We start from the raw sequence: 43,153 nt of genomic DNA on the forward strand, positions 1-43,153 counted from the left end.
TTACCGGCAGCTTCACGCAGCAGGAACCGATTCCCGAAGACAGCCTGCCGCTGCGCATCACCTCCAGCGCCGCGGCGATACCGTCTTCGGGAATCGGTTCCTGCTGCGTGAAGCTGCCGGTAAAACGCTCTGTCACGCCGGGGGTCCGATGAGGCGTCCGACGATGTCGGGCAGGTCCTTGAAATCATCGAGCAGCGCCTCGGGTTCGAGGGCTGCCATATCGCCACCCGCAGGGCCGAAGGTGACCAGCACGCAGGGCACGCCCGCCGCCGCCGCGGTCTTGCGGTCGGTATCGCTGTCACCGATCAGCACGCATTGCGCTGGATCCCCCCCGGCCCGCCGCGCCGTCTCGAAAAGATGCTCCGGATCGGGCTTGCGCACGTCCAGCGTATCGGCCCCCAGCATCGCCCCGAAAGCGTCCCGCACGCCCAGCCGCGTCAGCAGCAATTCGGCCAGCGCTTCGGGTTTGTTGGTGCAGATGGCGACCCGGTAACCGCTGGTGCGCAGCGCGGTGACCGCCTCCATCGCACCGGGATAGAGAACCGTCCGCCGGTCGATATCGCGGGAATAGGCGTCGAGCAGGAAGGGATAATAGCTGTCGATCGCCGCATCGTCCCCGGCGCGGCCAAGCCGCTCCATCCCGAGCTTCAGCATCGCCCGCCCGCCGCGCAGCGCGGTCCCGGCATCGTGCGAAGCGTGCAGTAGATCGCCTTCGCCCATGTCCCGGAAACAGGCATTGGCCGCCGCGATCAGATCACCGCTGGTGTCTGCAAGCGTGCCGTCGAGATCGAATACAACGGTCTTCATCGTACCGCCCCCTGCCGTGATGTCCTGTCGGCGGGGTGCTGCCCACCCTGTTTCAAACCGCAACACGGTTTGATGTTGCCGCCCTTGTACCTTTGTGCGAAGCGCTTAAACAGATTGCAAGACCAAGAATATTCGGAAGTTATATGCGAACCGCCCTGATCATCCTTGCCGCCGGCAAGGGTACGCGAATGAAATCCGACCTACCCAAAGTTCTGCACCCCGTCGCCTTCGCGCCCTTGCTTGAACATGCGATGGCCTCCGGCGCGGTGCTTGAACCGTCGCGCACCGTGGTGATCGCGGGCCACGAGGCCGAACAAGTGAAAGCAGCGGCCGAGCTTTTCGACCCCGGAGCCGAAGTCGTGGTACAGTCAGAGCAACTCGGCACCGCGCATGCCGTGGCACAGGCGGCCCCCGTCCTCGATGGATTCGACGGCATGGCGCTGGTTCTTTATGGCGATACCCCCTTCGTGCAGCCCGAAACGCTTTCGCGCATGCAGGACGCGCTTGCGACCCATGACGTTGTCGTTCTGGGGTTCGAAGCGGACGATCCCGCCCGCTACGGCAGGCTCGTCCTTAACGGGGCGGAACTGCTGCGGATCGTGGAGTTCAAAGACGCCTCCGAAGAGGAACGGCGCATCACCCTGTGCAACTCAGGCGTTGTCGCCTGCCGGTCGGATCTGCTGTTCGATCTCATCGCTCAGGTGGGGAACGAAAATGCCTCCGGCGAATATTACCTGACCGATATCATCGGCATCGCGCGCGAACGTGGTCTTTCGGCAACCGCCGTAACCTGTGATGAAGCCGAGACCATGGGCGTCAACTCCCGGTCCGACCTCGCCGTGGCGGATGCGGCTTTTCAGGCGCGCGCCCGTGCCGCCCTGATGGAGGACGGCGTGACCCTGATGGCGCCGGAGACCGTGTACCTGGCCCGCGACACGGTGATCGGGCGCGATACGGTGATCGAGCCCAACGTCGTTTTCGGGCCCGAAGTCACGGTCGAATCCGGCGCGACGATCCGGGCGTTTTCGCACCTCGAAGGGTGCCACGTGGCCGCCGGTGCCGTCGTCGGGCCCTATGCCCGCCTGCGCCCCGGCGCGGAACTAGCCGAAGGCGTGCGCATCGGCAACTTCGTGGAAATCAAGAATGCGCAGATCGCGCAGGGCGCGAAGGTCAATCACCTCAGCTATATCGGGGACGCCACGATCGGCGCGGGAAGTAACGTCGGCGCCGGGACGATCACCTGCAATTACGACGGTGTGATGAAACATCACACCCATATCGGCGAACGGGTTTTCATCGGCTCGAACACGATGCTGGTCGCACCCGTCAGCATCGGCGACGAGGCGATGACCGGCAGCGGATCGGTGATCACCTCAGATGTGGAACCGGGGGCGCTGGCGCTGTCGCGCGCGCCGCAGGTCGAAAAACCCGGGATGGCCGTCAAACTGTTCAAGACCCTGCGTGCGCGCAAGGCGAAGATGCAAAGGGGCATTTGAGATGTGCGGAATCGTTGGCGTGCTGGGCAATCACGAAGCCGCGCCCATCCTCGTGGAGGCGTTGAAACGGCTGGAGTACCGCGGCTACGATTCCGCCGGGATCGCGACGGTCAACGGCGGACAGCTCGACCGTCGTCGTGCCGTGGGCAAGCTGGTGAACCTCTCCGACCTTCTGGTGCATGAGCCGCTGGCCGGGAAATCCGGTATCGGCCACACCCGCTGGGCCACACACGGCGCCCCTTCGGTCGCCAATGCCCATCCGCATCAGGCGGGTCCGGTTGCCGTCGTGCATAACGGGATCATCGAAAACTTTCGCGAGCTGCGCAGCGAGCTGGAATCCAACGGGATGCAGTTCCATAGCGAAACCGACACCGAAACCGTGGCGCTGCTGACGCAGCATTACATGGAAAAAGGCGCGTCTCCGCTGGAAGCCGCGGACAAGACATTGGCCCGGCTGCAGGGCGCCTTCGCACTCGCCTTCCTTTTCCATGGCGAGGAAGACCTGATGATCGCGGCGCGGCGTGGCTCCCCCCTCGCCATCGGCTATGGTGACGGCGAGATGTTCGTGGGCAGCGACGCCATCGCGCTCGCCCCCTCCACTGACCGGATCAGCTATCTCGAAGAAGGCGACCGGGCCGTTCTGACCCGCACCTCCGTCGGGATCGTCGATGCCAATGGCAATACGGTCGAGCGGGAGGTGCGCCGTATACAGGTCGCCAACACCCGGATTGACAAACAGGGCCACCGGCACTTCATGGCGAAGGAAATCGCCGAGCAGCCCAACGTGATCGCCGAGGCCCTGAACCACTATCTCGGCGCGGACGGCACCATCGGCATCCCTCGGGACCGGATCGATTTCAGCAAGATCGACCGCATCACAATGGTGGCCTGCGGCACGGCATTCTACGCCTGTTTCACGGCGAAATACTGGTTCGAACAGATCGCCCGTATCCCGGTCGAGATCGACGTGGCGTCGGAATTCCGCTATCGCGAGCCGCCGGTCTCGCCGGGGACGCTCGCGCTCTTCGTCAGCCAGTCGGGCGAAACCGCGGACACACTGGCCGCCCTGCGCTACTGCGCGGGTAAGGTGGACAGCATATTGTCGGTGGTCAACGTGCCGGAATCGTCCATCGCGCGGGAAAGCGACACGGCGCTGCCGATCCTCGCGGGGGTCGAAGTCGGCGTGGCCTCGACCAAGGCGTTCACCTGCCAACTTTCGGTTCTGCTTATCCTCGCTCTCGAAGCGGCCCATGCACGGGGCACGCTGGATGATGCCGGTCTCGCCAAGGCGGTGGCCGAACTGCGCAGCCTGCCCGGTCTGATCAACGCGGCGCTTGAACTCGACGATACCATTCGCGATGCCGCGCTGAAACTGTCCAACGCGCGTGACGTGCTGTTTCTGGGCCGCGGACCGATGTATCCCCTCGCCCTCGAAGGTGCGCTTAAGCTTAAGGAAATCAGCTATATACACGCCGAAGCTTATGCATCGGGCGAATTAAAGCACGGGCCGATCGCATTGGTGGATGAACATGTCCCCGTGGTGGTCATGGCGCCGCGGGACGGACTTTTCGACAAGACGGTCAGCAACATGCAGGAAGTGATGGCCCGCAAGGGCAAGGTGATCCTGATTTCCGACCGCAAAGGGCTGGACGAAGCTGGCGACGGTGTCTGGTCCAGCATCGAGATGCCCTCCTGCCCCGACATGCTCGCCCCCATTCTTTACGCGGTCCCGGCGCAACTGCTGGCCTATCACACCGCCGTCGCGAAAGGCACGGATGTGGACCAGCCGCGCAATCTGGCGAAATCGGTCACGGTGGAATGACCCCGGAGGAGGCGCTTGCCGATCTCGCGGCGGGCGCCGACCCCGAACGCGCCGCAAGCATGCGCCGCTATCACAAGGCCGAGCGGACCTATCTGGGCCTGTCCAACCCGCAGATCGACGACTGCGCGAAAGCCTGGCGCAACGCGCTGGACGTTCCGGCCCGCGTCACCTTGGCGGAGGGGCTGTGGCGCAGCGACATATTCGAAGCACGGGTGGCGGCGGCCAAGTTGCTGACACAGGCGAGGCTGCGCCCTGATGACGAGGCCGCTTGGCGGCTCATCGCGTCGTGGTGCCCGGATTTTGACAGTTGGGCCATCGCGGATCACGCCAGCATGGCCGCGCAAAAGCGGCTGACGGCGGACCCCTCGCGCCTCGATGAGGTCGCGACCTGGATCGACAGCGATCATATGTGGAGAAGACGCGCCGCACTGGTCAGCACGCTGCCCTGGACAAAACAAAACCACCCCAAACCCGCAGAGCTTGAGGCCCGCGACAGGATACTCGGCTGGGCCGCGCGGCTCGTACCCGACCACCGCTGGTTCATTCAGAAGGCGGTCGGATGGTGGCTGCGCGATCTATCACGTCACGACCCCGACCGCACGCGGCAGTTCATCGCCACCCACGGTGACAGCATGAAACCCTTCGCCGTGAAGGAAGCGATGCGCCACCTGCGGCGAGACGCCTCAGCCTAGCTGTTCAGCGCGACCTCGACTTTCGTCAGATCGGTAAGAGATGCCTCTATCAGCCGCAGCGCCGCCAGCGACATGCGGCTGCCCGCGGTATTGGCACCCTCGATCGGGATAAGAGTCACAACAGCCGATTTACCGTTCTGCGTATTGGTCACGCGCCCTTCGGTCTCCGTATCCACCAGCGGCGTCTTGAGCCAGAGCCCCGGCTCCGTCGGACTACCGAGGGAAACAACGGTCGTGCCCAGCGACGTGCTGGGAACAGTCGGCTTTGCGGTGGCGGCGGCGCGCTGTTCCGCCGTCGTGGTATCCAGCGCCTCGGCGGTGCGGGCCGCGGGCGACGGGGGCGGCGCGGCTGTGGCAGGGCTCAACGTGGCATCGCGCACCGGCGCGGGCGCGCTGAGCGTGCCGGCCGCCGATGCCTGTGCCTGCCCCGCGGGGGTGGAAATACCCCTACCCGCGCCGATACGCTCCGCCAGACCACAGGCCGAAAGGGCGAACAATCCCGCCCCGAGGGCGGCGAATATACGAAAATGTGTCATGCTTTCGTCTTAAGCCGGGGGCTTGCGCCCTTCAATCGCGGAAATGCGGCTTGCCCCGCGATGGGCGGACCATTACCTATCGTGACATGACCCCACGTCTCATTGACCCATTTCATCGCGCGATCACCTACCTGCGCGTCTCTGTCACGGACCGCTGCGATTTCCGCTGTGTCTATTGCATGTCCGAAAACATGACCTTCCTGCCAAAGAAGGAATTGCTGACGCTCGAAGAGTTGGACAGGCTCTGTTCGACCTTCGTGAACCTCGGTGTCGAAAAGCTGCGCATCACGGGGGGCGAGCCCCTAGTCCGGCGCGGCATCATGACGTTCTTCCAGAGCATGTCGCGGCATCTCGAGAGCGGTGCACTGAAAGAGTTGACCCTTACCACCAACGGCAGCCAGCTCGAACGTTTCGCGGATGACCTCTATGCCGCGGGCGTGCGGCGGGTGAACGTTTCGCTCGATACACTGGACGAGGACCGCTTTGCCGCTGTCACCCGCTGGGGCCGCCTGCCGCAGGTCCTGCGCGGTATCGACGCCGCCCAGCGTGCGGGGCTTCGGGTGAAGATCAATGCCGTGGCACTCAAGGGCTTCAACGAGGACGAACTGCCATCCATCACGCGCTGGTGCGCCGAACGGGACATCGACCTGACATGGATCGAGGTGATGCCCATGGGCGATCTGGGCAATGAGGATCGGCTCGATCAATATTGGTCCCTGAAAGACGTGCGTGCCCGTTACGCGGAGGAATACACCGTCACCGATCTGGCCGAGCGTTCGGGCGGTCCCGCGCGCTACGTCCGGCTGGAGGAAACCGGCCAGAAGATCGGCTTCATCACACCGCTGAGCCATAATTTCTGCGAAAGCTGCAACCGCGTGCGCGTCACCTGCACCGGCGAAATCTACATGTGCCTCGGGCAGGAAGACGTGGCCGACCTACGCGCGCCGCTCCGCGACCATCCGGAGGATGACGGCCCGCTGCGCGACGCCATCGAGGCGGCGATCCTGCGCAAACCGAAGGGCCATGATTTCGACTATTCGCGTCAGGTCGCGGATGGCCAGATGACCCGCCACATGAGCCATACCGGCGGCTAGGGCACATCGTGTCCACCCCCTTTCTCTACCGGGCCTGGGTTGCGGCAAGCTCGGCGCTGTTGCCCATTGCGGGCGGGGCCGAGATACGCAAGCTGCGCAAGGCAGGCGTTTCCCGGGCGCGGGCCCGCGAAAAGCTGGGCCGGGCGAGCCTTCCGCGTCCGGATGCCCAACCGCTGATCTGGTTTCACGCCGCGTCGGTGGGTGAAAGTCTTTCCGTTCTGGCCCTGATCGGTCGTATGGGTGTGGCCCTTCCTAGGGCAGAATTCCTGCTCACCTCCGGCACGGCGACATCCGCAGAGCTTATCGCCAAGCGCCTGCCGGATCGCACCCGGCACCAGTTCGCCCCCCTTGATGCGCCCGGCCCGCTCAGGCGCTTCCTGCGGCACTGGCGCCCAGATGCGGCGATTTTTGTTGAAAGCGAGCTTTGGCCCCAGATGTTGCGCCGCACCCGCGAAAGCGGGGCGCGCATGGCGCTGGTCAACGCGCGCCTGTCGGAAACCTCCGTCGCGCGCTGGCAGGCCCGCCCCGATCTCGCGCGGTACCTGCTCGAGGTTTTCGATCTGGTCCTGACGCAGAATGCCACCATGGCCGAAACCATGCGCGACCTCGGCGCGCCTGCGGATCGCATTGCCGAGGGCATGAACCTCAAGGGCCTTTCCGACCCGCTGCCCATCGACCAAGAGGCGCTGAACGCCGCCCGCGCCGCACTTGGGGAAAGGCCCGTCTGGGTCGCCTCCTCCACCCATCCCGGCGAAGAACGCGAAGTGCTGCTGGCGCACAAGATCCTCCTGCGGGACCGGCCCGACCTTTGCCTCATCCTCGCGCCCCGGCATCCGGACCGAAGCGCCGAGGTCACGGCGCTGATCGCCGCCGAAGGCATGTCCTTCAGCCGCCGCAGCCGGGGCGATCTGCCCGCGGGGCAGGTCTTTCTGGCCGATACGATGGGGGAACTGGGCAACTGGTACGCGCTTTCCCCCATCGTGTTCCTCGGCGGGTCGCTCAACCCGGTGGGCGGGCATAATCCGTTCGAGGTCATCCAGTCCGACGCCGCGGTTCTGAGCGGTGTGCATGTCGCGGCGTTTGCCGAGACCTATGCCGCGCTGGAAATGGGAACCGCCGCCCGTCTCGTGGCCGATGGCGAAGACCTCGCAGCCAAGGTCGCGGACTGGCTCGACGATCCGCAGGCTCTCGAGTCGGCAAGGGCCGCCGGGGCGCGGTTCATCGGCAACCAGACCCACAAGCTCGACGCGGTGTCCGACCGGATCATCGCCGCCCTGGACCTGCGGCGGCATGACTGACCTTTTCGTCACCAACTACAACCCGAACTTCACCGGGGTCTCCGCCACTGCGGCCAATGTCATCCGCCAGCAGGTGGGGCACTATCCACTGGCGCTGGTGGGCCACCCCCTGCCCGGCTGCCCGGCGCCGCTGTCCCGCCAAGCCGCCCATGCGCAAAGCCGTGCATTTGACGGCAAGACCCGGCCTTTCGCCATTTGGCACGTGCGCCGGAATACGGAAATGCACAGCGCGCTCTGGCTCCGGGATGTGCGCCGCGCCCCGGTCCGGATCGTCTTTACCTCCGCGGCCCAACGGCTGCACTCGGCCTTCCCCCGATGGCTCATTTCGCGGATGGATGCGGTCATCGCCACCACCGAAGAAGCCGCGCGCTTCGTGCCCCATGTCAGGGCCGTGGTCCCCCACGGGGTGGACACCGATCGCTTTACCCCGCCGCAGGATCGCGCCGCCGCGTGGCAGGCCCTCGGCTTCGGGGGACAGCAGGGCATTGCCACGATTGGCCGGATACGTCCCGAAAAGGGCACCGACCGCTTCGTCGACGCCATGCTGCGCCTCTTGCCGGATCACCCCGATACCGTCGCGCTGGTGATCGGTAGGGCGGACAGGCGGCACCAGTCCTTCCTCGACGGGCTGAAGGCGCAGGCAAGGTCCGCTGGCCTTGGCGACCGGCTGCTTTTTCCGGGTGAATTGCCGGCCTCTGAACTCCCCGCGCTCGTGCAGGGCCTCTCCCTCGTCATGCAACTGCCGCGATACGAAGGCTACGGCATGGCCCCGCTGGAAGGCATGGCGGCAGGGGTGCCTTTCGTGGCGACCGACGCGGGCTATTACCGGGTATTCGCGGACGAAGGCCGCGCCGGCAGCATTGTCCCGCCCGACGATCCCGCAGCCGCTGCCGCCGCTGCCGAAACCCTGCTGTCAGATACCCCGCCCGCCCGCTCCGCCCTGATCCGGAAGCTCGCGGAAACGCGGTTCAGTGCAAGGGCAGAAGCGGAAGGGATCGACGCCGTCTACCAATCACTCTGGGCGCGCTGACGGCAAAAGGGCGGAAACTGCGTTCCGCCCTTCACCCTTTTTCAAATACTCACGGCGCACCACCAACCCCGTTCAACCCGGCGCAGGTGGTACGCAGCGCGCTCAGCCCGCCGCGGGCATCCGCTGTTCGACGATCTCCGCCCACCAGCTGCATCCCGCCGGAATCGCCTCGTCGTTGAAGTCGTATTTCGGATGGTGGACCATCGCCGTATCGCCGTTCCCCACGAGGATATAGGCGCCCGGGCGTTCCTCCAGCATGAAGGCGAAATCCTCGCCGCCCATGACCAGCGGTGCCTCATCGCAATCGCCCGCCACGCTGCGCGCGACCTTGGCGGCGAAATCGGTCTGCTCCTCATGGTTGACCATCACGGGGTAGTTGCGGATGTAGTTCAGCTTTGCCGTGGCGCCGTAAGTCGCCGCCACGCCTTCGCAGATCTCGCCCATGCGCTTTTCGGCAAGGTCGCGCAATTCGTTCGACATGGTGCGCACCGTGCCCATGATCGAAACCCGCTGCGGAATGACGTTGAAGGCCTTTGACGAGGTCTCGAACGAGGTGATGGAAACGACGATCTGTTCCACCGGGTCCGCATTGCGGCTCACGATGGTCTGCAGCGCCAGAACGAGGTGGCTCGCCACGACGGTGGTGTCGATCGTCTCCTGCGGCTTGGCGGCATGACCGCCGAGGCCCTCGACCTCGATCTCGATCAGGTCGGTCGCGGCAAAGAAGGGGCCAGGCCGGATGGCAAAGCTGCCCGTGGGACGGCCCGGCCAGTTGTGCATGCCGTAGACCTCCTGCACGCCGAAGCGTTCCATCATCCCGTCGGCACACATTTCGCGCCCTCCGCCGCCGCCTTCTTCGGCGGGCTGGAAGATGACCACCACGGTACCGTCGAAATTGCGCGTCTCGGCCAGATATTGCGCGGCCCCCAGAAGCATCGCGGTATGACCGTCATGGCCGCAGGCATGCATCGCATTGGGCGTCTTGGAGGCATGGGCCACGCCGGTCTGTTCGTTGATCGGCAGCGCGTCCATATCGGCACGCAGGCCGATCACCTTGCCCGACCCCGTCTCGCGCCCCTTGATGACGCCGACGACGCCGGTACGTCCGATCCCCTCGACCACTTCATCGCAACCGAAGGCGCGCAGCTTTTCCGCCACCAGCGCCGAGGTCCGGTGCGTTTCGAACAGGATTTCGGGATTCTCGTGGATATCCCGGCGCCAGGCCGTGATATCGTCGTGCAGTTCGGCAAAGCGGTTCTTGACCGGCATCTCATCTCTCCCAGAGGTTCCCGGGCCGGAGATCCGCAAGCGCCGTGATGGCGCCTACCCCTCCCCCGGTGTCGGCGCATGAATGGCGCGCGTGTCGCCAAACATGCGTTTGCATCCTTCTACGCCAGCGGGAGGCGGGTCTCAACCACCTCCGCGAACCAGGAACATCCGGCGGGGATTGCTTCGTCGTTGAAGTCGTATTCGGGGTGGTGGACGGTGGCCCCGTCGCCGTTGCCGATCATGATATAGGCACCGGGCCGGGCGTTCAGCATATAGGCGAAATCCTCCCCCGCCATGATGGGGGGCGTGTCGCGGTCGACGCCGGGCATGATCGCCTCCGCCGCCTCTGCGGCATAACCGGTGTGATCGGTGTGATTCACCATCACGGGATAGCCACGTTCGTAGTCGATCTTGGCGGTGCAGCCATAGGCGGCGGCGGTGTGTTCAACGAGGGCGCGCACCCGTTCCTCGGCCAGGTCGCGCACACCTGCATCAAGCGTGCGCACGGTCCCCCGCATCAGCACGGTCTGGGGGATGACGTTATGCACCTCGCTGTCGCTGCGCAGCGCACAGACGGAAACGACGACCTGCTTCAGCGGATCGACATTGCGGCTGGCGACCGACTGCAGGGCGACGAGAACATGTGCCGCGGCAAGATTGGGGTCGATCGCCTCATGCGGGGCGGCCGCATGGCCGCCCTTGCCCGTCACCACGATATCGAACTGATCGGCCGAGGCGAGCAGCGCGCCGGGCCGGATGGCGAATGCGCCGACCGGGTAGTTCGGCATGTTGTGCATCCCGTAGACCTCGTCGATGGCCCAGCGGTCCATCAACCCGTCCTTGACCATTTCGTTTCCGCCGCCGCCGCCCTCTTCCGCGGGCTGGAAGATCAGCACGCAGCGCCCGTCGAAGTTGCGGGTCTCGGCAAGATATTGCGCGGCCCCCAGCAACATGGCGGTATGGCCGTCATGCCCGCAGGCGTGCATCTTCCCGGGCACGGTGGAGGCATGGGGAAGGCCTGTCGCCTCCTCTATGGGCAGCGCGTCCATATCCGCCCTCAGACCGATGGTGCGGCCAGAGGTATTGGACCGCCCTTCGACCACCGCCACGACCCCGGTGCGTCCGATCCCGGTGGTGATATCCGTGATGCCGAAACCGCGCAGCTTCTCTTCGACGAATTTTGCCGTTTCATGAACGTCGAACTGCAACTCGGGGTGCTGGTGCAGATGCCGCCGCCAGCCGGTGATTTCAGCGTGTGTATCGGCGAAACGATTCTTGATCGGCATGACGTGTCCTTTGTGAACTGGGTATTCGGGTCAGACGTTCGGCCCCAGACGCATGGGGCTGCCGTCGCGAAACCGCGACAGGCGGAATCTCGTCAGATCATGACCGGGATCGTCGTCCATTGCCAGAGCGGCCAGGACTTCGCCCATGCCGGGCCCGATGCCGAAACCATGCCCCGACATGCCCGTCCCGATGATGAGCCCCGGCAGATCGGCACAGCGATCCACCACCGGGACGATATCGGGCATCGTGTCGATCATCCCCGCCCATGCTCGTTTGAGCCGTACGGGCGGCAATTCCGGATAGAGGGCGGCGAAATCCTGCAGCAACCGCCGGATACGGCGCATGTTGGGCGCGGGATCGAGGATGCGGATCCGTTCGAAGGGCGAGGGTTCATCATCGCTCCAACGGCGGCGGGTGGTCCATGCGTCGGGAAAGCCGCGCGGGGCGAAGGGCAACAGGCGCTGGCCCAGCGGATCGGCCCGCAGCTGCGTCAGGTAATGGGGGAAGGCGCGGACCGCATCGGGCCCCACGAAAAGCTCGGGCGCGCCGGGGGGAGCGAGCGTATAGCCGCCGTCCTCCCGGCGCCGGAAGGCAACGGCCCGGGTGGCCGCCGCCCCGCGGGTGATCTCCGGCAGCGGCTCGGTGGCGGCCACGTTCTCGCGCACCGAAAGCTGGGGCATCGCGACCCCGTGGCGCCGCAGCAGAAGCGCCGACCACGCCCCGCCGGCGAGCACCACCCGATCCGCCGCGATGCGCCCGGCCTCCGTCACCACGCCGGCCGCGCGACCTGCCGCGAGGTCGAGCCCCCGCACGGCGCAGCCTTCGACAATTTGGGCTCCCTCGCGCGCGGCTATGGCTGCCAGCGCGGGCACCGCGACCCAGGGCTCCGCCCGCAGGTCCGAAGGGGTCGTCAGCGCCCCGGCGAAGCGGCCCGTCAGTCCGGGGAACGCCTCCGCCGTTTCGCGGGCGGATAAAATTCGGCTGTCGACCCCATTGGCGCGCGCATGGGGCAGCCAGTTCTCGTAGGCGGCGATTTCTGCTTCCGTCCGTGCGAGATAAGTGATCCCGCCCTGCACGAGCCCGATGTCGATATTGGTCTGCCCGGCCAGTTCCTGCCACAGGACATTCGCCCGCGCCATGATCGGCATCTCGTCCGGATCCCGGCCCTGCTGCCTGATCCAGCCCCAGTTCCGGCTGGATTGTTCCGCCGCGATGCGCCCCTTTTCCAGCAGAACCACCGAACGCCCGGCGCGGACCAGAAACAGCGCGGTGCATACCCCGATGATCCCGCCCCCGATCACCACAACATCCGCCCGCTCTGGCGGCGGGCCGGGGTAGGTGACCGGTTTGTCGAGGGTGAAGGGGAATGCGGGCATCGTCGTCGCCTCGTTGCGGGCGCGAGGGGGCGCTGCCCCGCCGTGCAAGGCACGGCCCCCCGGGATTTTTTACCATTTGGAAGGGCTGTCAGTCCGCGCGCAACCTTTCGAGCAGTTTGCGCATGAAGTCATGCCCGGCCTCGAACTGGGATTTTTCGATGAATTCGTTGGGCTGATGGGCCTGTGCAATGTCACCGGGGCCGCAGATGACCGCGCTGTAGCCCGCTTCCTGAAACTGGCCGGCTTCGGTGCCGTAGCTGACCTTGTGACTGGCATTGTCGCCGGTGAGTTGGCGCACCAGCGTTTCTGCCTCCCCCTCCTCCTCGGGTTGCAGGGCGGGGACGTCGAAGCGGGGCGTCACCTCGATCCGAGTGTCGGGCACCACGGCCTGCATCTGCGCCTCAACCTCGCGCACCCGTTCGAGGTAGGCGGTGCCCCAGCGGGTCTTGTCCTCCCCCGGGACGACGCGGAAATCCATGGCGAACTCGCAGTCCTTGGCGGTGATGTTATGGGCGGTGCCGCCCTTGATCATGCCAACGTGCGCCGTCGTGAAGGGCGGATCGAACATTGCCGCCAGTTCCGTGGGCGGGGCGGCCATGTTTTCCGTATTGGTGACATTGGCCCATTCGATCAGCTTGGCACCCGCCATGATTGCGTTCACGCCCGTGTGCAGCAGGGATGAATGGACCTCAAACCCGATCACATGGGTGTTGAACCCGATCCCGCCCTTGTGCCCCGTGACCGCCTGCATCGTCGAAGGCTCCCCCACGATCACGGCAGACCCCTTGGGCAGAACGGGTTGCATCGCTTGAATCATCGGGGGCGCACCGGTGCAGCCCACTTCCTCATCGAAGCTGAGGGCGATCTGCAGCGGGCGGGTCACATTGGCGTATTTCGCCTCCACCAGCGCCCAGATCGCCAGCGCGTCGAAGCCCTTCATGTCGCAGGTGCCGCGCCCGTAATAGCGCCCGTCCCTTTCGACGACGGTAAATGGATCGCTGTCCCACGGCTGACCGTCCACCGGAACCACATCGGTATGCCCCGAAAGCACCAGCGCGCCCTCTTTCCACGGCCCTACATGAGCAAAGAGCGCATGTTTGGGCTGTTCGGGATCGATGTAGCGGTGGCTTTCGATCCCGTGGCTGTCGAGATAATCGGCCACCCAGTCGATGAGCGGGATATTGGTATCGCGGCTGACCGTGGGAAAGCTGATGAGCTTGGTCATCAGCTCAAGGGGGGTAAGGCGCTCGCTCATGGGGTCCTCAATAGCCGCTGTCGGTCTTGAGCACGAAATGGCCCGGCTCGACCTCGGTGTAGACGGAAGGTTCGGGTTCGTAGTCGACGGGGTGGATGGGCGACGGGATGGGTTTGAAGTTCAGGTCCTTTTCCGCCTTGCGCTGGCGCGGATCGGCGATGGGAACGGCTTTCATCAGCGCCTGTGTATAGGGGTGCTGCGGGTTTTCGAACACCCGCTGGCGCGACCCGAGTTCGACGATCCGACCGAGGTACATGACGCCGACCTGATGGCTGACCCGTTCCACCACCGCCATGTCATGGCTGATGAACAGGAATGACAGCCCCATTTCCAGTTGCAGTTCCATCATCAGGTTCAGCACCTGCGCCTGAACGCTGACATCGAGCGCCGAGACCGCTTCATCCGCGATGATGAGCTTGGGGTTGAGCGCCAGCGCCCGCGCGATGGCCACCCGCTGGCGCTGACCGCCCGAGAGTTCATGCGGAAAGCGGCGCATGAAGCTGCGGGGCAGTTCCACCCGGTCGAAGAGCATTTCCACCCTGTCGGTCACGGCCTTGCCCTTGAGCGTGCCGAAATTGTGGATCGGTTCGGCCACCTGATCCGCCAGTTGCATCTGTGGATTGAGCGAGGCGAAGGGATCCTGAAAGATCATCTGCATGTCCAGCCGCGCGGTGCGCAACTGGCTGTGGTTCAGCGCCATGATGTCCGTACCGCCGAGATTGATCTCGCCCGATTGCGGCTCCACCAGCCGCAGGATCGACCGGCCCGCCGTGGATTTTCCGCAGCCGGATTCCCCCACGAGGCTGAGCGTGCGGCCCTTGTTGATGGTAAAGGACAGATCCTCCACCGCGTGAACATTGGCCACGGTGCGGCGCAGAAAGCCCCCCGTTACGGGAAACCGGGTGGTGAGATTGCTGACCTTCAGCAGAACATCGTCCGTTCCCTTGATGGGCACGATTTCCTTGTCCTGCGTGCCCAGGAGCTTCATCGGCTCCGGATAGGGTTTCCCGGTCATCTCGCCCAGCTTGGGCACGGCGGCCAGAAGCGCCTTGGTATAGGGATGCTGGGGGTTCTCGAAGATTTCCTCGACCGGCCCCTCTTCGACCTTGTTGCCGCGGAACATGACGACGACGCGGTCGGCCATTTGCGCCACCACGGCCATGTCGTGTGTGATGAACATGACGGCGGTGCCGGTTTCGCGCTTGAGCCGGTCCATCAGGGCGAGAATTTCGGCCTGAATGGTCACATCGAGCGCCGTCGTGGGCTCGTCCGCGATCAGCAGGCGCGGCTCGCACGCCAGCGCCATGGCGATGACAACGCGCTGGCGCATGCCGCCCGAAAGTTCATGGGGATATTGCTTCAGCCGGCGCTCCGGCTCGGGGATACGGACCTGTCGCAGCAGTTCCAGCGCGCGGGCCTCGGCCTGCGAGCGGGACATGTTCCGGTGCAGGCGCAGCCCTTCGGTCAACTGTTTGCCGACCGTGAAAACCGGGTTCAGCGCCGTCATCGGTTCCTGAAAGATCATACCGATTTCATTGCCGCGAATGTGGCGCATCTGGTCCTGCGGTGCATTGGCCAGATCGATGGTAGCGTGATCCTTGCGGTCGAACATCAGTTCGCCGCCGGCGATCTCTCCGCCGCCAAATTCCACCAGCCGCATCAGCGACAGAGAGGATACGGATTTGCCGGAACCGGATTCACCGACGACGCAAACCGTCTCTCCGGGGTGGATGTCGAAGCTGACATTCTCGACCCCGACGACCGGGCCATCCTTGGTCTGGAACTCGACCCTGAGGCCCTTGATCTGGGCAATCGGATCCGATGTGGGCTGGTCGAGCATCCTGTTCGCGCCTCGCTGTTCGCTGTCTCGGGCAGACGCTACGGCCAAGGCCGGGGCAGTGTCAAACACCCGCAGAGCGTGAGGCGCCATCAGAACAGCGGTTTTCGCAAAACCGCCGGAGGAGGCTTGCAATTCCGGTGAAACATGTTTCGATACCGCTCATGCGTTCAGGGGAGAAATGGACGAAAACCGATGAAAATCGCGCATGAATTTGCGGTTCGGTGATCCCTCTCATCCTTTGGGCGACAAAGACCTGCGGGGTCTGCCCCGCAACAAAAACGTGGCACCAAACGTGTCCAACAAGGAGTGAAATATGCGAATGAAAACATTATTGCTGGGGGCCGCCGCGTCCGTGGCGCTGGCCCCGGCGGCCTTCGCGGATGCCCATACGGGCGAACGCGGTCGTGACGGAGAGGTCAAGATCATCTACTGGCAAGCGCCTTCGATTCTGAACCCCTACCTTTCGGGGGGTACCAAGGACATCGAATCAGCATCGCTTGTGATCGAACCCCTGGGTCGCTACGACGAGACCGGCGCGCTGGTGCCCTACCTCGCCGCCGAGATTCCCACCGTCGAGAACGGCGGCGTGAGCGAAGACCTCAAGTCCATCACCTGGAAGCTGAAAGAGGGCCTCGTCTGGTCCGACGGCACGCCGGTCACCTCCGCTGATGTCGTCTTCACCGCCGATTATTGCATGCACCCCGAAGGCGGCTGCGCACAGGGCGCGAAGTTCGACGGCGTCGCATCGGTCGAAGCGGTCGATGACCTGACCGTCAAGGTCACCTTCAACGAAGCGCAGCCCAACCCCTACGGGCCCTTCATGGGCGGCCAGTCCCCCATCATCCAGAAGGCCCAGTTCGAGGAGTGCATGGGTGCCAAGGCGCCCGAGTGCACCGAGGCCAACTTCAACCCGATCGGCACCGGCCCCTTCAAGGTGGTGGAATTCCGTCCCAATGACGTGATCACCATGGAAGCCAACGAAAACTTCCGTGAAGAAGGCAAGCCCGCCTTTGCCAAGCTGACCTTCAAGGGCGGCGGCGATGCGACGGCAGCGGGCCGCGCCGTCATGGAAACGGGCGAATTTGACTACGCCTGGAACATGCAGCTTGCGCCCGACGTGTTGGCCAAGATGGCTGAAGGCGGCAAGGGCACGCCCATTTCCGCGTTCGGTACACTGGTTGAGCGGCTGGAGATGAACCTGACCGATCCCTCCCCCGACCTGCCGGAAGGCGAGCGTGCGACGGTCGCACATCCCCACCCGATCCTGTCGGACGAAAAAGTGCGCCGTGCACTTTCCATGGCCATTGACCGCGAACTGCTGGTCGAAGTCGGCTATGGTCAGGCGGGTCGCGCGACCTGCAACCTCGTACCCGCGCCGGCGAACTATGCGTCCGACAATACCGAGTGCCTGACGCAGGACCTCGAAGGCGCCAAGGCGCTTCTGGAAGAAGCGGGCTGGACCGATACCGACGGTGACGGCATCCGTGAAAAGGACGGCATGGAACTGAGCCTGCTGTACCAGACCTCCACCAACGCCGTGCGTCAGGATTTCCAGGCGCTGATCAAGGATTGGTGGAACCAGATCGGTGTGGAAGTCGAACTGCGCAACCTCGACGCGTCGGTCTTCTTCGGCGGTGACCCCGGTTCGCCCGACACCTTCCAGAAGTTCTACGCGGACGTGGAAATGTACGCCAACAACTTCGACGGCACCGACCCGCAGGCCTATCTGGCGGCCTATCGCTGCGGCAATGAGCCGAAGCCGTCCAGCCAGTGGCAGGGCGAGAACATCAACCGCTTCTGCGACGAAGAGTATGACGCGCTGCTTGATGAACTGGCCAAGACCGGCGAGCTGGAGAAGCGCGGCGAGATCGCCAAGAAGCTGAACGACATGCTGACCAAGGAATCGATGACCATCGTACCGCTGGTTGACCGTGGCCGTGTTTCCGCAGCCTCCAACACGCTGGGTGGCGTTGTCCTGAACACTTGGGACTCCGAGCTCTGGAACGTGGCTGACTGGTATCGCAAGAAAGAAGAGTAACGCAGCCTCTGCGTGAAAGCCCTGCCCCGCTTGCGCGGGGCGGGCATTCGTTTACGCTCCGATGCGTCCCCTCCCCCAAGACCCGAAGACTGACCTGCAAAGGCGCCGCGCATGCTGACTTTCACCATCCGACGACTTGTTCTGTCGATTCCGACGCTTTTGTTCATCAGCCTAGTGATCTTCCTGCTGCTGCAACTCGCCCCCGGCGATCCCATGGCGCAGGTCCCGCTGACCGTCCCGCCGGAAGTGAAACAGAAAATGCGCGAGGCACTGGGCCTCGGGCAGCCGATCTACGTGCAATACTGGAAATGGTTGGTCCAGTTCTTCTGGATCGAGCCGCAGGTCTTCATCGACTGGCTGACCAACAGCAGCGCGTGGTTTTCATGGCTGCCCGATACCGCCCTGGCCGAGGGCAAGCAGCGCGTGATCTCATGGCAGACGCGCTCCCCCGTGATGGACATCGTGATGCAGCGGATGCCGCAGACGCTCTGGGTTGTCGGTCTGGCCTATATCGTGGGCATCCTGATCGCCATTCCCATCGGGATCTATTCGGCCTACCGGCATTATTCGATCTTCGATCAGGCGGGTACTTTCGTCACCATGGTGGGCTTTTCGATCCCGCCCTTCTTCACCGGCCCGCTGCTGATCGTGATCTTTTCGGTCTATCTGGGCTGGCTGCCGTCGATCTATGACACCACGCATGTCGTCCGCGACTGGGCCAGCTTCAAGGTGCAGTTCCAGCAGATGATTATGCCCGTGATGGTGCTGGCACTGCAGACCACCGCGCAGATCAGCCGCTACATGCGCGGCGCCATGCTGGACAACCTCAATCAGGATTACGTGCGCACGGCCCGCGCCAAGGGGCTGAAGGAAAGCGTCGTGGTCATGGTGCACGTGCTGCGCAACTCGATGATCCCCGTCGTCACCGTCATCGCACTGGGAATGCCCGCCATCTTCGGCGGGGCCATCATCACCGAGAACGTCTTCAAGGTGAACGGCATCGGACAGCTGCTGCTGACGGCGCTCTTTGCCAATGATATCCCGATGGTGATGACGCTGACCTTCATCTTCGCGATCCTGATCGTGCTCTTCAACCTCATCGCCGATGTGCTCTACGGCCTGCTCGACCCGAGGATCCGCTATGACTGAACAGGCCGTCCCCGCCAGCCCCATAGAGGCCGATATCGAAACCTTCGGCGCGCTTCAGGACAAGGAGCCGCCCAAGCCGCCGCGCAGCCAATGGCGCGATGTCTGGGACCAGTTCCGCCAGCACAAGGGCGCGCTCTTCGGCGGCTTTTTCCTGCTGTTCATCACGCTGGGGGTCATTTTCGGCCCCCTGCTCTGGGACGTGGACCCCAAGAAGCTGGACATCCGCAATAAGGACTGGCGCCCCATCTACACGTTGCTTTGGGACTCTTCCGCGAAGGCCGGTTGGCTGCACCCCATGGGGACGGACAACCTTGGCCGGGACATCATGGCCCAGTTGATCTATGGCGGGCGGGTGTCCATGGCCGTGGGCTGGACGGCCATGGGGCTGGCGCTGATCATCGGCACCGCCATCGGTGTGGTGTCTGGATATTTCAAGAAGCTCGACTTCTGGCTGATGCGGTTCACCGACCTTGTCCTGTCGCTGCCGATCCTGCCACTGCTGCTGGTCGCGGTGACGCTGTTCCGCCAGCCGCTGCGCGCCAACTTTGGGCCGGAGGGGGGCATGTTCATCCTCATCGTCGGCGTCATCGGACTGACATCGTGGATGCAGACCGCGCGGATCGTGCGCGGCGATATCCTGGCCCTGAAGGAGCGGGAGTTCATTTTGGCAGCGCGCAGTATCGGAACGCGGCCCGGTAAGATCATCCGCCGTCACCTTCTGCCCAACGTAATCTCGCCTATCATGGTGTCCGCCACGCTGGGTCTCGCCACTGCGATCATCACGGAAAGCGCGCTCAGCTTTCTTGGCGTGGGCTTTCCGTCCGATTTCCCGACTTGGGGCAAGCTGTTGTCGGACGCGGTGCCGCGGATGCAGGAATTCCCCGAGCGCGTGCTGCTGCCGGGCATCGCCATCTCGCTCACCGTGCTGAGCGTCAATTACCTGGGCGACGGTCTGCGGGACGCACTCGACCCGCGCATCCGGGGGCGTTGAGGCGAAAAGAACAGTGTTCCGAAAGCAGTGGCAGCGGGTGGACCTTACCCCTACCGTGTCATAGCTTCCGGAACATTATCGCGCCGCCAAGGCTGTTAGGCGGAACCCTGTCCGGGCACCCGGGGTTGTAGATCCATCATAATGTCTTGATGCACAATTTCTGGCGCTGCAGATCATGGGCATCCTCTGGTCCGACCCGAAAGCCGCATCATGTACGAATCCCTCGGTATCGAATTTCTGGACGCGCGTCAGGCGTCTGTCGTCCTTGCCCTGATACTGGGCCTGACCTTCGGCTTTCTGGGGCAGCGCACCCGTTTCTGTTTCCGCCGCGCGCTCGTGGGGGAGGACCGGCGCCAGGCCGCGGCGATCTGGGTAACCGCGCTGGCGGTTGCGATCCTCGGCACGCAGGCCACCGTCGCGGCGGGATGGATCTCTTTCGACGATCACCGCTTCATGGTTTCCCAGATGCCCGCGATGGCCATCATCGCGGGCGGTCTGGCCTTCGGAGCCGGAATGATCCTGACCCGGGGCTGCATTTCGCGGCTCACGGTGCTGACCGGCACCGGCAACCTGCGGGCGCTTATGGTCATCCTCATCTTCGCCGTTGTGGCCCACGCCACGCTCAAGGGCGTGCTGGCGCCGATGCGCGTTGCGCTGGGGTCCGTCACGGTGGACATGGGTGCCGCCACCAGCATCGGCAACCTGCCCGGCGGCGCGCTGGTCTGGGCAGCGGTCATGGCCGCGCCCTTGCTGGCCTATGCTGCGTTCTCTGGCACCCCTGCGCGCCATTTGATCATGGCGGGAGGCATCGGCCTTCTGGTCCCGATTGCATGGGTCGGCACGGGCTATCTGCTCTATGATGATTTCGACCCGATCGTGATGGAAAGCCTTTCCACCACCTCCGCCTCTTCCGAAGCGCTGTTCTTCGCCATTGCCAGCAGTTCGATCCCGGCGGGCTTCGGCACCGGCTTCATGGGGGGCATCGTGCTTGGCGCTCTCGTGGGTACGCTCATCTTCGGCGGCTTCACCTGGCAGACCTTCACCTCCCCCGGGCAGACGGGCCGCTACATGGCGGGCGGCGTGTTGATGGGGGCCGGGGGCGTTCTGGCGGGCGGCTGCACGCTGGGCGCGGGGCTTTCGGGCGTGCCGACGCTGTCGGTCGCGGCGCTTCTGGCCATCACCTCCATCGGAGTGGGCGGGGTGCTGACGCAGGCGCTGCTCAGCCGAGCCGGCTCCGCAGGCGCCGCAGCATCAGCCAGACCAGCCCCACGACAGGCAGCGTGATCACCGCCGTCAGGACCCCCTTCGCCAGACCGAGCGTGTCCGCCAACGGATAGAGCAGATATGTCGCGAGCGAGACCGCGTAATAGCTGATCGCCACGACGGAGAGGCCCTCGACCGTATGTTGCAGCCGCAGTTGCAGGTCGGAGCGCCGGTCCATGCTGGCGAGGATCTGCTGGTTCTGCGCTGAACGTTCCACGTCCACCCGCGTCCGCAAGAGCTCGCTCGCACGGATTGCCCGCGCCGCCATGGAGCCCAGCCGCCGCTCCGTCGATTTGACGGTGCGCATGGCCGGCTCATACCGGCGCATCATGAATTCGCCAAAGCCCTGCCGACCCATGAAACGCGCCTCCCTCAAAGCACCGATGCGCTGGTAGACGATCGCCTCATAGGCATCGGTCGCGCCAAAACGGAATGCCAGCCGCGCCTGCAACGTCTCCAGCGCGACGGAGACATCGAGCAGCGCGTGCAACGTATCTTCCGCCCCCTGCGCAGGCCCCTGCATCCCCGTCATCAACTCGGTCAGCCGCTTGTCCAACTGGTTGATCTGCGGCATCGCGGCGCGCAGTTCGACAAAACCAAGCATGGACATCGCCTTGTAGGTCTCGATCTCGCACAGCCGCTGCACGATCCTGCCGATGCGCCGTTCGCCGGTCTCCGGGCTGGCAAAGACGGCCATCCGCAGATGGCCCGCCGGATCGATACGGAAATCGCTGGCGATGACGGCAGCATCGTCCAGCACCCGCGCCACCGCGAGGCTTTCACCGACGAACCAGTCTGACAGGGCGTCATGGACCTGTTCGGCCGGCCCCGGATGCGGCACCACCCGGATGAGCGCTGAGGTAATCCGCTCCCCCGGCGTCTCCGCCAGCCAGTCGGAGGGAAAGACATCGAACTCTGCCGGGGCGAAGGGCCTGTCGCCCTGCGCGTCGGAGAAGATCGTGTAGGTCACGATCTCGGTATGCTGTTCCCATTTGATCTGATAACGACCGAGCGGACCGTGATAATGGGTCGCGTCTGGGTCCGGGCGCGGCGCGCCGTAGTGATCGAGCAGCCGCCGCAGATGCGCAAGGTCGGCGGCCCGGTCCCGGTCCGATGCGTCGCCCGCCGGGCGCAACACCAGAAAGACAGCCGTTCCCCGCGTCGAAAGGCGCGGAAAGGGCCGCGCGTGCAGCTCCCCGGTGAGCGCATATCTGGCGGGATGATCTTCGAGAGTGGCCATGGGTCGATCCTTGCAGCCGGAATAAGGCGGCACAATAACCCGGAACCGGGCGACTGGAAACGGTCTTTTCGCGCATCTTCAACACCTTACGGTACACGCTTGCATACCGCCGGTCCGGCCCTAGCTATGGGCCTAGCCTGCAACCAAGGGACTTGCATGAACCGTCGCGCACAATCCGAAGACGAACCGGCCCCGGGCGCCACCCGCGATCTGACGCGCGGGCCAATCTGGCGCGCGCTGCTCGCGATGTCAGCCCCGATGAGCGTGGGCATTTTCGGGGTGCTGAGCGTCGGTCTCGCCGATGCCTATTTCCTTGGCCAGCTGGGCGGCGCGCAACTGGCGACCGTGGGCTTCGTCTACCCGGTCACCACGGCGATCACCTCGCTTTCCATCGGGCTGAGCGCCGGGGCGAATGCCGCGCTCAGCCAGGGCGTGGGCCGGGGCGACCGGGCGGATGATACCCGGCGGCTCGGCTTTCATGCCATCGGCCTTGGCCTTGTGCTGTCGTCCGTCGCGGCCCTGCTGCTCTGGCTCATCTATCCCTATCTGTTCTCCGCGCTGGGGGCGAAGGGCGCCGTCGCGGAGCATATCGCCGCCTATATGCCTGTCTGGGCGCTGAGCTTTCCTTTCCTCGTGGTGATGATGGTCACCAACGCTGTTTTCCGGTCGCACGGCGACGGGATGACCGCCGCGCTTGTGATGGTGCTGGCAGCGCTGGTCAACGTCGGCCTCGATCCGCTGCTGATTTTCGGCATGTGGGGCCTGCCGGAACTGGGGGTGAAGGGCGCCGCCATCGCGACATGGGCGGGCCGTGTGGCGGCCATGGCCATAGCGCTCTTTATCGCGTGGCGCCGCGGCCTGCTGGGCTGGACGGGCGGGATGCTGGACGGGGCGCTGACATCGGCGCGCCGCGTTCTGAAGGTCGGGCTGCCGGCCGCGTTTTCCAATGCGATCAATCCCGCGGGTATGGCTCTGGTGACGGCGGCGGTCGCGACCGTGGGCGAAACCGCCGTGGCGGGCTTCGGCGCGGCGACGCGGGTGCAGTCCATGGCGCTCGTTCCGCTGCTGGCGCTGTCAGCGGGCATCGGGCCGGTGGTGGGTCAGAACTGGGGCGCCGAACGGCAGGATCGTGCGCGGGGGGCCGTCCATGCGGGTTTCTGGTTCTGCATCGGGTACGGTGCCCTGCTGGCCGCCCTGCTCATGGTTTTTGCGGTTCCGATTGCCAGTCTCTTCGCCTCTGCCGAGGAAGACGCGGCCTATGCGGCGATGTACCTGCGTTTCGTCGGCGCATCGCTTTTCGGCTATGGCATCATTGTCGCCGCCAATGCCGCGATGAACGCCCGGGACAAGCCCATTCATTCCATGACGCTGAGCCTTGTGCGCATTCTGCTGATCTATCTGCCCCTTGCGTGGCTCGGAGCCTTGACCTTCGGCTTCGGGGGCATCGTGGCCGCCGCCGTCATGGCCAATGTGATGGCAGCCTGGGGCGGTCTGATCGCGACCCGCGCCACCGGCCTGCTCGGGCTGGAAACGCCGCTGATCGACGTGCCCGTCAGCCTGCTGCCCGGGCAGCGGAGCAAAAGCCCCGCCCCTGCCGCCGACGCGGGCTGACGAGGGCGATATCTGGCGCCAAGCGCGGCCCGCTCTCAAGGGGGCCGGCCGCCACCCCGCCCGCCGCAAAGAAAAAAGGCGGCACCTGGGGCGCCGCCTTTGATCATCTCACATCAGCCCGATCAGTCGATCAGCGGGATCAGCTTGTCGAGGCTTTGCTTCGCATCGCCATAGAACATCCGCGTGTTGTCCTTGAAGAACAGCGGGTTCTCGATACCGGAATAGCCAGTGCCCTGCCCGCGCTTGGAAACGAAGACCTGCTTGGACTTCCAGACTTCCAGCACCGGCATGCCCGCGATGGGGCTGTTGGGATCGTCCTGCGCCGCCGGATTCACGATGTCGTTGGAGCCGATGACGATGACAACATCCGTATCCGGGAAGTCGTCGTTGATCTCGTCCATCTCCATCACGATGTCATAGGGCACCTTCGCCTCGGCCAAGAGCACGTTCATATGCCCCGGCAGACGCCCCGCGACGGGGTGAATGGCAAAGCGGACGTTCTTGCCCTTGGCCCGCAGCTTCTTGACGAGATCGCTGACAGCACCCTGCGCCTGCGCCACGGCCATGCCGTAACCCGGTACAATGATGACGCTGTCGGCCTCGTTCAGCGCGGTGGCGACGCCGTCGGCCTCGATCGCGACCTGTTCGCCCTCGACCTGCATCTGTTCACCCGCCGGGCCGCCGAAGCCGCCGAGGATGACGCTGATGAAGGACCGGTTCATCGCCTTGCACATGATGTAGGACAGGATCGCACCGGAAGAGCCGACCAGCGCACCCACGACGATCAGCAGGTCATTGCCGAGGCTGAAGCCGATGGCCGCCGCCGCCCAGCCGGAATAGCTGTTCAGCATGGAAACCACGACGGGCATGTCCGCCCCGCCGATCCCCATGATCAGGTGATAGCCGATGAAGAGCGCCGCCAGCGTGAGCAGCAGCAGCGGCAGGAACCCACCGGAGGCGAGATACCAGATCAGGCAGATGGCGGAAATGGCCGCCGCCGCGATGTTGAGCCAGTGGCCGCCCGGCAGCTTTTCGGCCGTGGATTTCACCCGGCCCGCAAGTTTGCCGTAGGCGATGATGGAGCCGGTGAAGGTGACCGCACCGATCCAGACGCCCAACACCAGTTCGACGCGCAGGATGTTGATCTCCACCGCGGTCTTCTTGGCCACGATGGCCGCGAAACCGCGGAACTCCGCCGCGACGTCCTTGGCCGGGCCGATCAGGGAGCCGTAGGTTTCCTGCGGGAAGGGCAGACCTGCGGTGGCAAAGGCTTCCGCCACGCGGCCGATCTCGATATGGGCGTTGATGCCCACGAAAACCGCCGCCAGCCCCACAAGGCTGTGCATCGCCGCGACAAGCTCGGGCATCTGGGTCATCTGAACGCGCTGCGCCAGTTGCATCCCGATCACCGCACCGGCGGCGATGAGGATCAGCGACAGCAGCCAAAGCCCCGCCCCCGGGCCGATCAGGGTGGCGATGACTGCCAACGCCATGCCGACGATCCCGTACCAGACCGCGCGTTTCGCGCTTTCCTGTCCCGACAATCCGCCCAGCGAAAAGATGAAGAGGACGGCAGCAACCACGTAGGCTGCGGTAGTAAATCCGAATTCCATTGTCTTTCCCTCGCCTTAAGATTTCTGGAACATGGCGAGCATGCGCCGTGTCACCATGAAGCCACCGAAAATGTTGATCCCGGCCATGAAGACCGAAGCGGCGGCAAGTATCATCACCAACCACGAGCCAGAGCCGATCTGCATCAGCGCGCCGAGGATGATGATGGAGGAAATGGCGTTCGTGACGGCCATCAGCGGAGTGTGCAGGCTGTGCGCCACGCCCCAGATCACCTGGAAGCCCACGAAGACCGACAGCACGAAGACGATGAAGTGCTGGATGAAGCTGGCGGGCGCCACGAGCCCCACGGCCAGCAACAGCGCACCGCCCACGGCCAGCAGTGTGACCTGGTTCTTCGTCTGCTGCTTGAAGGCCGCCAGTTCCTTGGCCGCCTTCTCCTCGGCGGTCAATTCCTTGGCCGGCTCCTTCTTCGGTGCTGCCGCGATGGCGGCGACCTTGGGCGGCGGTGGCGGGAAGGTGACTTCCTTGGCGTGGGCGATGGTTGCCCCGCGGATCACGTCATCTTCCATGTCGTGATCGATCTCGCCGTCCTTTTCGGGCGTGAGGTCGGTCATCATGTGACGGATGTTGGTGGCATAGAGCGTGGAGGCCTGCGCCGCCATCCGGCTGGGGAAGTCGGTATAGCCGATGATGGTCACGCCGTTGTCGGTGACGATCTTCTCGTCCGCCTTGGTCAGCTTGCAGTTGCCGCCCTTCTCCGCCGCAAGGTCGACGATGACCGATCCGGGTTTCATGGCCTTGACCATGTCCTCCGTCCAGAGTTCCGGCGCCTCGCGGTTGGGGATCAGCGCCGTCGTGATGACGATGTCCATATCGGGCGCCAGTTCGCGGAACTTGGCAAGCTGCGCTTCGCGGAATTCAGGCGAGGAGACGGAGGCATAGCCGCCGGAGGCGGAGCCGTCCTGCTGCTCTTCCTCGAAGTCCAGATAGACGAATTCGGCGCCCATGGATTCGACCTGCTCGGCCACTTCGGGGCGCACGTCGAAGGCATAGGTGATCGCACCCAGCGAGGTCGATGTGCCGATGGCCGCGAGACCGGCCACACCCGCACCCACGACCAGCACCTTGGCGGGCGGCACCTTGCCCGCGGCGGTGATCTGCCCGGTAAAGAAACGCCCGAAGTTGTTGCCCGCCTCGATGACCGCGCGGTAGCCCGCGATATTGGCCATGGAGGACAGCGCATCCATCTTCTGCGCGCGGGAAATGCGCGGCACCATGTCCATGGCGATGACGGTGGCGCCCCGCTCGGCGGCAGCCTCCATCAGATCCTTGTTGCCCGCGGGATTGAAGAAGGAAATCAGCGTCTGCCCCTCGCGCAGCATCTGCACCTCCGCCTCGGAGGGGGGGCGTACCTTGGCAACCACATCGGCGGCCTCATAAAGCGCCTTGGCATCCTTCACGACCTCGACCCCGGCGGATTTGTAGGCCGCGTCGTCGAACCCCGCGCCTTCGCCGGCTCCCGACTGGATCAGGCAGTCATGGCCAAGCTTCTGAAGCTGCGCGGCGCTGTCGGGCGTCATGGCTACCCGGCGTTCGCCCTCGAATATCTCTTTTGGCGTTCCGATCTTCAAATCAGGATCTCCCCATCGTGGTCGCTACGCCCCGATTGACGCAACAATGTTGCCCGGTTCGATAGTACGCGCGCAGCAATAGTACAAGCGACACCAAGCGCCAACGCCCCGTCATTTGCCTGTTTCTAGCGCTAACGGACAGGATTTGTGCACCTGACGCCCCCCAACCGATGCCGCAACGCGGCACGAGGAACGCCGCGTCACCCCGCGGGGATCGCGGGCGAAGGTCGTTGCGCCCGCCGATGGCACGCGCCAGCATGCCGCCAAACCAAGGGAGAGATTTATGGACCTCGAAGGAAAACACGCATTCATCACCGGCGGCGGTACGGGTATCGGCCTCGATATCGCGCGCGCGCTGGCCCGGAACGGCGCGCGCGTCACCATCACCGGGCGGCGGCAATCCGTGCTGGATGAGGTCGCCACCGATGGCATCACCGGCGTCGCCATGGACGTGCGCAACGAAGAGGATGTCGTTTCCGTCATCGCCAAGGCGACGGAGGAACGGGGCCCCGTGCAGATCTGCATCCCCAACGCCGGGATCGCCGAGGGCCGGTCGGTGCTGAAGACCGATATGAAATTCTGGCGCGACATGATGGCCACCAACCTCGACGGTGCCTTCATGACCATCCGCGAATCGCTGAAATCCATGCGGGGCACGGATTGGGGGCGCGTGATCGCCGTGTCGTCCATGGCCGGTCTGCGCGGCCTGCCGGGGGCGGCGGCCTACTCCGCTTCCAAACACGGGATGATCGGGCTGATACGATCCCTGTCGGAGGATTACATGGGCAAACCCTATACGTTCAACGCGCTCTGCCCCGGCTATGTCGATACGGAGATCGTGACCCGCAATACCGCGACCATCGCCGAACGCGCCGGGCTCAGCAGCGAACAGGCGCGGGACGTCATGGTGAAAGCGAACCGCCACAAACGGCTGGTGACCCCGGCTGAAGTGACCGAAGCCGCGCTCTGGCTCATGGGCCCCAACTCCGGCAGCATCAACGGCCAGTGCATCGAAATCGCGGGCGGTCAGATGTAGCGCGGCTATGCGAATGGGCACCGCGCCCATCCGCAGGAGATAACGACTCGTTTACCAAAAACAGGCAGGGTCGGTGCATGATACCGCTGACCCTCCTCCCCCGCCGCACCGCGCGCGCCCTCGATACCGGCCAAGGTACCGATCCGGGCGAGCTCTTTCCTCAACAGGCCGATGATTTGCGCGGCCGTGCCCTCGCCTCGCTGACCCCGGTATCGCGTGGAACGGATGATTTCGTCTGGTTCACCCGGCGCAAGATCGGCGCCGCCCGGGGTGATCTGCCCCCGCCCTGACTGTGCCTGCCCCGGAGGCGGCTCAGACAGCCTTGAGCTTGGGGCGCGTTTCCCGCGCGGCCCACTCGCGCGCGGCCTCGCCGAAGGCACGGAACAACGGGCGCGACACAGGATCGTTCGCCGCGTCCCATTCGGGATGCCACTGGACCGAAAGGGTGAAACCGGGGGCGCCCTTTACATAGATCGCCTCGGGCGTGCCGTCCTCCGCCACACCGTCGACGACGATCCGCTCCCCCGGTCGCTTGATCCCCTGCCCGTGCAGGGTGTTCGTGCGCACCTTGGCGGACCCCAGCACGCCGTGGAACACGCCCCCTTCGGTAAAGGTGATGTCGTGGCGCAGTTCGAACTTCTCATGCAGGGTGCCGTCGGGGGGCATACGGTGGTTCATCCGTCCCGGCAGATCGCGAATTTCAGGGTAGAGCGTACCGCCCATGGCGACGTTCACCTCCTGAAACCCCCGGCAGATGCCGAAAAAGGGCTGGCCGCGTTCGACGCAGGCCCGGATCAGCGGCAGGGTGATGGCATCGCGCGCCCGGTCAAAGGCGCCATGGGCCTCGGTCTCTTCCTCGCCGTATTCTTCCGGATGCACATTGGGCCGCCCGCCGGTGAAGAGGAAACCGTCGCAGACCTCCATCAGCTCCGACACCCGCAGAAGCCGGGGGTCGGCGGGAACGATCAGCGGCACGCAGTCGGAGACGAAGGCCACCGCATCCGAATTCATCTGCCCCCCGGCATGCACCGGGTACTGATCGTTCATGAGGTAGGAATTGCCGATGATGCCGACAACGGGTCGCGCCATGTCTGTGCCTCTGCTGCTACGCACTCAGCATAGCCGCAAGCCTCGGCGGCCTTCAACCCGCCTCAGATCTCGCCTTCCAGCCCCGCCGCGCTGATCCCGGCCATGGCCGCCTCGGCATCATTGTCCGACGTATCGCCGGTGACCCCGACGGCACCCAGTACCGCGCCCTTGCGATCGCGCAGCAGCACCCCGCCCGGCACCGGCACGACCTGGCCGCCGAAGACGCCGTTGACCGCCGCCATGAAATAGGCCTGATCCTCCGCCCGCTTCATCTGCGCGGTACCGGCCATGCCAAGCATCACGGCACCGTAGGCTTTGCCCTGCGCGATGGCGAAACGCCCCGGCGCTGCGCCGTCTTCCCGCTCGAAGGCCTGAACATGGCCGCCGGCGTCCAGTACGATGACCGAAAGCGGCTTCAGTTCCATTTCACGCCCCTTTTCAAGGGTCTTGCGCACAATTGTCCGTGCCTTGCGCAGCGATATCGTCATATTCGTGGGTCCTTCCAAATGGGGTCAAATCCTGGGGGGTCCGGGGGGCCAGCCCCCCCGGTCCGCGACGTGCCTACTGCTGTGCCGCTTTCCATTCCAGACGGCGCGCGTGCAGCACCGGCTCGGTATAGCCCGAAGGCTGCTCGCGACCCTTCAGCACAAGGTCGCGCGCGGCGGAAAAGGCGATACCGTCGAAATCGGGGCCCATCGGGGTATAGCCCGGATCGCCTTCGTTCTGCCGGTCGACGACCTGCGCCATCTTGCGCAGCCCTTCCATCACGCGATCTTCGTCGATGATGCCGTGGTGTAGCCAGTTCGCCAGCGCCTGGGCCGAGATCCGGCAGGTGGCGCGGTCCTCCATCAGACCCACGTCGTCGATGTTGGGCACCTTGGAACAACCCACTCCCTGATCGACCCAGCGCACGACATAGCCAAGGATGCCCTGCGCGTTGTTCTCGATCTCGCGGGTGATCTCCTCGTCCGACAGGTTGCGCCCTTCCAGCACCGGGATCGTCAGCAGCGCATCGAGCGAAGCGCGCGGGCCCGCGGCGGCCAGTTCATCCTGCCGCGCCAGCACATCGACCTTGTGGTAATGCATGGCGTGCAGGGTCGCCGCCGTCGGCGAGGGAACCCAGGCGCAGGTCGCACCTGATTGCGGATGGCCGATCTTTGCCTCCAGCATCTCGCCCATGCGGTCGGGCATGGCCCACATGCCCTTGCCGATCTGCGCGCGGCCCTTCAGCCCGCAGGCCAGACCGATATCGACGTTACGATCCTCATAGGCTTCAATCCACGTGGCGTTCTTCATGTCGCCCTTGGGCACCATGGGACCGGCTTCCATGCTGGTGTGGATCTCGTCGCCGGTCCGGTCCAGAAAGCCGGTGTTGATGAAGGCCACACGGTGCTTGGCCGCGCGGATGCATTCCTTGAGGTTCGCGCTGGTCCGGCGCTCTTCGTCCATGATGCCGAGCTTCACGGTATGCCGCGGCAGGCCGAGGGCATCCTCCACCCGGTCGAAAATCTCGTCCGAAAAGGCGACTTCGGCGGGCCCGTGCATCTTCGGCTTCACCACATAGACCGATCCGGTGACGGAATTGCCCCCGTCCCGCTTCAGGTCGTGCATGGCGATGAGCGTCGTCATCATGGCGTCCATCAGCCCTTCGCCGACCTCGTTGCCGTCGCGGTCGAGGATGGCGGGATTGGTCATCAGGTGGCCCACGTTACGCACCAGCATAAGCGAGCGGCCCTTGAGCGTGATCTCGCCCCCGTCAGGCGCGGTAAAGGTCCGGTCGGCGTTCAGAACGCGTTCGACACTCGCGCCACCCTTTTCGAAGCGTTCCGCCAGATCGCCCTTCATCAGGCCGAGCCAGTTGCCATATGCCAGCACCTTGTCTTCGGCATCGACGGCGGCAACGCTGTCTTCGCAGTCCATGATGGTGGAAACGGCGGATTCCAGTTCGATGTCAGAGACATGCGCCGCGTCGGCGCGGCCGATTTCATGTTCGGGATCGATGCGCAGGATGATGTGCAGCCCGTTGTGGCGGAACAGCAGCGCGGTCGGGCTGTCGGGCGCGCCCTGATAGCCGACGAAAAGCTCCGGTTCCGCCAGCCCCAGTCCGTGCATGACATGGGGCGCTTCGCCGGCGGAGGGAACGGCGCTCTGAGTAGTCTGGGTACCGCGGAAATCCTCGTCATTCAGCAACATGCCCTGCAGCGCGCCATCTTCGACGCGGTAGCCCACCAATTGCGCGTGACTGCCCGAGACGAGCGGCACTGTCTCGTCCAGAAACGCCTTGGCGCGGGCCACGACTTGCTGGCCGCGCTCGGGGTCATATCCGCCGCCTCGCGGGCCTTCGCCCAGCGCATCGGTGCCGTAGAATGCATCGTAAAGGCTGCCCCAGCGGGCGTTCGCGGCGTTCAGCGCGAAGCGGGCATTGGTGATCGGCACCACGAGCTGCGGCCCCGGGACCTTCGCGATCTCGGGATCGACGTTTTGCGTCTCCACGGTGAAATCGTCGCCTTCGGGCACGAGGTAGCCGATTTCGCGCAGAAAGGACTGATAGGCCTCGCTGTCATGCTCCTGCCCGGCGCGTTCCTTGTGCCAGGCATCAATGCGGGACTGCATCTCGGCCCGGGTATCCAGCAATTCGCGATTGCGCGGCCCCAGATCGTGCAGAATGTCGGAGAACCCTTTCCAGAATGCATCGGCTTCGATCCCGGTTCCCGGAAGCGCCCTGTCCTCGACAAAATCCGCCAGCTGACGGTCCACCTGCAATCCGTGCTTGTTCACCCTGTCGGTCATGCGCCTTCTCCCTCTTCGATCTCGGTCCGCGGGCCTGGCCCGCTCATGCTGATTTCCCCCGGGGATAACTTCACCCCCGGATGCGGTAAAGTCTTTTTACCAGTTTGCGGTGCTTTCGGAGGAATTCGCCGCTGCCCTTCCGGCCTTCGCCGCGCGCCGGCATCGGTGGGAGCAATAGCGGACCTCGTCCCAGTCATCTGACCATTTGCGGCGCCAGACCATTTCCCGCCCGCAGGCGGCACAGTCCTTCCTGGGCAGATCGGCTTTGCGAACCATCTTGGCCATGATGACGCCTCCTCATCGGGTTATCGGACCCCCGCACATGAAAAGAACGGCCCCCGTTTTCGGGTGACCGCCCTTTTTCTCGACACTTTCCCGCCGGTGCAGTGCCGATGCATCGCAAGGATGCCTAGTTCGATTCGTTCGTACCCGGCACGACCGGGTCCACCGCGGGCACCGAAGCCTCCGGCTCGGTCGCCTGATCGGTATTGGTCACGTCATCCGCAGTGGGATCGCCCCCGTTGATGATGACGTAGAAGATCAAGAGAACGATCATCAGACCGCCGAAAATCATTGCTCCGCGAATGCCAAGCAGGGCCGGCTTGTGCCGCTTTTCCTGCTTTTCGGTATTTGTGTCGGGTGCAGACATGTAGCGTCTCCTTAATATTCCGGGGGCCCGTCTTGCGGCCCCCTCGTTGGCTACATAACGTATGCGGAGCCTGTTTGTTCCCTCCCCCGCACGAGGATTCCCGATGCGCGATGCCGCCCCCCAGACCATTCACCTTTCGGATTATGCCCCCTTCGGGTATCTGGTCGACAGTGTCGAACTCGACTTTGCGCTCGATCCTCACAAGACCCGGGTCAAGAGCCGGATCGCTTTCCGGCCCAATCCGGCGGCGCAGGACCGCAGGTTTTTCCTGCATGGCGAAGGGCTCACCCTGATCGCGGCGCGCATCGACGGCAAGGAAGTGACCCCCAGCGTGACGGAGCAGGGGCTGACCTGCCAAGTGCCGGATGCGCCCTTCCTCTGGGAAGCGGAAGTGGAGATTGATCCGGCAGGCAACACCGCGCTCGAAGGGCTCTACATGTCGAACGGCATGTATTGCACCCAATGCGAGGCGGAAGGTTTCCGCAAGATCACCTACTACCCCGACCGCCCGGATGTTATGGCCGTCTTCACCGTTAAGATCGACGGCCCCCACCCCGTGCTGCTGAGCAACGGCAATCCGGTGGCCCAATCGCATCATCATGCCGAGTGGCACGATCCCTGGCCCAAGCCCGCCTATCTTTTCGCGCTGGTCGCGGGGGATCTGGTCGCCCATGCGGATCAGTTCACCACCGCCTCGGGCAAACAGGTCGCGCTGAACCTCTATGTCCGCCCCGGGGATGAGGGAAAATGCGCTTTCGGAATGGAGGCGCTGAAGGCGTCGATGCGCTGGGACGAAGAGGTTTACGGCCGTGAATACGATCTCGATCTCTTCAACATCGTGGCGGTCGACGATTTCAACATGGGCGCGATGGAGAACAAGGGGCTGAACATCTTCAACTCCTCCGCCGTGCTGGCCAGCCCCGAAACCTCGACCGACATGAACTTCGAGCGGATCGAAGCCATCATCGCACATGAATATTTCCACAACTGGACCGGCAACCGCATCACTTGCCGCGACTGGTTCCAGCTGTGCCTCAAGGAAGGTCTGACCGTCTTCCGCGACAGCCAGTTCACGTCCGACCTGCGCTCCGCCGCCGTGAAGCGTATCCGCGACGTGATTGATCTGCGCGGGCGCCAGTTCGCCGAGGATCAGGGCCCCCTCGCCCATCCCGTCCGGCCAGAGAGCTTTCAGGAGATCAACAACTTCTATACCGCCACGGTCTACGAAAAGGGCGCCGAGGTGATCGGCATGCTCAAGCGGCTGGTGGGGGATAAGGCCTATTACAAGGCGGTCGGTCTTTATTTCGACCGGCACGACGGGCAGGCCTGCACGATCGAAGACTGGCTGACGGTGTTCGGGGATGCGACCGGGCGCGACCTTTCGCAGTTCAAGCGCTGGTACTCCCAGGCCGGCACGCCCCGACTTTCGGTAGAGGAAAGCTGGGAGGGCGGCGTTTTCACCCTGACCTTCGCGCAAAAGACCCCACCGTCGGAGGCAACGCCGAGCCCGGAGCCCCTTGTGCTGCCCATCGCCGTGGGCCTGCTGTCGCCCACGGGGGAAGAGGTTGTGCCGACGCGTCTGCTGGAGATGACGGAAGCGGAACAAGCCTTTACCTTCGAAGGGCTGGATGAGCGGCCCACAGCCTCCATCCTGCGGGGATTTTCCGCCCCCGTGGTGCTGAACCACGATCTGTCGGACGAGGAGCGCGCGCTGCTCTTGGCGCATGATACCGATCCCTTCAACCGGTGGGAAGCGGGCCGGACCCTCGCCCGGCGGACGCTGACGCGCATGATCAACGAGGCGGCGGCACCCGACGCGGCCTATCTGGACGGTATCCACGCGGTGGTGATAAAGGGTGGCTTTGACGCGGCCTATCGCGCGCTGATGCTGGAACTGCCTGCCGCCTCTGAAATGGCGGCGGCCTTGGCCGAGGCGGGCGATACCCCCAACCCGGCTGCCATCTATGCCGCGAGCGAGGCGCTGCGCGGCGCGCTTTCCGACCGTTTCGCGGATGAGGCGCGCGCAATCTACGACGCGAACCAGATCACCGCGCCCTATCGCCCGGATGCCGAACAATCGGGCATGCGCAGCCTTGGCAACGCGATGCTGTCCCTGATCGCCCGGCAGGATGACGGGGCGCTCGCGCAGGAGCAGTTCCGCAGCGCTGACAACATGACGCAGCAACTGGCGGCGCTCGCCATCCTGCTGCGGCGGGACCACGGCGCAGAGGCGCTCGAAGCGTTCGAAAACCAGTGGCGGGACGACCGGCTGGTCATGGACAAGTGGTTCGGCCTGCAGGTGATCGAAGCGCATCCCGACGATGCCGCACAGGTCGCCGAGGCGCTGACCCGCCACCCGGCTTTCGCGTGGAAGAACCCGAACCGCTTCCGTGCCGTCATGGGAAGCCTTGCTGCAAATCACGCGGGCTTTCACCATGCCAGCGGCGCGGGCTACCGGCTGCTGGCGGACTGGCTGATCAAGCTCGATCCCGTAAACCCGCAGACGACCGCGCGGATGTGCGCCGCCTTCCAGACATGGCGCCGCTATGACGCCGACCGGCGCAACATGATCCGTGCTGAAGTCGCCCGCATCCTTGCCACGCCCGACCTCAGCCGCGACACGACGGAGATGCTGACCCGGATCCGGGGTGGCTGAAGCCCCGCTGCTGACCTATCGGCGGCAGGCGCGCAACCGCGCGACGGCACTGGCGGTCGCGGGGGTCTGGGCGGCGATGGGTTTCGCATGGGTCTTCTGGGACGCATCCTCGCTGGTGCTGGCGCTGCCCGCCCTCTTCACGCTACCGGCCTTGTGGGATCTGTGGCGGAATACGCAGAGCAGCCTCACCCTCACCCGCGAGGCGCTATCCTGGCGCACGGAGACGCGGGAGGTGGAGGTTCCGCTGCGGGACATCGATCGGATGCGGATGGACACGAGGCTTGACCTCAGCGTGCGGATGACGGTGCGGCTGAAGAACGGTTTGCGGCTACGTATTCCGCCGCAATGCACGCCCCCGCACCGAAAGTTCGAAGACGCGCTTACCGACGCCGGGATCACCACGGAGCGGCATCATTTCTCGCTGATGCAATAGGCCCGCCCTCAGGGCCGGGCGCGGGGCCGCGTCGCATTGAGCGGCATGCAGTAACTTTGGCGTTTCAGCCAGTTCGCCATGTCGACCCGTTTGCGGGCATTGCGCATGGGGCCCCAGTCCGCCGCGACGCCGCGCCCGCCCCGACCATAGATCACGCCGTCGCGCGGTACCGTCACGGCAAGGATCCGGACCGCACAGCTCAGATTTGCCGCGCCGTTTTTCAGGGCATCGCCGGTGCCTACGTTGCATTTGTAGCCCCGCGCGGTGGCGGGCAGTATCTGCAGCAGCCCGTACCAGCGCCCCCCGCCCCCGACAGCGGCCGCCTTGTAAGTGCTTTCATGCTTGGCCAGCGCCGACATGAAACCGACCCAGAAGGCACGGCGGTTGCCGTGGGATTGCATCGGATAGGCCGGGCACCAGAACTCGACATCCGCCGGCACCATGTCCACCAGCGGGCGGCCATGATTCTTGAGCGCGGCCAGCGCCGCCCGGGTCCAGAGCGCATGGCCGCGTTTGTGCTGCCAGCGGGTTCGCGGGATGTGACCGGGCCGCGCAGGGGGGCGCAGCGCGCTGATCGCGATGGGCGCCGCCGTGGCGAGTTGCGGTTTTTCCGCCTCTCCCGGAAAGGCCGGTCGGGGTTCCAGCGCCACGGGCGCCGGTCCCACAACGGGCGGCGTATCGATCGCCCGCTCAAGGTTCCTGTCGGGGCGAAGCTGCGGTCGCAGCACGCCCTTGGCCTCCGCCAGCACCTGAACCGGCAACAGCGCCAGCATCCCTGCGATGAATAGGTTTTTCATCGGGGCAATATGCGGCCCGGCCCGCGATGAATGCAAGCTCATGGAATCTCGCGCATCCGCCGGGCGGCGGAAATGCGCGCGTCTGCCCGCGAGGGGAACGCCCCTGTGAAACCGCGATTACGTCCTGCGGGCGCCATGTTCGCGCCCCAAACCGAACCTAGCCTGTTGCAAAGGCCGCCCAAAGGCCAGCAGTTGAAGTACAGGTACGTGTCCGATGTTCCCAAGCCGCCAGATCGCCGATCGTCTGCACCAGTGTTTCGCCGCGTTCAGAGCGCCGCGGGGCGCCCGACCTGTGCGCGCGGTGGAGCAAGAGGTGCATCCCGTCCTCGCGCAGCAGGCGGTGGCAGCGGTACGCGCCGGCGGGGGCAGCATTCTGCAGATCGCCTGCCCCGATCCGACGGCGGAGGACGAAGCCCGTGATCATCATCAGGCCGTGGCGCTGCGCCTCGTGCGGCAGGAACGCTGGGCCGAGCTCTCCCGGACTATCCGTGCAGCCGACGCCAAGCGCAGCCTGACGCCGGGAGCCATGTCCATCGCCGAACTCATGGCCTATGGCGCGCGCGCGGATGTGGTGCTTGCCGCCGAACATGCGTTGATCGACGGTCGGCCTGACCGCAACGCGCCCCTTCTGGCCGGGATCGAGGATCTCGAACTTGTGCTCGAAGACAGCCCCGAGGATTACGTCGTCGCCGCCATCGTGGCCCAGGCCCATATGGATCTTGGCTGGGCATGGCGCGGCACCGGCTGGGACGTGGAGGTCCCCGCCCGCAACCGTGCCGCCTTTGCCGCCCATTTCGAACGGGCCGAGGAAATCCTCGCCCCCTTCGCGGACGAAGCCGCGACCTCCCCCCTGCTGGCCGCGACGCAATGCGCCCTCTTGGGCGGCAGCGCTACGGACGGGCGCGCCGTGGCCGACCGCTACGAACGGCTCATCGACCTCAACCCCGAAAACCCGCGCCCCATGCGCGCCATGGGCAACCACCTGCTGCCACGCTGGTACGGCAGCTATGCAGAGCTGGAGCTGGAAGCCCGCCGCACCGCATCACGTACGCAGGCGGTCTGGGGTGCCGGGGGCTATACATGGGTGCAGTTCGACGCCATCTCCTGCGATGACGAAGCCTGCGCGCGGCTCGATCTGCCGTTCTTTGTCGAAGGGTTGCACGACATCCTGAACCGCCGCCCCGATCCCTATACCACCAACCTGCTGGCCGCCTATTGCGCCAACAGCATCGGTCAGGCCTTTTCCGGCAACGATCATGCAGACCATGTACGCGCCCAGATCGCCGATTGCGCGGGCTGGATCGTGCGCGAGCATCTGACGGAACTGCATCCGATGATCTGGGCCCACGCCGCGCGCGGATTCGACAACAACCTGCGGGTCCAGTGCCCGACGCGCTTTGCCGCCTCGGGCCGGGATGACGCCATGCGCATCATCACCTCGCTCTTCCAGGGCGAAATCGCGGCGGGCAAACGCGTCGTCTTCACCGAAACCGGGCCGGAAACCCGCGCCGCCTGATCGGGCCACGCCGCCGCCCCTTGCAGCACTCGGCCCCCTGTCCTATGACCTCCAGCGATCCCTGACGCACGAGGTTCCCATGCTCGACCTGACATATGACACGCCCAAGGCGCGCACCATCGCGGGTGCCAAGCACGACTGGGAACTGGTCATCGGCATGGAGGTCCATGCCCAGATATCTTCGCAGGCAAAGCTCTTTTCCGGTGCTTCCACGAAATTCGGCGCAGAGCCCAATTCCAATGTGGCCTTCGTGGATGCCGCGATGCCGGGGATGCTGCCGGTGATCAACGAATTCTGTGTCGAACAGGCGGTGCGCACCGGGCTGGGTCTCAAGGCCAAGATCAACCTGAAGTCCGCCTTCGACCGGAAGAACTACTTCTATCCCGACCTGCCGCAGGGCTACCAGATTAGCCAGCTTTACGAACCCATCGTGGGCGAAGGCGAAGTGCTGGTCGAAATGGGCGACGGCACGGCACGTCTGGTGCGGGTGGAACGCATCCACATCGAACAGGACGCCGGTAAATCCATCCACGACATGGACCCCAACATGTCATTCGTGGATCTCAACCGAACCGGCGTGGCGCTGATGGAAATCGTCAGCCGCCCGGACATTCGCGGCCCCGAAGAAGCCGCCGCCTATCTGGGCAAGCTGCGCCAGATCCTGCGTTATCTGGGCACCTGTAACGGCGACATGCAGTCAGGCGCCATGCGGGCCGATGTGAACGTGTCGATCTGCCGCCCGGGCGCCTATGAGAAATATCAGGAAACGCAGGACTTTTCGCATCTCGGCACACGGTGCGAGATCAAGAACATGAACTCCATGCGGTTCATACAGCAAGCCATCGAAGTCGAGGCGAAGCGCCAGATCGCCATCGTCGAGGCAGGCGGCGAAGTGGTGCAGGAAACGCGGCTCTTCGATCCGGACAAGCAGGAAACCCGTTCCATGCGGTCGAAGGAAGAGGCGCATGACTACCGCTACTTCCCCGACCCCGACCTGTTGCCGTTAGAGATCGAACAGGGATGGGTGGATGACATCGCCGCCAACCTGCCCGAATTGCCCGACGCGAAAAAGGCGCGCTTCATCGCCGATTTCGGCCTGTCGGACTATGACGCATCCGTGCTGACGGCCGAAGTTGCTTCGGCAGACTATTTTAAGAATGTGCTGTCGGCGATTGACCAATCCGGTGAGGTATTGGTCAAGACAGCAGAACGAATGGATACTGACAATCCCCTTCCGAAATTACCAATGGTCGAAGCGAAATACGCCGCCAATTGGGTCATTAATGATCTATTTGGACGGCTCAAAAAGGAAGATCATGACATCAGCGAGAGCCCCGTCAGCCCCGAACAATTAGCTGGAATTCTTCTGTTAATCGCCAAGGGCGACATTTCCGGCAAGATCGGCAAGGACCTGTTCGAAATCGTCTATACCGAAGGCGGCGACCCGGCGCAGATCGTCGAGGATCGGGGCATGAAGCAGGTGACGGACACGGGCGCCATCGAACAGGCCGTGGATGACATCATCGCCGCCAACCCTGCGCAGGTCGAAAAGGCCAAGCAGAACCCCAAGCTGGCGGGCTGGTTCGTGGGGCAGGTCATGAAGGCGACCGGTGGCAAAGCGAACCCCAAGGCGGTCAATGAAATCGTGGCGGCCAAGCTGAACGGATGAAGCGGCGGCGCGACAGGCTGTCCATCCATAACGAACGGGTGAAGCTCTTTGCCGGGTTCTTCAACACGCTGGGCCTCGGCTTTCTGGGGGTGGCCTTGCTGCGCCCGCTGGTCGAAGGCAGGGTGGTGAGCGATCCGTTCCTCGTGGTCTGGATCGCGACGGGGCTGGCACTTCACGGCGCGGCGCACTATATTCTGAGGTATCTGGAAAGGGAGGTCGGCGATGACGGCCTATGAAATTTTCGTACCCCTCTTCGCTCTCGGCCTCGCCGGGGTGGGGGTTCTGCTGGCCCGCCATTCGGCGCACCGGCTTGAACGCGATGCCGCTGACGGATCGCGCAGCGAATGAAGGCTGATTTGCGGGCAGGTCACCGGATCGCGGAACGCGCCTCCTGATGTCAGCGCCTTTCCGTTCGTCAATGATGCGGGTGCGCCCAGAGTGGATCGATTTCAACGGTCATCTCAACATGGCGTATTACAACGTCCTGTTCGATACTTCCGTCGATCAGGCCTATGAGCTTCTGGGCTTCGGACCGGACTATCAAAAGACCGGCTGCACCACATATGTCGCCGAATTTCATGTCTGCTACGTCCGGGAACTTCATGAAAACGATGAAGTTTTCGTCACGCTCCAAATCCTCGACCATGACGCGAAGCGGTTCCACACCTATCAGGAGCTTTACCACGCCGATGGCTGGCTTGCCGCAACCGCCGAAGGGCTGACGCTGCATGTGGACCAGTCCGGCCCCCGCGTCGCCGAGATGCCCCCGCATATCCGGGCCAACCTTGGCCGGATGGCAGAGGATCACGCAAAGCTGCCACGCCCCGAAAGGGCCGGGCGCAGCATCGGGATCCGCCGTCGCAAGGCGGGCTGAAGCGCCCGACCAGCATCAGGCCCAAGCCGCACAATCGGGCGCGAATTTTACGTTTCGGTACCGTTCCGGCAGTTCCAATCATCGCATCACTCGCCTATAAAAGCGGGCGTCTGTTGCTGAGGTTACCCCATGCCCCGTTACGAATACAAAGTTGTTCCTGCCCCGAACAAGGGCGTCAAGGCCAAGGGAGTAAAGGGGGCGGAAGCGCGATTTTCCCATGCCTTGCAAGAGCTTATGAACAGCCTTTCATGTTACGGCTGGGAATATCAGCGCGCCGAGACCTTGCCCAGCATCGAACGCAGCGGCATCGCTTCGTCCACCACCGAATGGCGCAACGTGCTGATCTTCCGTCGCCTGCGCGAGAATGACGCCGATGCTTTCGCCCCCGAGCTGCTGCCCTCCCCCCGGGCGATGCCCGCCGACATGATGGAAGACCCGCCTGCGGAACCACGGGCCGAAAAGACCGATGGGGCGGCCGCCTCCACTGACGCCGAAAAGCCTGGCGGCGACGCCAAAAAGGCAGATGGCGCCGATGGCCACGATCACTCCGCCCCACTCGACGGTCACGACAAACCCGCGGCGGAAGATGAGGATCCCGATACCGTTACCGCGCGGTTCAAAGGGGTCGCCGCCTCCCTGAAACCCGACCCCGAGGGCAATTCGAAAAAATCGGATTGAGCCTGCTCAGTCGCCGAGATCCAGCGCCAGTGCATGGATGCGCCCCATGAGGTCGCGACCCAGCGCATCATGCACGGCCCGGTGACGGGCGATCCGGCTCATCCCCTTGAAGCGCGCCGACCGGATGCGCACGTTGAAATGGCTCTCCCCGCCCTCGCGATAACCGCCGTGTCCCCGGTGGCTTTCGCTATCGTCCACCACCTGCAATTCGCGCGGTTCGAACGCTTGCTCCAACCGGTCCGTGATCTCTGCTGTTACTGACATTTTTTTGCCGCCGCCCCTTCAATCTCTGTCCCATCCGTCTAAACTCACCCGCCTGAGTCGGAAAGGTACCCTGTATGCCCAAAGCTGATCCCTTCGGATTCGACATGTCCGTGTCGTCGTCGAAAAAGAAAAACCCCCGTGGCCGTCGCGGCATGTCGGGCGCTTCGGAGACGTCCACGCGGGTCTGCGATCACCCCGATTGTCAGGAACCGGGAAAGTACCGCGCGCCCAAAGCACCCGATGTGCTGGATGATTATTATTGGTTCTGTCAGCAGCACGTACGGGAATACAATCTGAAGTGGAACTTCTTCGACGGCACGACCGAAGCGGAATTGAATGCCCAGATGTCCAAGGACAAGGTCTGGGAACGCTCGACCAAGCCGCTGGGCGATCCGGAGGCGCGGGCCTGGGCGCGGCTCGGCATCGAGGATCCGCATCAGGTGCTGGGCAAGAACGCGACGCAGAACCCCGGGCGCGGGCAGCAGGCGGGCCGCCGCCTGCCCCCCACCGAACGGCGCGCGCTGGAAATTCTTGAAGCGAAGGACAGCTGGACCAAGCCCGAGGTGCGCAAAGCCTACAAGGCGCTGATCAAGATCCTTCACCCCGACATGAACGGCGGCGACCGCAGCCAGGAAGAGCAGCTGCAGCAGGTGGTCTGGGCATGGGATCAGATCAAGGGCAGCCGCAACTTCAAGGACTGACTGATTCAAGGACTGACTGGCGAAGGAGCCGAGATGGCGTATCCCTATGACCTCGGCCTCCACAGCCGCCCCGTTTCGGGTGCCTCCGCCGGGGCGCAGGTCTGGTTCGATCGCGGGCTGAACTGGACCTACGGTTACAACCACGAAGAGGCCATCGTCTGCTATCGCCGTGCGCTGGATGAAGCGCCGGACTGCACGATGGCGCATTGGGGCATCGCCTATGCGGCGGGGCCCAACTACAACATGCCGTGGTCGCTTTTCGATGCACGGACAAAGGCCAAGGCGCTGTCGCTCGCATGGGACGCCACGCAGGCCGCGCTTGCCGGTCTGGACAATGTCAGCCCCGTCGAAGCGGCGCTGATCCGCGCCCTGCCCGCGCGCTATCCCCAAGCCACCCCGATCGAGGATCAATCCGGCTGGGACCGGGACTTCGCCGATGCGATGCGGCAGGTTCACGCGGCATTTCCCGATGACGCGGAGGTCGCCACGATCTTCGCCGAGGCGCTGATGAACCTCAGCCCGTGGAAGATGTGGGACATCGACGCGGGCGGTGTGCCCCGGCAGGCGGAAACGCTCGAATGTCAGCGGGTGCTGGAACGGCATCTGGCCCGCCCCGGGGGCATGTCCCACCCCGGGTTGCTGCATCTCTATATCCACCTGATGGAAATGTCGCCCGAGCCGGAAAAGGCCCTGAAGGCAGCGGA

At 64.5% G+C, this 43,153-nt stretch carries 39 protein-coding genes and 1 pseudogene; 23 read left to right on the plus strand and 17 right to left on the minus strand.

What is annotated here, in order from left to right; genetic code table 11:
- Positions 1-132 precede the first annotated feature (132 nt).
- On the minus strand, positions 133-807 hold the full coding sequence (locus tag A3728_RS05135) for an HAD-IA family hydrolase (RefSeq protein WP_067920858.1): 675 nt from the start codon (positions 805-807) through the stop codon (positions 133-135).
- Between the two features lie 143 nt (positions 808-950).
- Between A3728_RS05135 and glmU the strand changes: the two genes are divergently transcribed.
- Genes glmU through A3728_RS05150 form a run of 3 tightly spaced genes read left to right on the plus strand, consistent with a single transcriptional unit; the run spans position 951 to position 4,817 of the window.
- On the plus strand, positions 951-2,303 hold the full coding sequence (gene glmU / locus A3728_RS05140) for a bifunctional UDP-N-acetylglucosamine diphosphorylase/glucosamine-1-phosphate N-acetyltransferase GlmU (RefSeq protein ID WP_067920860.1): 1,353 nt from the start codon (positions 951-953) through the stop codon (positions 2,301-2,303).
- 1 nt (position 2,304) lies between these two features.
- Entirely contained in the window at positions 2,305-4,125 is a 1,821-nt protein-coding gene (gene glmS, locus A3728_RS05145) for a glutamine--fructose-6-phosphate transaminase (isomerizing) (RefSeq protein WP_067920862.1), read from the plus strand.
- Complete coding sequence (locus tag A3728_RS05150; protein ID WP_067920864.1) at positions 4,122-4,817, plus strand: DNA alkylation repair protein; 696 nt, start codon at positions 4,122-4,124, stop codon at positions 4,815-4,817. Before glmS ends, A3728_RS05150 begins: the two co-directional genes overlap by 4 nt.
- Here the strand turns inward: A3728_RS05150 and A3728_RS05155 are convergent.
- Positions 4,814-5,353: a hypothetical protein gene (locus A3728_RS05155; protein ID WP_067920866.1), complete on the minus strand. Its 540-nt coding sequence runs from the start codon at positions 5,351-5,353 to the stop codon at positions 4,814-4,816. The genes A3728_RS05150 and A3728_RS05155 overlap by 4 nt on opposite strands.
- 86 nt (positions 5,354-5,439) lie before the next feature.
- On the opposite strand from A3728_RS05155, the gene moaA reads away from it, so the two are divergent.
- From moaA to A3728_RS05170, 3 genes are read left to right on the plus strand one after another with little or no spacing between them, the layout of a single operon-like run.
- Entirely contained in the window at positions 5,440-6,447 is a 1,008-nt protein-coding gene (gene moaA, locus A3728_RS05160; protein WP_067920868.1) for a GTP 3',8-cyclase MoaA, read from the plus strand.
- Between the two features lie 8 nt (positions 6,448-6,455).
- Entirely contained in the window at positions 6,456-7,745 is a 1,290-nt protein-coding gene (locus tag A3728_RS05165; RefSeq protein ID WP_067920869.1) for a 3-deoxy-D-manno-octulosonic acid transferase, read from the plus strand.
- The gene (locus A3728_RS05170; protein WP_067920871.1) at positions 7,738-8,775 is read left to right on the plus strand and encodes a glycosyltransferase family 4 protein; all 1,038 of its coding nucleotides are present in this window, start codon (positions 7,738-7,740) and stop codon (positions 8,773-8,775) included. The genes A3728_RS05165 and A3728_RS05170 overlap by 8 nt, the downstream gene beginning before the upstream one ends.
- Positions 8,776-8,877: 102 nt before the next feature.
- Here the strand turns inward: A3728_RS05170 and A3728_RS05175 are convergent, their stop codons facing one another.
- The 5 genes from A3728_RS05175 to A3728_RS05195 form a co-directional block, all read right to left on the minus strand.
- The gene (locus tag A3728_RS05175; RefSeq protein WP_067920873.1) at positions 8,878-10,044 is read right to left on the minus strand and encodes a M20 aminoacylase family protein; all 1,167 of its coding nucleotides are present in this window, start codon (positions 10,042-10,044) and stop codon (positions 8,878-8,880) included.
- 119 nt (positions 10,045-10,163) lie between these two features.
- Complete coding sequence (locus A3728_RS05180; RefSeq protein ID WP_067920875.1) at positions 10,164-11,330, minus strand: M20 aminoacylase family protein; 1,167 nt, start codon at positions 11,328-11,330, stop codon at positions 10,164-10,166.
- Between the two features lie 30 nt (positions 11,331-11,360).
- Positions 11,361-12,707 (minus strand): NAD(P)/FAD-dependent oxidoreductase, encoded by a 1,347-nt coding sequence (locus A3728_RS05185; protein WP_067920877.1) that lies wholly within the window; start codon positions 12,705-12,707, stop codon positions 11,361-11,363.
- An 88-nt stretch (positions 12,708-12,795) separates the two neighbouring features.
- A complete protein-coding gene (argE, locus tag A3728_RS05190; RefSeq protein ID WP_067920879.1) occupies positions 12,796-13,962 on the minus strand; it encodes an acetylornithine deacetylase in 1,167 nt (388 codons plus the stop codon).
- Between the two features lie 7 nt (positions 13,963-13,969).
- A complete protein-coding gene (locus A3728_RS05195; protein WP_067920881.1) occupies positions 13,970-15,802 on the minus strand; it encodes an ABC transporter ATP-binding protein in 1,833 nt (610 codons plus the stop codon).
- Between the two features lie 313 nt (positions 15,803-16,115).
- On the opposite strand from A3728_RS05195, the gene A3728_RS05200 reads away from it, so the two are divergent.
- The 4 genes from A3728_RS05200 (at position 16,116) to A3728_RS05215 (ending at position 21,264) form a co-directional block, all read left to right on the plus strand.
- Positions 16,116-17,840 (plus strand): peptide ABC transporter substrate-binding protein, encoded by a 1,725-nt coding sequence (locus tag A3728_RS05200; protein ID WP_067920883.1) that lies wholly within the window; start codon positions 16,116-16,118, stop codon positions 17,838-17,840.
- A 111-nt stretch (positions 17,841-17,951) separates the two neighbouring features.
- On the plus strand, positions 17,952-18,989 hold the full coding sequence (locus A3728_RS05205) for an ABC transporter permease (RefSeq protein WP_067920884.1): 1,038 nt from the start codon (positions 17,952-17,954) through the stop codon (positions 18,987-18,989).
- Positions 18,982-19,980, plus strand: a complete 999-nt coding sequence (locus A3728_RS05210; RefSeq protein ID WP_067920885.1) for an ABC transporter permease — start codon at positions 18,982-18,984, stop codon at positions 19,978-19,980. Before A3728_RS05205 ends, A3728_RS05210 begins: the two co-directional genes overlap by 8 nt.
- A 210-nt stretch (positions 19,981-20,190) precedes the next feature.
- Positions 20,191-21,264, plus strand: coding sequence for a YeeE/YedE family protein (locus A3728_RS05215; protein WP_067920887.1), 1,074 nt, complete (start codon positions 20,191-20,193; stop codon positions 21,262-21,264).
- On the opposite strand, the gene A3728_RS05220 is transcribed toward A3728_RS05215, so the two are convergent.
- A complete protein-coding gene (locus A3728_RS05220; RefSeq protein WP_067920889.1) occupies positions 21,200-22,483 on the minus strand; it encodes a DUF3422 family protein in 1,284 nt (427 codons plus the stop codon). The two genes, A3728_RS05215 and A3728_RS05220, sit on opposite strands and share 65 nt — an antisense overlap.
- A gap of 156 nt (positions 22,484-22,639) precedes the next feature.
- Here A3728_RS05220 and A3728_RS05225 point away from each other — a divergent pair, with 156 nt between their 5' ends.
- Entirely contained in the window at positions 22,640-24,094 is a 1,455-nt protein-coding gene (locus A3728_RS05225) for an MATE family efflux transporter (protein WP_236628176.1), read from the plus strand.
- 122 nt (positions 24,095-24,216) lie between these two features.
- Here A3728_RS05225 and A3728_RS05230 read toward each other — a convergent pair whose 3' ends face one another.
- Together A3728_RS05230 and A3728_RS05235 are read right to left on the minus strand one after the other, a co-directional pair.
- Entirely contained in the window at positions 24,217-25,707 is a 1,491-nt protein-coding gene (locus tag A3728_RS05230) for an NAD(P)(+) transhydrogenase (Re/Si-specific) subunit beta (protein ID WP_067920891.1), read from the minus strand.
- A gap of 15 nt (positions 25,708-25,722) precedes the next feature.
- Entirely contained in the window at positions 25,723-27,297 is a 1,575-nt protein-coding gene (locus A3728_RS05235) for a Re/Si-specific NAD(P)(+) transhydrogenase subunit alpha (protein WP_067920893.1), read from the minus strand.
- A gap of 283 nt (positions 27,298-27,580) precedes the next feature.
- Here A3728_RS05235 and A3728_RS05240 point away from each other — a divergent pair, with 283 nt between their 5' ends.
- Together A3728_RS05240 and A3728_RS05245 are read left to right on the plus strand one after the other, a co-directional pair.
- Complete coding sequence (locus tag A3728_RS05240; RefSeq protein ID WP_067920895.1) at positions 27,581-28,333, plus strand: SDR family NAD(P)-dependent oxidoreductase; 753 nt, start codon at positions 27,581-27,583, stop codon at positions 28,331-28,333.
- A gap of 77 nt (positions 28,334-28,410) precedes the next feature.
- Positions 28,411-28,623 (plus strand): hypothetical protein, encoded by a 213-nt coding sequence (locus tag A3728_RS05245; RefSeq protein WP_067920897.1) that lies wholly within the window; start codon positions 28,411-28,413, stop codon positions 28,621-28,623.
- Between the two features lie 22 nt (positions 28,624-28,645).
- Here A3728_RS05245 and A3728_RS05250 read toward each other — a convergent pair whose 3' ends face one another.
- From A3728_RS05250 to A3728_RS05270, 5 genes are all read right to left on the minus strand, one after another.
- Positions 28,646-29,422 (minus strand): gamma-glutamyl-gamma-aminobutyrate hydrolase family protein, encoded by a 777-nt coding sequence (locus A3728_RS05250; RefSeq protein ID WP_067920899.1) that lies wholly within the window; start codon positions 29,420-29,422, stop codon positions 28,646-28,648.
- 62 nt (positions 29,423-29,484) lie between these two features.
- Positions 29,485-29,910: a GlcG/HbpS family heme-binding protein gene (locus tag A3728_RS05255; protein ID WP_067920901.1), complete on the minus strand. Its 426-nt coding sequence runs from the start codon at positions 29,908-29,910 to the stop codon at positions 29,485-29,487.
- Between the two features lie 73 nt (positions 29,911-29,983).
- Positions 29,984-32,212, minus strand: a complete 2,229-nt coding sequence (locus A3728_RS05260) for a malate synthase G (protein WP_067920903.1) — start codon at positions 32,210-32,212, stop codon at positions 29,984-29,986.
- Between the two features lie 96 nt (positions 32,213-32,308).
- Positions 32,309-32,497, minus strand: a complete 189-nt coding sequence (locus tag A3728_RS05265) for a DUF2256 domain-containing protein (protein WP_201722248.1) — start codon at positions 32,495-32,497, stop codon at positions 32,309-32,311.
- 124 nt (positions 32,498-32,621) lie between these two features.
- Complete coding sequence (locus tag A3728_RS05270; protein ID WP_067920906.1) at positions 32,622-32,861, minus strand: hypothetical protein; 240 nt, start codon at positions 32,859-32,861, stop codon at positions 32,622-32,624.
- 103 nt (positions 32,862-32,964) lie between these two features.
- Here A3728_RS05270 and pepN point away from each other — a divergent pair, with 103 nt between their 5' ends.
- Together pepN and A3728_RS05280 are read left to right on the plus strand one after the other, a co-directional pair.
- Positions 32,965-35,517: an aminopeptidase N gene (gene pepN / locus A3728_RS05275; protein ID WP_067920908.1), complete on the plus strand. Its 2,553-nt coding sequence runs from the start codon at positions 32,965-32,967 to the stop codon at positions 35,515-35,517.
- Positions 35,510-35,950, plus strand: a complete 441-nt coding sequence (locus tag A3728_RS05280; protein WP_067920910.1) for a hypothetical protein — start codon at positions 35,510-35,512, stop codon at positions 35,948-35,950. The genes pepN and A3728_RS05280 overlap by 8 nt, the downstream gene beginning before the upstream one ends.
- An 8-nt stretch (positions 35,951-35,958) precedes the next feature.
- On the opposite strand, the gene A3728_RS05285 is transcribed toward A3728_RS05280, so the two are convergent.
- Complete coding sequence (locus A3728_RS05285) at positions 35,959-36,747, minus strand: transglycosylase SLT domain-containing protein (RefSeq protein WP_236628209.1); 789 nt, start codon at positions 36,745-36,747, stop codon at positions 35,959-35,961.
- 214 nt (positions 36,748-36,961) lie between these two features.
- Here A3728_RS05285 and A3728_RS05290 point away from each other — a divergent pair, with 214 nt between their 5' ends.
- The 6 genes from A3728_RS05290 (at position 36,962) to A3728_RS23645 (ending at position 41,484) form a co-directional block, all read left to right on the plus strand.
- Positions 36,962-38,263: a hypothetical protein gene (locus A3728_RS05290; protein ID WP_236628210.1), complete on the plus strand. Its 1,302-nt coding sequence runs from the start codon at positions 36,962-36,964 to the stop codon at positions 38,261-38,263.
- A gap of 79 nt (positions 38,264-38,342) precedes the next feature.
- Positions 38,343-39,932, plus strand: coding sequence for an Asp-tRNA(Asn)/Glu-tRNA(Gln) amidotransferase subunit GatB (gatB, locus tag A3728_RS05295; protein ID WP_067920914.1), 1,590 nt, complete (start codon positions 38,343-38,345; stop codon positions 39,930-39,932).
- Positions 39,929-40,168: a hypothetical protein gene (locus A3728_RS05300; protein WP_067920916.1), complete on the plus strand. Its 240-nt coding sequence runs from the start codon at positions 39,929-39,931 to the stop codon at positions 40,166-40,168. The genes gatB and A3728_RS05300 overlap by 4 nt, the downstream gene beginning before the upstream one ends.
- Positions 40,155-40,280 (plus strand): hypothetical protein, encoded by a 126-nt coding sequence (locus tag A3728_RS23845; RefSeq protein ID WP_269084757.1) that lies wholly within the window; start codon positions 40,155-40,157, stop codon positions 40,278-40,280. The genes A3728_RS05300 and A3728_RS23845 overlap by 14 nt, the downstream gene beginning before the upstream one ends.
- 46 nt (positions 40,281-40,326) lie before the next feature.
- On the plus strand, positions 40,327-40,806 hold the full coding sequence (locus tag A3728_RS05305; protein WP_067920918.1) for a thioesterase family protein: 480 nt from the start codon (positions 40,327-40,329) through the stop codon (positions 40,804-40,806).
- 234 nt (positions 40,807-41,040) lie between these two features.
- Positions 41,041-41,484 carry a DUF4177 domain-containing protein gene (locus A3728_RS23645; protein WP_443069387.1) on the plus strand — a complete coding sequence of 148 codons (444 nt, stop codon included), beginning with the start codon at positions 41,041-41,043 and terminating at the stop codon, positions 41,482-41,484.
- Positions 41,485-41,490: 6 nt separating this feature from the next.
- Here the strand turns inward: A3728_RS23645 and A3728_RS05315 are convergent, their stop codons facing one another.
- The gene (locus A3728_RS05315) at positions 41,491-41,748 is read right to left on the minus strand and encodes a BolA family protein (RefSeq protein ID WP_067920920.1); all 258 of its coding nucleotides are present in this window, start codon (positions 41,746-41,748) and stop codon (positions 41,491-41,493) included.
- Between the two features lie 74 nt (positions 41,749-41,822).
- On the opposite strand from A3728_RS05315, the gene A3728_RS05320 reads away from it, so the two are divergent.
- Positions 41,823-42,449 carry a DnaJ domain-containing protein gene (locus A3728_RS05320; protein ID WP_067920923.1) on the plus strand — a complete coding sequence of 209 codons (627 nt, stop codon included), beginning with the start codon at positions 41,823-41,825 and terminating at the stop codon, positions 42,447-42,449.
- A 33-nt stretch (positions 42,450-42,482) separates the two neighbouring features.
- Positions 42,483-43,153: pseudogene (locus A3728_RS05325) on the plus strand (hypothetical protein); the annotation flags it as partial.

Origin of the sequence: Sulfitobacter sp. HI0040, assembly GCF_001634885.1 — a bacterium.
In the GTDB taxonomy this organism is placed as follows: Bacteria; Pseudomonadota; Alphaproteobacteria; order Rhodobacterales; family Rhodobacteraceae; genus Sulfitobacter.

Excerpts from the sequence above, each read along its gene's own strand:
- A3728_RS05305 (WP_067920918.1), top strand. The coding sequence starts at position 40,327 with ATGTCAGCGCCTTTCCGTTCGTCAATGATGCGGGTGCGCCCAGAGTGG.
- A3728_RS05250 (WP_067920899.1), bottom strand. The coding sequence starts at position 29,422 with ATGGCGCGACCCGTTGTCGGCATCATCGGCAATTCCTACCTCATGAAC.
- A3728_RS05220 (WP_067920889.1), bottom strand. The coding sequence starts at position 22,483 with ATGGCCACTCTCGAAGATCATCCCGCCAGATATGCGCTCACCGGGGAG.
- A3728_RS05180 (WP_067920875.1), bottom strand. The coding sequence starts at position 11,330 with ATGCCGATCAAGAATCGTTTCGCCGATACACACGCTGAAATCACCGGC.
- A3728_RS05300 (WP_067920916.1), top strand. The coding sequence starts at position 39,929 with ATGAAGCGGCGGCGCGACAGGCTGTCCATCCATAACGAACGGGTGAAG.
- A3728_RS05265 (WP_201722248.1), bottom strand. The coding sequence starts at position 32,497 with ATGGCCAAGATGGTTCGCAAAGCCGATCTGCCCAGGAAGGACTGTGCC.
- A3728_RS05225 (WP_236628176.1), top strand. The coding sequence starts at position 22,640 with ATGAACCGTCGCGCACAATCCGAAGACGAACCGGCCCCGGGCGCCACC.
- glmU (WP_067920860.1), top strand. The coding sequence starts at position 951 with ATGCGAACCGCCCTGATCATCCTTGCCGCCGGCAAGGGTACGCGAATG.
- glmS (WP_067920862.1), top strand. The coding sequence starts at position 2,305 with ATGTGCGGAATCGTTGGCGTGCTGGGCAATCACGAAGCCGCGCCCATC.
- pepN (WP_067920908.1), top strand. The coding sequence starts at position 32,965 with ATGCGCGATGCCGCCCCCCAGACCATTCACCTTTCGGATTATGCCCCC.
- A3728_RS05155 (WP_067920866.1), bottom strand. The coding sequence starts at position 5,353 with ATGACACATTTTCGTATATTCGCCGCCCTCGGGGCGGGATTGTTCGCC.
- gatB (WP_067920914.1), top strand. The coding sequence starts at position 38,343 with ATGCTCGACCTGACATATGACACGCCCAAGGCGCGCACCATCGCGGGT.
- A3728_RS05270 (WP_067920906.1), bottom strand. The coding sequence starts at position 32,861 with ATGTCTGCACCCGACACAAATACCGAAAAGCAGGAAAAGCGGCACAAG.
- argE (WP_067920879.1), bottom strand. The coding sequence starts at position 13,962 with ATGAGCGAGCGCCTTACCCCCCTTGAGCTGATGACCAAGCTCATCAGC.
- A3728_RS05290 (WP_236628210.1), top strand. The coding sequence starts at position 36,962 with ATGTTCCCAAGCCGCCAGATCGCCGATCGTCTGCACCAGTGTTTCGCC.
- A3728_RS05195 (WP_067920881.1), bottom strand. The coding sequence starts at position 15,802 with ATGCTCGACCAGCCCACATCGGATCCGATTGCCCAGATCAAGGGCCTC.
- moaA (WP_067920868.1), top strand. The coding sequence starts at position 5,440 with ATGACCCCACGTCTCATTGACCCATTTCATCGCGCGATCACCTACCTG.
- A3728_RS05245 (WP_067920897.1), top strand. The coding sequence starts at position 28,411 with ATGATACCGCTGACCCTCCTCCCCCGCCGCACCGCGCGCGCCCTCGAT.
- A3728_RS05185 (WP_067920877.1), bottom strand. The coding sequence starts at position 12,707 with ATGCCCGCATTCCCCTTCACCCTCGACAAACCGGTCACCTACCCCGGC.
- A3728_RS05230 (WP_067920891.1), bottom strand. The coding sequence starts at position 25,707 with ATGGAATTCGGATTTACTACCGCAGCCTACGTGGTTGCTGCCGTCCTC.
- A3728_RS05285 (WP_236628209.1), bottom strand. The coding sequence starts at position 36,747 with ATGAAAAACCTATTCATCGCAGGGATGCTGGCGCTGTTGCCGGTTCAG.
- A3728_RS05135 (WP_067920858.1), bottom strand. The coding sequence starts at position 807 with ATGAAGACCGTTGTATTCGATCTCGACGGCACGCTTGCAGACACCAGC.
- A3728_RS05215 (WP_067920887.1), top strand. The coding sequence starts at position 20,191 with ATGTACGAATCCCTCGGTATCGAATTTCTGGACGCGCGTCAGGCGTCT.
- A3728_RS05170 (WP_067920871.1), top strand. The coding sequence starts at position 7,738 with ATGACTGACCTTTTCGTCACCAACTACAACCCGAACTTCACCGGGGTC.
- A3728_RS05200 (WP_067920883.1), top strand. The coding sequence starts at position 16,116 with ATGCGAATGAAAACATTATTGCTGGGGGCCGCCGCGTCCGTGGCGCTG.
- A3728_RS05255 (WP_067920901.1), bottom strand. The coding sequence starts at position 29,910 with ATGACGATATCGCTGCGCAAGGCACGGACAATTGTGCGCAAGACCCTT.
- A3728_RS05260 (WP_067920903.1), bottom strand. The coding sequence starts at position 32,212 with ATGACCGACAGGGTGAACAAGCACGGATTGCAGGTGGACCGTCAGCTG.
- A3728_RS05150 (WP_067920864.1), top strand. The coding sequence starts at position 4,122 with ATGACCCCGGAGGAGGCGCTTGCCGATCTCGCGGCGGGCGCCGACCCC.
- A3728_RS23845 (WP_269084757.1), top strand. The coding sequence starts at position 40,155 with ATGACGGCCTATGAAATTTTCGTACCCCTCTTCGCTCTCGGCCTCGCC.
- A3728_RS23645 (WP_443069387.1), top strand. The coding sequence starts at position 41,041 with ATGAACAGCCTTTCATGTTACGGCTGGGAATATCAGCGCGCCGAGACC.
- A3728_RS05175 (WP_067920873.1), bottom strand. The coding sequence starts at position 10,044 with ATGCCGGTCAAGAACCGCTTTGCCGAACTGCACGACGATATCACGGCC.
- A3728_RS05240 (WP_067920895.1), top strand. The coding sequence starts at position 27,581 with ATGGACCTCGAAGGAAAACACGCATTCATCACCGGCGGCGGTACGGGT.
- A3728_RS05210 (WP_067920885.1), top strand. The coding sequence starts at position 18,982 with ATGACTGAACAGGCCGTCCCCGCCAGCCCCATAGAGGCCGATATCGAA.
- A3728_RS05315 (WP_067920920.1), bottom strand. The coding sequence starts at position 41,748 with ATGTCAGTAACAGCAGAGATCACGGACCGGTTGGAGCAAGCGTTCGAA.
- A3728_RS05320 (WP_067920923.1), top strand. The coding sequence starts at position 41,823 with ATGCCCAAAGCTGATCCCTTCGGATTCGACATGTCCGTGTCGTCGTCG.
- A3728_RS05205 (WP_067920884.1), top strand. The coding sequence starts at position 17,952 with ATGCTGACTTTCACCATCCGACGACTTGTTCTGTCGATTCCGACGCTT.